This is a genomic window from Myxococcota bacterium, from assembly GCA_039030075.1.
Taxonomy (GTDB): Bacteria; Myxococcota_A; UBA9160; order UBA9160; family SMWR01; genus JAHEJV01.
In genome coordinates, this window is the sequence record JBCCEW010000036.1 from 1 (window position 1) to 49,080 (window position 49,080).

Annotated in this window: 50 protein-coding genes; 24 read left to right on the plus strand and 26 right to left on the minus strand. The window is 67.0% G+C overall.

Annotated elements, in window-relative coordinates; translation table 11 throughout:
* Both AAF430_24630 and AAF430_24635 read right to left on the minus strand, forming a co-directional pair.
* Positions 1-642: hypothetical protein (locus tag AAF430_24630; GenBank protein ID MEM7413441.1), on the minus strand; the 642-nt coding region annotated here is incomplete at its 3' end.
* A gap of 641 nt (positions 643-1,283) precedes the next feature.
* Positions 1,284-1,853, minus strand: a complete 570-nt coding sequence (locus AAF430_24635) for a carboxymuconolactone decarboxylase family protein (protein MEM7413442.1) — start codon at positions 1,851-1,853, stop codon at positions 1,284-1,286.
* Positions 1,854-2,050: 197 nt separating this feature from the next.
* Between AAF430_24635 and AAF430_24640 the strand changes: the two genes are divergently transcribed.
* The 4 genes from AAF430_24640 (at position 2,051) to AAF430_24655 (ending at position 4,986) form a co-directional block, all read left to right on the plus strand.
* Positions 2,051-2,653 carry a TetR/AcrR family transcriptional regulator gene (locus AAF430_24640; protein MEM7413443.1) on the plus strand — a complete coding sequence of 201 codons (603 nt, stop codon included), beginning with the start codon at positions 2,051-2,053 and terminating at the stop codon, positions 2,651-2,653.
* A gap of 75 nt (positions 2,654-2,728) precedes the next feature.
* A complete protein-coding gene (locus tag AAF430_24645) occupies positions 2,729-3,904 on the plus strand; it encodes a hypothetical protein (protein MEM7413444.1) in 1,176 nt (391 codons plus the stop codon).
* Between the two features lie 3 nt (positions 3,905-3,907).
* Positions 3,908-4,486: a carboxymuconolactone decarboxylase family protein gene (locus AAF430_24650; protein MEM7413445.1), complete on the plus strand. Its 579-nt coding sequence runs from the start codon at positions 3,908-3,910 to the stop codon at positions 4,484-4,486.
* Between the two features lie 26 nt (positions 4,487-4,512).
* Entirely contained in the window at positions 4,513-4,986 is a 474-nt protein-coding gene (locus tag AAF430_24655; protein MEM7413446.1) for a flavin reductase family protein, read from the plus strand.
* 286 nt (positions 4,987-5,272) lie between these two features.
* Here AAF430_24655 and AAF430_24660 read toward each other — a convergent pair whose 3' ends face one another.
* Complete coding sequence (locus AAF430_24660) at positions 5,273-5,692, minus strand: SRPBCC family protein (GenBank protein ID MEM7413447.1); 420 nt, start codon at positions 5,690-5,692, stop codon at positions 5,273-5,275.
* A gap of 118 nt (positions 5,693-5,810) precedes the next feature.
* Between AAF430_24660 and AAF430_24665 the strand changes: the two genes are divergently transcribed.
* Both AAF430_24665 and AAF430_24670 read left to right on the plus strand, forming a co-directional pair.
* Positions 5,811-6,512 carry a TetR/AcrR family transcriptional regulator gene (locus AAF430_24665; GenBank protein MEM7413448.1) on the plus strand — a complete coding sequence of 234 codons (702 nt, stop codon included), beginning with the start codon at positions 5,811-5,813 and terminating at the stop codon, positions 6,510-6,512.
* 233 nt (positions 6,513-6,745) lie between these two features.
* Positions 6,746-7,255 carry a PaaI family thioesterase gene (locus AAF430_24670; GenBank protein MEM7413449.1) on the plus strand — a complete coding sequence of 170 codons (510 nt, stop codon included), beginning with the start codon at positions 6,746-6,748 and terminating at the stop codon, positions 7,253-7,255.
* A 40-nt stretch (positions 7,256-7,295) separates the two neighbouring features.
* On the opposite strand, the gene AAF430_24675 is transcribed toward AAF430_24670, so the two are convergent.
* The 5 genes from AAF430_24675 to AAF430_24695 all read right to left on the minus strand — a co-directional run bounded on the left by AAF430_24675 (position 7,296) and on the right by AAF430_24695 (position 11,433).
* Complete coding sequence (locus AAF430_24675) at positions 7,296-7,775, minus strand: limonene-1,2-epoxide hydrolase family protein (protein MEM7413450.1); 480 nt, start codon at positions 7,773-7,775, stop codon at positions 7,296-7,298.
* Between the two features lie 153 nt (positions 7,776-7,928).
* On the minus strand, positions 7,929-8,291 hold the full coding sequence (locus tag AAF430_24680; GenBank protein MEM7413451.1) for a cupin domain-containing protein: 363 nt from the start codon (positions 8,289-8,291) through the stop codon (positions 7,929-7,931).
* 197 nt (positions 8,292-8,488) lie between these two features.
* On the minus strand, positions 8,489-9,373 hold the full coding sequence (locus AAF430_24685; GenBank protein ID MEM7413452.1) for a TauD/TfdA family dioxygenase: 885 nt from the start codon (positions 9,371-9,373) through the stop codon (positions 8,489-8,491).
* Positions 9,374-9,458: 85 nt separating this feature from the next.
* Positions 9,459-10,235, minus strand: coding sequence for a Stp1/IreP family PP2C-type Ser/Thr phosphatase (locus tag AAF430_24690; GenBank protein ID MEM7413453.1), 777 nt, complete (start codon positions 10,233-10,235; stop codon positions 9,459-9,461).
* A 151-nt stretch (positions 10,236-10,386) separates the two neighbouring features.
* Entirely contained in the window at positions 10,387-11,433 is a 1,047-nt protein-coding gene (locus tag AAF430_24695; GenBank protein MEM7413454.1) for an FAD-dependent monooxygenase, read from the minus strand.
* Positions 11,434-11,674: 241 nt separating this feature from the next.
* Here AAF430_24695 and AAF430_24700 point away from each other — a divergent pair, with 241 nt between their 5' ends.
* On the plus strand, positions 11,675-13,387 hold the full coding sequence (locus AAF430_24700; protein ID MEM7413455.1) for an FAD-dependent monooxygenase: 1,713 nt from the start codon (positions 11,675-11,677) through the stop codon (positions 13,385-13,387).
* A gap of 20 nt (positions 13,388-13,407) precedes the next feature.
* Here the strand turns inward: AAF430_24700 and AAF430_24705 are convergent, their stop codons facing one another.
* The 5 genes from AAF430_24705 to AAF430_24725 all read right to left on the minus strand — a co-directional run bounded on the left by AAF430_24705 (position 13,408) and on the right by AAF430_24725 (position 17,029).
* Positions 13,408-14,406 (minus strand): haloalkane dehalogenase, encoded by a 999-nt coding sequence (locus tag AAF430_24705; protein ID MEM7413456.1) that lies wholly within the window; start codon positions 14,404-14,406, stop codon positions 13,408-13,410.
* A gap of 64 nt (positions 14,407-14,470) precedes the next feature.
* Positions 14,471-15,136, minus strand: a complete 666-nt coding sequence (locus AAF430_24710; GenBank protein ID MEM7413457.1) for a hypothetical protein — start codon at positions 15,134-15,136, stop codon at positions 14,471-14,473.
* Between the two features lie 36 nt (positions 15,137-15,172).
* Positions 15,173-15,835: a polysaccharide deacetylase family protein gene (locus AAF430_24715; protein ID MEM7413458.1), complete on the minus strand. Its 663-nt coding sequence runs from the start codon at positions 15,833-15,835 to the stop codon at positions 15,173-15,175.
* 4 nt (positions 15,836-15,839) lie between these two features.
* Positions 15,840-16,358 (minus strand): VOC family protein, encoded by a 519-nt coding sequence (locus AAF430_24720; GenBank protein ID MEM7413459.1) that lies wholly within the window; start codon positions 16,356-16,358, stop codon positions 15,840-15,842.
* Positions 16,359-16,363: 5 nt separating this feature from the next.
* Positions 16,364-17,029, minus strand: a complete 666-nt coding sequence (locus tag AAF430_24725) for a TetR/AcrR family transcriptional regulator (GenBank protein MEM7413460.1) — start codon at positions 17,027-17,029, stop codon at positions 16,364-16,366.
* 108 nt (positions 17,030-17,137) lie between these two features.
* On the opposite strand from AAF430_24725, the gene AAF430_24730 reads away from it, so the two are divergent.
* The 5 genes from AAF430_24730 (at position 17,138) to AAF430_24750 (ending at position 22,009) form a co-directional block, all read left to right on the plus strand.
* Complete coding sequence (locus tag AAF430_24730) at positions 17,138-17,446, plus strand: helix-turn-helix domain-containing protein (protein ID MEM7413461.1); 309 nt, start codon at positions 17,138-17,140, stop codon at positions 17,444-17,446.
* On the plus strand, positions 17,443-17,832 hold the full coding sequence (locus tag AAF430_24735; GenBank protein ID MEM7413462.1) for a VOC family protein: 390 nt from the start codon (positions 17,443-17,445) through the stop codon (positions 17,830-17,832). Before AAF430_24730 ends, AAF430_24735 begins: the two co-directional genes overlap by 4 nt.
* A 100-nt stretch (positions 17,833-17,932) precedes the next feature.
* The gene (locus AAF430_24740) at positions 17,933-19,516 is read left to right on the plus strand and encodes a neutral/alkaline non-lysosomal ceramidase N-terminal domain-containing protein (protein ID MEM7413463.1); all 1,584 of its coding nucleotides are present in this window, start codon (positions 17,933-17,935) and stop codon (positions 19,514-19,516) included.
* 16 nt (positions 19,517-19,532) lie between these two features.
* On the plus strand, positions 19,533-20,609 hold the full coding sequence (locus AAF430_24745) for a HEAT repeat domain-containing protein (protein ID MEM7413464.1): 1,077 nt from the start codon (positions 19,533-19,535) through the stop codon (positions 20,607-20,609).
* A gap of 110 nt (positions 20,610-20,719) precedes the next feature.
* Positions 20,720-22,009, plus strand: coding sequence for a serine hydrolase (locus AAF430_24750; protein MEM7413465.1), 1,290 nt, complete (start codon positions 20,720-20,722; stop codon positions 22,007-22,009).
* A 52-nt stretch (positions 22,010-22,061) separates the two neighbouring features.
* On the opposite strand, the gene AAF430_24755 is transcribed toward AAF430_24750, so the two are convergent.
* The 3 genes from AAF430_24755 to AAF430_24765 form a co-directional block, all read right to left on the minus strand.
* Complete coding sequence (locus AAF430_24755) at positions 22,062-23,573, minus strand: YdiU family protein (protein MEM7413466.1); 1,512 nt, start codon at positions 23,571-23,573, stop codon at positions 22,062-22,064.
* 90 nt (positions 23,574-23,663) lie between these two features.
* Entirely contained in the window at positions 23,664-24,146 is a 483-nt protein-coding gene (locus AAF430_24760; GenBank protein MEM7413467.1) for a hypothetical protein, read from the minus strand.
* Positions 24,147-24,269: 123 nt separating this feature from the next.
* A complete protein-coding gene (locus tag AAF430_24765; protein MEM7413468.1) occupies positions 24,270-24,770 on the minus strand; it encodes a nuclear transport factor 2 family protein in 501 nt (166 codons plus the stop codon).
* A 229-nt stretch (positions 24,771-24,999) separates the two neighbouring features.
* Between AAF430_24765 and AAF430_24770 the strand changes: the two genes are divergently transcribed.
* The 3 genes from AAF430_24770 (at position 25,000) to AAF430_24780 (ending at position 28,237) form a co-directional block, all read left to right on the plus strand.
* A complete protein-coding gene (locus AAF430_24770) occupies positions 25,000-25,641 on the plus strand; it encodes a TetR family transcriptional regulator (protein ID MEM7413469.1) in 642 nt (213 codons plus the stop codon).
* 13 nt (positions 25,642-25,654) lie between these two features.
* Positions 25,655-26,893: a lipase family protein gene (locus AAF430_24775; protein MEM7413470.1), complete on the plus strand. Its 1,239-nt coding sequence runs from the start codon at positions 25,655-25,657 to the stop codon at positions 26,891-26,893.
* Positions 26,894-26,995: 102 nt separating this feature from the next.
* Complete coding sequence (locus tag AAF430_24780) at positions 26,996-28,237, plus strand: cytochrome P450 (protein ID MEM7413471.1); 1,242 nt, start codon at positions 26,996-26,998, stop codon at positions 28,235-28,237.
* A gap of 64 nt (positions 28,238-28,301) precedes the next feature.
* Here AAF430_24780 and AAF430_24785 read toward each other — a convergent pair whose 3' ends face one another.
* On the minus strand, positions 28,302-29,243 hold the full coding sequence (locus AAF430_24785) for an LLM class flavin-dependent oxidoreductase (GenBank protein MEM7413472.1): 942 nt from the start codon (positions 29,241-29,243) through the stop codon (positions 28,302-28,304).
* A 245-nt stretch (positions 29,244-29,488) separates the two neighbouring features.
* Here AAF430_24785 and AAF430_24790 point away from each other — a divergent pair, with 245 nt between their 5' ends.
* On the plus strand, positions 29,489-32,308 hold the full coding sequence (locus AAF430_24790) for a LamG-like jellyroll fold domain-containing protein (GenBank protein MEM7413473.1): 2,820 nt from the start codon (positions 29,489-29,491) through the stop codon (positions 32,306-32,308).
* A gap of 73 nt (positions 32,309-32,381) precedes the next feature.
* Here the strand turns inward: AAF430_24790 and AAF430_24795 are convergent, their stop codons facing one another.
* Positions 32,382-33,281 (minus strand): LysR family transcriptional regulator, encoded by a 900-nt coding sequence (locus AAF430_24795; protein MEM7413474.1) that lies wholly within the window; start codon positions 33,279-33,281, stop codon positions 32,382-32,384.
* Between the two features lie 108 nt (positions 33,282-33,389).
* Here AAF430_24795 and AAF430_24800 point away from each other — a divergent pair, with 108 nt between their 5' ends.
* From AAF430_24800 to AAF430_24810, 3 genes are all read left to right on the plus strand, one after another.
* Entirely contained in the window at positions 33,390-33,797 is a 408-nt protein-coding gene (locus tag AAF430_24800) for a hypothetical protein (GenBank protein ID MEM7413475.1), read from the plus strand.
* A complete protein-coding gene (locus AAF430_24805; GenBank protein MEM7413476.1) occupies positions 33,794-34,042 on the plus strand; it encodes a hypothetical protein in 249 nt (82 codons plus the stop codon). The genes AAF430_24800 and AAF430_24805 overlap by 4 nt, the downstream gene beginning before the upstream one ends.
* 75 nt (positions 34,043-34,117) lie before the next feature.
* Entirely contained in the window at positions 34,118-34,399 is a 282-nt protein-coding gene (locus AAF430_24810) for a hypothetical protein (GenBank protein MEM7413477.1), read from the plus strand.
* A gap of 97 nt (positions 34,400-34,496) precedes the next feature.
* Here the strand turns inward: AAF430_24810 and AAF430_24815 are convergent, their stop codons facing one another.
* Complete coding sequence (locus AAF430_24815; GenBank protein MEM7413478.1) at positions 34,497-35,267, minus strand: hypothetical protein; 771 nt, start codon at positions 35,265-35,267, stop codon at positions 34,497-34,499.
* 93 nt (positions 35,268-35,360) lie between these two features.
* Between AAF430_24815 and AAF430_24820 the strand changes: the two genes are divergently transcribed.
* The 3 genes from AAF430_24820 (at position 35,361) to AAF430_24830 (ending at position 38,683) form a co-directional block, all read left to right on the plus strand.
* Positions 35,361-35,987, plus strand: a complete 627-nt coding sequence (locus AAF430_24820; protein ID MEM7413479.1) for a hypothetical protein — start codon at positions 35,361-35,363, stop codon at positions 35,985-35,987.
* 301 nt (positions 35,988-36,288) lie between these two features.
* A complete protein-coding gene (locus AAF430_24825) occupies positions 36,289-37,755 on the plus strand; it encodes a porin (GenBank protein MEM7413480.1) in 1,467 nt (488 codons plus the stop codon).
* A gap of 103 nt (positions 37,756-37,858) precedes the next feature.
* Complete coding sequence (locus AAF430_24830) at positions 37,859-38,683, plus strand: GTP cyclohydrolase II (GenBank protein ID MEM7413481.1); 825 nt, start codon at positions 37,859-37,861, stop codon at positions 38,681-38,683.
* A gap of 15 nt (positions 38,684-38,698) precedes the next feature.
* On the opposite strand, the gene ribB is transcribed toward AAF430_24830, so the two are convergent.
* The 3 genes from ribB to AAF430_24845 form a co-directional block, all read right to left on the minus strand.
* A complete protein-coding gene (gene ribB / locus AAF430_24835) occupies positions 38,699-39,844 on the minus strand; it encodes a 3,4-dihydroxy-2-butanone-4-phosphate synthase (protein MEM7413482.1) in 1,146 nt (381 codons plus the stop codon).
* A gap of 107 nt (positions 39,845-39,951) precedes the next feature.
* Complete coding sequence (locus tag AAF430_24840) at positions 39,952-41,145, minus strand: GTP-binding protein (protein MEM7413483.1); 1,194 nt, start codon at positions 41,143-41,145, stop codon at positions 39,952-39,954.
* A gap of 219 nt (positions 41,146-41,364) precedes the next feature.
* A complete protein-coding gene (locus AAF430_24845) occupies positions 41,365-42,267 on the minus strand; it encodes a LysR family transcriptional regulator (protein MEM7413484.1) in 903 nt (300 codons plus the stop codon).
* 103 nt (positions 42,268-42,370) lie between these two features.
* Between AAF430_24845 and AAF430_24850 the strand changes: the two genes are divergently transcribed.
* Positions 42,371-43,294 carry an alpha/beta hydrolase gene (locus AAF430_24850; GenBank protein MEM7413485.1) on the plus strand — a complete coding sequence of 308 codons (924 nt, stop codon included), beginning with the start codon at positions 42,371-42,373 and terminating at the stop codon, positions 43,292-43,294.
* Positions 43,295-43,317: 23 nt separating this feature from the next.
* Positions 43,318-44,250, plus strand: coding sequence for a nuclear transport factor 2 family protein (locus AAF430_24855; protein MEM7413486.1), 933 nt, complete (start codon positions 43,318-43,320; stop codon positions 44,248-44,250).
* Positions 44,251-44,299: 49 nt separating this feature from the next.
* On the opposite strand, the gene AAF430_24860 is transcribed toward AAF430_24855, so the two are convergent.
* From AAF430_24860 to AAF430_24875, 4 genes are all read right to left on the minus strand, one after another.
* On the minus strand, positions 44,300-45,100 hold the full coding sequence (locus AAF430_24860; protein ID MEM7413487.1) for an SDR family oxidoreductase: 801 nt from the start codon (positions 45,098-45,100) through the stop codon (positions 44,300-44,302).
* 114 nt (positions 45,101-45,214) lie between these two features.
* Positions 45,215-46,630, minus strand: coding sequence for an amidase (locus AAF430_24865; protein ID MEM7413488.1), 1,416 nt, complete (start codon positions 46,628-46,630; stop codon positions 45,215-45,217).
* 154 nt (positions 46,631-46,784) lie between these two features.
* A complete protein-coding gene (locus AAF430_24870; GenBank protein MEM7413489.1) occupies positions 46,785-47,915 on the minus strand; it encodes an SRPBCC family protein in 1,131 nt (376 codons plus the stop codon).
* A 23-nt stretch (positions 47,916-47,938) separates the two neighbouring features.
* On the minus strand, positions 47,939-49,080 hold a 1,142-nt coding region (locus tag AAF430_24875), incomplete at its 5' end, for a CoA transferase (protein MEM7413490.1).

A 49,080-nucleotide genomic window follows, 5' to 3' on the forward strand; every position in this document is an offset into this window, starting at 1 on the left:
CTCGGCGCGCCGCACGCGGCGACTCGAGATCCGCCAACTCACAGCACAGCCCAGCAGGCCGAGAACCAGACCGAGGATGATCCGCAGATCGCCGAAGTGGAACCAAGGATCGGCGGGAAAGGCGATCGCCCGCTCGATCGCGGCCACCTTGAAGACGTGGACCTGCGACATTCGCGGGTTCGTCGCGAAGTCCATGAAGTCACGGCGGCTGCGGTATCGAATGGATACGGTGTCCCCCCACTCGCGCAAGTCGCCAGCGTTCAGTAGATCCATCGTGCCGCCTGCCGCGAGCCCGAACTGGACCGGGTGGGACGCCCTGGAGATGAGGGCGGGGGCGACGTAGTCGAGATAGTGGGCGAGGACCTCTTCGGTGGACTGCCCAGGCTCGACGTCCTCGACGAGGAGCGGCTCATCGTACGCTTTGCCGATGTTGAGCATGATGAAGTCGTCGCCCGTGTCCTCTTCCATGAAGCGACGCATCGTCTCGACCAGAACCGGGTCCGGCGGCTCCAGCTTCTCGGCGGCACGCAAGTACGCCTCGATCTCGTCGTCCCTCAGTGGTCCGTCGAATGACGTGTACCAGCCGAAGAACGCGAACCAGATCGTCACAAGAACAAGCCAGGTCCAACGGGTCGCGGTCATGCCACCTCTCCCGCCTGCGCGTCGGGCAGGCGACGGCAGAAAGCGCTCGAGCTCGACCAGCTTCGAGCCTTGCCTTCCGATGCCGGCACCCGGGTATAATGGCAGTCCCTATGCCATAAGTCGAGGGAGCTTCCCATCTCCTCGCCGTTTTCGCTCTCCTCTTTGGTAGGACCGCGCGTCGCCGAACCCCTCTTCGGACATGGCACCGATCATTCCCTACCTCGTCGCGGTAAGTCCGGCGTGAGAACTACGGACCAGGGAGCCGTCAATTCTGTCGCTCGCTTGGGCCTTTGGTTGTAGAGAGGCCATCTCGCGGGAAGGAAATCCGACCGGCGCCGGGTTCCGTGGGACAACTGTGGGACAAAGGCCTACTCCGTGGACTTCCTTTGTTTCGCGAATTTGCGCTTCTTGGTCCCGGGTTCGATTCCCGCTGCCTCCACCAGTTTTTTCGGCTCCGCATCCGCTTCGCGGATGCTGCGCGCCGAGCGGGCGCTGGCGGTGGCGCGCGGAAGCCCGAGGTGGCGCAGGCGTGGGAGCGGCTTGCTCGGTTGGGGTCGGTCGTCGCGGCGCTGCCGCGCCAGCTCTCGAGCCGGGCGCGTCGGGGACGCTCGCCTGAGAGCAGGATGGACGGACGCTGAGCCCTACTCGGCGGGGGGTGCGCCCAGCTTGGGAGGCGCCGCGCGTTGCTCTTCCTCACCGCCTGTGTGTTTGCCGATGGTCCAACCGAGATCCGCGAGGTTCAGCTGCGCCCAATCGCGCGACTCGGTGTCGGTGACCGTCGCGAGTGTGTCGTTGTAGCGGTTCATGAAGCCGCCCAGCGCGATCACGCCAATCAGTGTCCGCGCTTCCGCATCCGAGAAGTGCTTGCGCACGTCCGCGTGGTGCCCGGGGGTCACCGCGCTGGGAGAGACCCCGGCGGCGAGACCGAGTCGGAGCGCCGCTCGCTCCCGATCGTCGAAGAGATCGGAGGTCTCGAATTCCCAGAGCGCCTGGATCTTCTCGAGCGGTACCCCCATCTGGTCGAGCCCGTAGGCGCCATGCGCCTGACAGTGTCGACAGCCCGAGGCGAGGCTGGAGATCGTGAAAGTCATCAGATTGAGCGCCGGCCCGGGTGGGCTGGCCGCGATCATCACCTGAAGCTCCTTCAGCTTGTCGTACATCGCGGGCCAGCTGGGAAGATCCCAGTTCTGTCGGTCCTGGTAGTCGGTCATCGGCGGTTCCTCCGGTCGCGGGTCGCGACAAGGGCATTCCTGGTGCTCTCTCCTGCGCTGCAACCCGCCTCGAGACAGGTGAGCGCCATCGGGAGCATCTTCTCAAAAAATTTGACTATAGTCAATTTTGGTATTGCACTATTTCTGACTCTAGTCATAATGGCGATATGGCCACGGAGAACACGAGCGAGCGGGGCATGTCGCGAGTCGAGCGCCGACGGGCTTCCACCCGGGCGCGGATCGTCGAGGCAGCCGAACGACTGATGCGGGACCGCGGGGTGGAGGCGGTGACCATCCAGGACATCACCGAGGCCGCCGACGTCGGGCACGGCACCTTCTACCTCCACTTCAAGACGAAGGCCGACGTGCTGCAGCCGGTGATCGCGCACCTGTCGGAACAGGTGCACGCGCAGGTCGACCGAGCTGCGCGCGGGGCGGAGGATCCTGCGCTTCGCATGGCTTTGGGCTTTCGCATCTTGTTGCGAGCCATCAGCGAAGACCCGCTCTGGAGCTGGTACGCCCACTCGGGCAGGTCGTTCAGTGAGCTGATCGCGGGCATGGGGACGCCGCCTCTCGACGACGTGCGCCGCGGGCTGGAGAGCGGCCGATACGTTGTCGCCGATCTGTCCACCGCGTGGAGCTTCATCGACGGCGCCTTGATCGGAGTGATCACGTCGCTCGGCGCGGGCATGAACGTCGACACCGTCGCAGAAACCACCGTGGAGTTGGTTCTGCGGGCGCTTGGCATCCCTGCAGACGAAGCGGCGCAGATCGCGCGCGAACCGTTGGAGCTTCACTAGACACCTGCGACCGAAGGGCTCGATCGCGGACCGACCCCTCAATCAAGACAAGATGCGACCTCCAAGGAGACCCACATGTCGAACGCACCCCTCGAACCCGCCGCCCTGATCGAAGCTGCCGAGAAGCTCGTACCGCTCCTGCGCGAGAAGGCGCGGGCGGCCGAGGTCGCCCGTCGCCCGCTCGACGAGGTCATCGATGCGATTCGAGACAGCGGTCTCTTCTCCCTGATGGTTCCGCGGTGTTATGGCGGGCACGAAGCCGACGTCGACACCTTCTTCGAGGTCACGCTCGCGCTATCGCGTGCGGACGCTTCGATGGGCTGGCTCGTTGCGTTCTACCTGGAGCATTCCTTCTGGTTCTGTGGCTTCCCCGACGAGTTCCAGAAGGAGCTCTTCGCCGATCGTGCCTACGTCCTTGCTCCCGCATCGCTCAACCTGACGGGTGGCTCCGCCAAGCAGGTCGAGGGTGGCTACCGCCTGAGCGGCCAGTGGCAGTGGGGAACGGGTGTCGTCCATGCGGACTGGATCATGGTGGGCGCGCTGATGACCGACGATGAGGGCAACCTGAAACCCCTCTTCTTCGCGTTGCCTCGCGAAGAGGTGGAGACCATCGACACCTGGCATATGGCCGGCATGTGCTCGACCGGTTCCTATGACATCAAGATCGACGATGTGTTCGTGCCGAGTGCGCGTACGGTCGGGCTCTTCGATCTGACGGATGGCACGGCCACGAGTCGGCTCCACGATGGGCCGCTCTACCGAACGCCGCTGATGCCCATCCTTGGGTTCGCGTCGGCGTTGTCCGCCCTCGGTGGTGCGCAGGGGGCGCTCGACGAGTACTGGACGCAAACCAAGGCCAAGATCGCCGCGAAACAGGCTCGCGCGGGCGGCGCCGTCAAGGACGAGGGCAAGCCCTCCGTCGTCGCCAGCGCAGCACTCGAGGTCGAGGCTGCCGAGCTCCTTTTGCGGGACGTGCTCCGCGACGTCATGGACCAGCGCAACACCGCCTCACGAGAAACGCGCAACAGCTGGCTCACCCGCATGGCCCACGCGGTCTTCATGTGCCGCAGCGCCGTTCAGGACATCGTTGCGGTGACGGGCGCGAGCGGGGGTCGACTGGACAGTCCGATCCAGCGCGCCCTGCGCGACATCTCCATCGGCTCGAACCACGTGATCTTCGATCGCGAGGCCCGCTATGCCGACTATGGCCGCACGCACCTCGACCAACCGATCCAGACCCTGATGGTGTAGTCGATGACGACATCTCGCGTTCCTCTCCTGTCGAGCGAAGAAGCCAAGCGAGCCGCCGCTGAAGTCGAGCTCTTCGAACTCAAGGCGAACTTCTCGATCTATCGCGTGCTGCTGCGTCAACCCCTGGTCGCGAAGCGACTCAGCGACCTGACCGATGTCCTCGTGGGAGCGTCGCACATCGATGCACGGCTTCGGGAACTGCTCATCATGCGCCTCGGTTGGGCGAATCGCGGCGTCTACGAGTGGTCGCAGCACTGGAAGATCGCACTGCTCCACGATGGCATCGAGAAGAGTGACCTGCTCGCCATCCGGGACTGGGAAGTGCACGACCACTGGTCTCCGCGGGATCGCGCCGCCTTTCGCGCTACGGACGAAACGCTCGAGCACGGTGTCCTCTCGAAAGAGACCTGGAGCGAAGTGGCGCAGCATTTCCCGACTCATGAGGAACGGATCGAGCTCGTCACGATCATCTCCTGCTGGAAGATGCTCTCCGACATCATGAAGACCCTCGAGGTGCCCCTCGACGAAGGCGTCGAGCCCTGGCTGCCGGACGGGCTCGAACCTCCGGGGCCGCAGCTGTGATCAGGGCCAGCACGCTCGAGCCGGTCGTGGATCCTGCGGCGCTGCGGCGCACGTTTGCGTGCTTTCCGAGTGGCGTCGCAGCGGTGTGCGCGATCGCGCCGCAGGGCCCGGTCGGGCTCCTGGTCAGCTCCTTCACTTCGGTTTCTCTGGAGCCGCCGCTGGCGTCGATCTGCATCATGAACGACTCGAGCCGCTGGTCGCAGTTGCGCAGTGCGGCGCGGCTGGGCCTGAGCTTCCTCGCCGATGGTCAGCAGCGGGTCTGCGAGCAGCTCTCGGCATCGCCGGAGCACGGGTTCGCTGGGCTGGAGATCAGCACCACTTCGGAGGGTGCGGTGCTCCTGCGCGACGCGACGGCGTGGCTGGATTGCTCGCTTCACCAGGAGGTCGACGCCGGCGACCACACCCTCGTGCTGCTGCGGATCGAAGCGCTTCGCGCCCGTCCCGCACTGGCTCCGCTGGTCTTCCACAATTCGCAGTTCCATCGGCTGGCGTCCCTGTGACCCAGCGCTGGCGCTCCGAGTTCCGAGGCGTACTGGCGATGGCGCTTCGCACGGGCGGCCCCGGCAGCGGCGGTGTGTTCCGCGGGACCACCCCGGGACAGACACCTACTCGGTAGACCTCTCTCGTTTCGCTGGGTTGCGCTTCTAGGGCGCGGGTTGCTCTTCCCGGCTCGGCCCAAGCTGGCGTCTTCGGCCTGCGGCCGAAGAACGATTCCTGCCGCCTCCACCAGTTTCTCGAGCAACCCCGCGAAATCAGCCCCACGGCTTGGAAGCGAGGGGCCTCCGTTCATCGTTGCGCGAGTGTCTGCTCCATCAATCTGATTCCGTATCGATACATGCTCTCCGCGGTCGCTACGGCCTCGGCCTCGCCGATCCCTTTCGGCTCGAACTCGCCTGACCAGCTGAGGCTGCAGCGGCCCTGGCCTAGTTCCTCTACTGCCATCGTCGCCCGATAGCTCACGAAGGGAAGGGTTGAACGGACGATGGAGTACGAATAGGTCCGGTGTCCCTCGGCTTCCAAGCGATCGACGACTTCGCGGCCGCCTGGAAGGGTGAGAGTTCGTAGGGCCCCGAGACCTTCGCCGTCGGACGTGCAGCTTCCCGCTCCAGGGCCGGCCCACTTCTCCATGTCTCCGAAATCGCCGATCAGCTCCCAGAGTGTGTCGGCGGAGACGCTGAACTCGTGCGTGATGCTTGCTTCGGCCACGGCGGACTCCCCTCGGTTCGGCGCAGCCGGGGAAGAGCCCGGCCCGGCCAATAGATGAACATCGTTTTTTAATTAGATGAAGGGTGTTCACTTGTCAATGGCGCCCTAGAATCGCCCGATGCCGAAGCCGCAGACACCCTCAGGGAAGCGCCGTTCGGAGAAGGAAAGGGCGTGGCAGCGCGCGCGTCAGCCTCACCAGAAGGCGGAGCGTCGCGAGGCCATCTTGGCGGCGGCCACGGAGCTGCTCGACGAAGCCGGAATCGATGGCGCGACACTTTCCGCCATCACGCGTCGAGCCGGGCTGTCCAAAGGCAACCTCTATCGATACTTCGAGAGCAGAGAAGCCGTATTGATGGCTCTCACCCTTGGTGAGGTCGAGAGGTGGTCTCGCGCGCTCGTGGAACGGCTCGAACCCATCGCCGATCCAGGAGACGTGGAGGCCGTTGCCGACGTGTTCTCACGAACGACGGCAGCGAACCCGCGCCTTTGCGTTCTCTTCTCGGCGCTTACCTCTGTACTCGAGAGAAACGTGTCTGCGGAGGCGGTGATCGCATTCAAGCGCACGATTCCGCGGCTCCTGCTTGCTCCTTCAACCGCAGTACGCGACGCACTTCCTGGACTGAGCGCATCTCAAGCGCGTTCGTTCGTTCTGTATTTCGCGCTGTTCGTCGCGGGAACATGGCCTGCCGCCAATCCTGAGCCCGCGGTCGCGAAGTTGCTTTCGCGCAAGGGCTTCGAGTCACTCCGAGTCGACTTCGAGCGCACCAACTATGAGCATGCTCGCGCGCTGCTCGACGGACTGTTGGCCAGGCGCCGCTAAGGGGACGGGAGGCTATCGCGAAGCGGCGTGTCCTTGGTCCGGCGCGAGGAAGGTAGAGACATCAGGCTTCGCCCCGAGGGTCGGGGGGCGAATCCCTCCCGGCGTGCCACTGAAGTCAAGTGGTCGGCGATTCGCGCATGCTGACCATCAGGTATCTGACGTGATCATCACGATCGAGAACCCACACGATTGCCTACTGCCCGCTCATCTCTTGCCCCGCGTCGATTCGGCCTATGATCAAGCGTCAACTCGTTCAATCGGTGTGTGAAGAAGTGACACAGATTCCGCTGAACCCGAACTTCAAGGAAGACCTCGAGGCCTTCGTGCTCCAGATGCCGATCGTCAGGTTCATTCAGCTGACGTTCGTGACGGTGAAGCACGGAATGGTAGAGATCTCGATTCCCTACCGAGACGAACTCTCGTTCACTGCGGGGTCATTTCAGGCGGGCCCGATCGGTATGTTGATGGACATCGCCGCCTGCGGCGCCGTCGGAACGACGCTCCCTGCTGGTTGGGCCTTCTCCACGATTGATTTCACGACCAAGATCGTTGCGCCTGCAACCGGCGAACGGTTTCTTGCGCGCGGGCACGTGGTGTCCTCGGGCAAGACCGTGTCGGTCGGCGAAGCCGACGTATTCGCGGTGAGGGAGGGGCGAGAGACGTTGTGCGCGACGGGGTTGGTTACGACCAGGAACTTCGAAGTGACTCCGTCCCCGACACCGCCAGACGCTCTGGGAACATGATCCGCCCAAAGCGGCATTGATGCTGGCGTGACTCAGGAGGTCACAATTCTGCCTGCTTGAGAAGTTCATCCACCTCTTTCAGCCAAGCGGCGGGAAGAAACTCTCTCGCGGTTTCTATGTCGTAGTAATCGTTCCAGTAGGAGATCTTTCCATCCGTGATCTTGTGGACGGTGGTGATCCCGATGGTCCCAACCTCTCCAGTTTCGAAGCGCCATTCTTCATCTCGCTCTGTCATGACGCAATGGTCTTGAGCCACAACGGTCTTCACATCCGCACGAACTCCGCTAACGCCAACCCATGCGAGTATGCCCAGTTTCTTCGCAATGCCTTCGGGTCCGATTGCGTCCCAAGCATGCTTCTTGGGTTCGTCTCGGTACAGCGCATCCGGTGTGAACAGGCTGCGAAGTGTTTCCATGTCGTGTCCAAGGGCTTCGAAGAAACACTCGATCAACGCGACATTCTCTCGTGCTAAGCCAGCAGCGCTCTCTTTGGCAATATCGAAGGGTGTCTTGTCGGTCATCGCGTCTCTCTCGTTCTCTGCTTGCTATCCGATTGTCCCGTCGCCATCGGGGTAGTGTGATCGTTCATTCGCGCCTTGATTCGGCGAGCGTGCGATCACCGCGGCGAACTCTCCGAAGCGGCCGGGCTCCCGGAGGCCCGACCGTCCGGCCCGTCAGCGGCCGTCGTCTCGTCGCGGGTCCTCGCTCATCGATTCGAGCGACTGACCTGGCGTGTAGTGGATGAACTTCGCGCCCGACGGCGCGCCCGGCTTGTGCCAGACCCCTCGCGGCACGACGAAGGAGGTTCCTGGCTTTGCCGTGTAGAGCTGCGGCGGGGCATCGCCCTCTAGGAGCGTGATCTCGACCATGCCCTCGAGGACGAAGAAGAACTCGTCCGTATCGGGATGCATCTCCCAGCCCGGGTGGACCCCGGTGATGTCGCAGGTGCCGAAGCTCTTGCCATTGAAGGGCGAGAACTCGAGGAAGGTGCCCTCGGGGTGCTTACCCAGCAGGTCGAGGACGTTGGTGATGTCCATGGGGCCCCTCTATTGGACGGGAGCCGGAAGGCTACCCCAACCAGGGCGGGTCATTGGCGGGGGTGGCCCGAGGCGGCGCAGGCTCAGGAGCGGCTTGCTCGATTGGAGTCGGTCACCGTTCCGGCTTCCGTCTGACGAGCCTTCGCTGGAACGCCGCACGCGTCACCTCGCCGGCCGCGCGGATGGGCCGGGCGGGATCACGCGTTCGCGGTACAGCCCTCCGTCTCGACGTCCCCGGCGATTCGGGAGTGCAACATCACGCGCGCTTTGGTGTAGTCCCAGGGGCAGGCGCGGTGCATCAGGCACCGGTTGTCCCAGACGACGACGTCGCCCGCCTGCCAGCGGTGGGTGTAGACGCGCGACGCGTCGCTCACGGCGAAATCGATCAAGGCCGTGAGGAATGCGTCGGAGGCTTCGTCGTCCCATCCGGGGATGGCGTAGGCATGGCGGCCGACGGCAAGGGCCGGGATGCCGGTCTCCGGGTGGATCTTGACCAGGGGCCGAAGCGGTGCGCTCTCCACGTCGAGGCCGTAGCCCACATATTCGCTGTCCGCGCTCTCCTCCACCGCCTCTCCGAGAGCGATCTGGCTACGCGCCAGCGAGTGGTGGGCGGACAGACCCGCGATCTGTCGCTGGCGATCCTCGTCGAGCGCGGCGTAGGCCGCGCGCATGTCGGCGAAGGCGGTATCGCCCTGTTCGCGGGGCACGACCTGCGCACTGAAGACGGCACCCTTGGCTTGGACGGGCATGTACGTGTTGTCCTGATGCCAGTGCATGTTGCCGCGGATGATCTTCATCATGTCGTCGTCGGGAGCATCGCGCAGGGAACCGTCCTGCTTGACGTTGCTGAGCAGCGCGGATTCGAGACCTTCGATCAGGTCGCCAAACCGGCGAGCGAAAGCAACCTGCTGATCGCGCGAGAGATGCTGCGCGGGAAACACGAGCAGCCCGTAGTCCAGCCAGGCCCGGTAGAGATCGGCGAAGGTCGCGTCGTCGATCTCGGACAGGCGGACCTCAGTCACCCGTGCGCCGAACGTCATTTCCAGCGGCTCGAGATTCATGGCGGTCACGCCACTGGTCATGACGGAGTCTCCCCACGCGGAGGACGCGTCGCCGAACGCCGGCATGTCGAACGGAAAGGGGCCATCCGGAGCGGCATCTCCCGATTCACGAGACCTGCACCACCAGCGCGGTCGCGTTGTCCTTTCCGCCGTTCTGGTTGGCGGCGTCGACGAGCCATGCCACGGCGGCGTGTGCGTCCGGCGCCCGGGTCAGGATCTCCCGGATCTCCTCGTCGCGCAGCATCTCGTAGATGCCGTCCGAGCAGAGCAGGTAGGTGTCCGCGGCGCGGATCTCCACGGGAACCACCTCCACCTGGACTCTCGGATCGACGCCGACGGCGCGGATGAGCACGCTGCGGCGGGGGTGCACGCGGGCTTCCTCCTCGGTGATCTCGCCGTTGCGAAGCAGCTGTGCGGCGAGGGAATGATCCTCGGTGAGGGCAGCCAGCGATCCCTGTCGGAGCCGGTAGAGACGGCTGTCGCCCACGTGTGCGACGCATGCGGGCCCCTCGGCGGACAGCAGGAGGGCGACCACCGTCGTTCCCATTCCCATCAGCCTGGGCGACGCCGCGGCGCGCTCGAAGATCTCTCGGTTGGCGCGCTTGACCGCAGCGCTGAGGCGGGCGGAGGCAGCGGCGCCGCCGACCCGTCCCATGTCGCCGAGCGTCCCGACGACCATCGCGCTCGCCACCTCGCCGCTGCGGTGTCCCCCCAGCCCGTCTGCGACCACCAGCAGGATCTCGCCGCGGGCCGGGTCGTCGAAGCGGTCGAAGGCGTCCTCGTTGGTCATCCGGACCCGACCGGCGTGGCTCGTCCCGGCGATGGAGAGCGCCCACGGCCCCCATACTTCGCGTCCGTCGTCATCGGTGTGTCGGGGCGACAAGCCGCACTGCCTCGCTCTCGTGATCGCGCGCGCGTTCGCGATCCGCCGCACATTCTACGCGCGCACCGACGAGACGGGTAGAGAGCCGCCCCCGCTCTTCGGCCCAGCTCTCGGCGCGACGGATGGGGCGGGGCGTCGTGTCAGAGGCCCCTCAGACGAGTTCGACGCTGTTCGCGTCGTACTCCCCGAGCCACTGGTCGGGCGGGGTGTCGCCCTTCGATTCCGCGCTGCGTACTGCGGCGAACTGCTGTCGGAAGGCCTCGGCATCGGGCTGGTGATAGGCGGCCTGCATCGCCGTACTGCCGTTCACCACGCGCGCGGTTCGCTCGAACCGATTGCGCTGGTAGCACTGCAAACCCGCCGCGACCGAGCTCTCCTGGTCGAGTGCGCGCTGGAGGACGCGTGCGTCTTCGATGGCCATCGCGGCGCCCGAGGCCATGAAGGGCAGGGTGGCGTGCGCCGAGTCGCCGAGGAGGGTCGCCCGATCGGTGCTCCAGTCGTCGACGGGAACGCGATCGAAGAGGGCCCAGCGGTAGCACGCGTCCTTGGGGACGACGTCGATCAGCGTCTGGACGGTGTCGCACCAGCCCGCGAAGTCCGCCTTGAGCTCTTCCCAGGGCGCCTTGACGTTCCAGGCCTCTTCGCGCCAGGCGTCGTTCTCGACCACGCCCACCATGTTCACGAGCTCTCCGCGACGCAGGTAGTAGACGACCATGTGCTTGCGGGGACCGACGAAGTTCGAGACGACGGTCTCCATGAAGTCGTCGGGCAGCCGCTTCGTCTCGACCGTGGCGCGCCAGGCGGCGTTCCCTGTCCAGTTCGCCTCGGTCGAACCGAGGATCCCGGCACGGATTGCGGACTTGATTCCGTCCGCGCCCACGAGCACGTCGCCCTCGAAGCAGCGGCCGTCTGCCAGCTGCAGCGTGACGCCCTCCGCGGTTTCGGCGAAGGCCTTCGCATGGGCACCGAGGTGGACACACTCCGGCGACGCGGCCTCGACGGCGCTGGCGAGGATCCCGTGCAGGTCGGCGCGATGGACGTGGAAGTAGGGAACCCCGTAGCGCTCCTGATAGACCTTGCCCTGCGGCACTTCGTGGAGGATCTCGCCGCTCTCGAACAGGCGGAAGTGGATCGCCTCGGGGCGGACGCTGACCGCTTCGAGCGCCTCCCGGAGTCCGAGGGAGTCGAGTACGCGCACGGCGTTTCCACCGAGCTGGATCCCCGCCCCGATCTCTCCGAGCTGGGCGCGCTCTCGAAAACCGAGACCTCGTGCCCCGCCTGTTGGAGGCAGAGCGCAGCCGTGAGCCCGCCGAGGCCGGCTCCCGCGATCAGAACCCTCACCTCGCCTCCTGCGTCGATTCCGAGAGGAAAAGATCGATCGATCGAGTCATATTTCTAGCCGCCAAGGCGGGATGCTGCCGGAGGGGAGGGCCCACCCGTTGACCGAGATTCCCGTACTCATCGCCGGCGGCGGCCCGGTGGGGCTGATCCTGGCCCTCGAGCTGGAGCATCGAGGGGTGCGGGCGCTGCTCGTGGAGCGGAACCCGTCGACGACGCGCCACCCCAAGATGGACGTCACCAACGGGCGAAGCATGGAGCACTTCCGGCGGCTCGGGATCGCGGACGAGATCCGTGCTCACGGCGTCCCCACCGATCATCCCATGACGGTGGTGTGGGCCACGCGCGCTGCAGAGTGGGAGCTGGCGCGCTTCGACTACCCGAGCGTGGACTGGGGTCGCGACATCATCCACTACGTGAACGACGGGTCGCTCCCGCTCGAGCCCGACATGCGGATATCGCAGGTGATCCTCGAGCCCGTCCTCAAGGGCATCCTCGAGAAGCGCGCCGAGCACGTGACCGTGCGATTCGGCTGGGGCCTCGAGAGCTTCGAGCAAGACGCGGAGGGCGTCACCGCCGTGATCCGGTCCAGCGAGACCGGGGAGACCGAGACGGTCCGCTGCGCGTACCTCGCCGGATGCGATGGCGCCGGGAGCGTGACGCGGGCTGGGCTGGGAATTCCACTCCACGACCTGTCGGTTCGCGACCTGATGCGCGAATCGGGCGGCGCGTGGAGTGCGCTCACCGGCATGCTGAAGGGGCTGCTCCGCGGACAGCGCCCGCCGGACGGCCGGATGTACATGATCCACTTCACGTCGACCGACCGCGCGTTCTTCGAGCGCTTCGGGACCAGCTGGCACATCCAGTCGCCCATCGCGGGCACGATCATCTCGCAGAACGATGTCGACACCTGGACGATCCACGTCCCGCTGACATCGGGGGTCGATGCCGACGCGATCGATCCACGCGCCTTCCTCTTCGAGATGCTCGGCGAGGAGATCGATTGCGAGATCGTCGTCGCGAACCCGTGGCGACCTCGCCTCTCCCTCGCGGATCGATACGGAGAGGGCCGCGTGTGGCTTGCGGGCGACTCCGCCCACCAGGTGATTCCCAGCGGCGGTTACGGCATGAACACGGGCGTCGGCGATGCGGTCGATCTCGGCTGGAAGCTCGCCGCGCTCCTCGAGGGATGGGGCGGGCCGGAGTTGCTTCCCGCGTACGAGTCCGAACGCCGCCACGTCGGTGAGCGCAACCGGCGGGCCTCGGCGCGGCACACGAGCGTTCGCATGCGGATCGCCCAGGCCCATCGTCCGGTGGTGCACGAGGACTCGCCGCGGGGCGAAGTCGCGCGAGGCGAGTTGGGCGCTCGGATCCAGGAGTTGGGCAACCTCGAGAACGAGGCCCTCGGCATCGAGATCGGCTACCGCTACGATGATTCGCCGATCGTCTGCACGGAGCCGGGGCAGAGGCCTTCGTATGCGATGGAGCGCTACCTCCCGACGACCTGGCCGGGTGCGCGGCTGCCGAGCCTGATCCTCTCGGACGGCCGCGCCGTATTGGACCTCCTGGGAAAGGGTTTCACGCTGCTTCGCATGGCGGATGTCGACACCGCCCCGCTCGAGCGCGCCGCAGGGGAGCGGGGCGTTCCCCTGAGCATCGTGGACCTCCGCGACGAGAAGGCACGCACGCTCTACGAACGCGCGCTGATCCTCGTTCGCCCGGACGGACACGTGGCCTGGCGCGGGGACGCGGCGCCGAACGACGCCCTGGCGATGATCGACCGGGTGCGTGGCGCCCACGCCTCTCCGGGGTAGGCGGAACCGGATCGCCCTCGCTACGCGTCCACCGGGTAGCGCCGAATGAACGAGATCATCTCCTCGGCGACCTCGGGCGACTGCAGGAAGTGCCCTCCGCCCTCGAGGGTCACGTGGTCGACGTGCTTCGCGCCGGGAATGCGCTCCTGGAAACTCGACTCGTCACCGGGTCTCGCGACGTAGTCGTTGTCGCTGAACGACGTCCGGAACGGGCGCTCGAATGTGGCGAGCCGAGCCCAGGCCGCTCGGTTGGCCTCGAGCTCCGGATCGTCCGGGAAGATCGGTGCCATCGTCGGGAATCCACGAAGCGCTGCCATGTAGCGGTCATCGGGGTAGGGCGCCTCCTGGGCGGCGAGAATCTCCGGGGTCGATCCTCCCGGGTCTCCCGCGAGCGCGGCGGCGACGGTGAACTCGGGCGATTCGGCCGCGTACTTGCGCCAGTACCAGTAGCCGGGCGCCTCGCCTTTGGTCAGGAAGCGCTTGACCAGCTCATCGGTCGGGACGACCGGTAGCGCGTCGTAGGTCGCTCTCATTTCATCGGCCTTGCCGATCTGCATGCGCCCGCCGTCGGGGAGCGACGTGTTCCCGACGACCACGCGCCGGAACCTCTCGGGAGATTCGGAGACGATCCGCAACCCGATGAGTCCGCCCCAGTCCTGGCAGAAGAGGTTGCACGTGAGATCGAGCTCTTCGATCCACGCGCTCATCCAGCGGACGTGTCTGCTGTAGGTGTGGTCGCTCATCCGGGTCGGCTTGTCGGAACGGCCGAAGCCCACGAGGTCGGGCGCGATCACCCGAAACCCGGCATCGACGAAGACAGGAATCATGTTTCGATAGAGATACGACCAGCTGGGGTTGCCGTGCAGGCAAAGGATGACCTCGCCATCGGCGGGCCCTTCGTCGACATGATGAACGCGCAGCTTGCCGCCTTCCCCATCTTCGATCTCCGTATAGTGCGGTGCGAACGGGTAGTCGGACAGGTTCTCGAAGCGATCGTCGGGGGTGCGGATCGTTTCCATTCGCGGGACCTTTCTCGGCGTCGATCTGAATGGGGGCGGACGAAGCGCGACGCGTTACCGCGCTCTACTTGCTCGCGATGACTTCGTACTCGATGACGTTGGCGAGCACGCCTTGCTCCCAGCCCCCTCTCACGAGGGCGGGGGCGTTCCGCTTGAGCGTTGCCGCGACGTCGCCCGCCCGGTGCTTCGCGCGTCCGTGCGCGTCGGCGTACAGGTCGACGATCGCGTAGTGGCCGGGGCGGTTCTCGTCGCGGAGGGCATACCAGTAGAACGTCTCTGGCTCCGAGTTGGCGACTTCGCTCGGGCCGATGGCGAGTAGCTCCTCGAAGGCCTCGCTCTGGCCGTCGGCGACCTGGATCGGGATATAGGTGATCAGGCGAATGTCCACGGGATCGTCGGCCACCACGGATCCCAGTACGGAGAACAGCGACGCGTGGTCCCGCATCCTCCAGCCTTCTTCGAGGAGGTTGCTTGCGTTCTTGCGCACCGCACCCGGACCCCCTGCCGCAACGTACCCCTCGCGTGCCGTCTCGTCGGCGAAGAGGTCGAAGACGGCGAACCGGTCCGGATGCTTCTCTTCTCGCAGTGCATACCAGTACGTGGCTGCGGAGACCGACTTCGATGTCGTGCCCTCGCGCGGGGTGATGAAGTCGGCCAGGGCGTCGGCCTGGCCGCTTCGCGCGGGGAGCCGGAGGTAGTTCGACTTGGTGAGGTTCGGGGGGTTGATCATGTTCGCTCCCTTGCGGTCGAGCACCTTCGGCGAGGGCTAGTCGAGTCCTGCGACTACATCGTTCAGCGAACGCTCGACGCTGCCGCGCAGGACGGGAACGCAGTCGGGCGGGAACTCCTGGACGATCTCGACGCCCGCCTCGAGGGCGGTGTCGAGGAAACGGGGAAGCGCCTTCATGGCCCCGGTCGGGATGTCGTGGACGACCATCAGCGTCCAATCCTGGCCGGCGGTCTGCTCGAGCGCGACCTCGGGCCAGCGGTCGGGTGCCTCCCAGTCTCGGGGAACGCTGTTCCAGAGCACCACCGAGAACGCGCCGGCGCACAGGTAGTCCAGAGCCGGTCGGCTGAGCAGGTTGGTTCCGAGGATGCCTCCACCGCCGTACGGACGGAACCAGCGCTCGGGCTCGCTCAAGTCTCCGAGTGCGTCCTGCGCCTTGCCGATCTCGTCGCGCGCGACGTTCGCGTCGTCCGTCGTGCCCAGCTCGATGGTGTGGGTCTGCGTATGGTTTCCGAGCCAATGGCCCTCGGAGCGCGCGCGTTCCATCATGTCGCGTCGTTCGGGGACCGTTGCGTCCTTTCCGCAGACGAAGAAGCTCGCGCGGAGATCACGGTCGCGAAGGGCGTCCAGGACGCCGGGCGTGACATCCGGAAACGGGCCGTTGTCGAAGCTGAGGGTGAGGCGCTTGCCCGACAGATCCATGGATCTACTCCTGTGGAGAGCGGCGGAAGTCGTTGTTGTCCGTCGTGTCGCCCGCGAGCCATCGGTCGAGCGATGCGCGCGCACGACTCCGGATCGAAGCCGCCGCCGAGACGGCATCGGGGTGGTCGACGGTGAGCTCGACGATCAGGCCGTCCGGGTCCCGGAGGTACAGCGACCGGCAATAGCCGTGGTCGACGAGGACGGTTTCCAGACCAGCGAGCCTGGCGCGCTCGGCCACGTCCGCCTGGAGCCCGTCCGTGGCCAGGAGGGCGACGTGGTCGAACGGTGAGGTCGATGCAAGGGACGCGTGCTCTTCGGTGACTTCGGTCTTCTCGAACTGGAAGAAAGCGAGAGAGCTGCCGTCTTCGAGCTCGAAGAAGACGTGGCAGTAGTTGTTTCCGAATTCGGACTCACACCAGGTCGCCGCGAGGGGCAACCCGAGGATCTCCTCGTAGAAGGCACGGGTGGCTTCGAGGTCGCGAGACACGTAGGCGTGGTGGTGCATCCGGCTAGGGCGTTCCATGCGGGTCACCGTGGATTCACTGCGGAGGAGCGCTCCGAAGGCGCCGGGTAGAAGAGCGCGACGATCGCGTCCGCGTGTGCCTCGATGCGTTCCTTCGCGAACGGGTCCTCGCCGGTGACGAGTTCGACCTGCGCAGACGCGGCGAAGACCGTCGCCGCCGCGCCGATCATCGCGTAGAAGCGCTGCTCCGCGTCCATGGGGGCGGGGTATCCGGTGCTGGCAAGCTCGTCGGCGAGTTCCCGTGTGAGCGAGAACATGGGCCGTACGTGTTCGGCCACGAGCCACTCGAGTCGCGCCGTTCTCTCCGATCCGTCCTGCAGGAGGAAGCGATGGAGCTCGGGGTGCGCGGCGGAGAACACGACGAAGTCCCGGAGCAGGAGTCTCGAGCGCGTGAGGGCGTCGACACCGTCGAGTCCCTCGATCCGACGGACGAACTGCTCTCGGAAGATCCCGAAGAGGTGGTCGGCCGCCGCTTTCCACAGCGCTTCCTTCGTCTTGAAGTGATAGGGCAGCGAGGCGAGCGCGACGCCCGCACGCGACGCGATTCCCCGCGTCGAGGCCCCGCCGAAGCCCTTGTCGGCGAACTCGCCGACCGCGGCTTCGACAAGCCGGAGCCGCGTCTCGGCCGCCTTGGCGTTGACGCGTGTCGATCGCGGGTCGGAGGACGGCATGCGCCAAGAATAAACAATCGTACAAAAATAGACAAGAGGTCAGTACGAACGTTCAGTCGCCTCGGCTTCGCGTTCGTTCAAGCAACAAAAACGTTGCATGTTCTGCCCATGGGCCTGGGGGAGCAGGAGACCAGCGGAGTTCTCGGCGCGCTCTCGAACGCGACGCGCAGGTGGGTGGTCGATGAGCTGGACGCACGCGACCGACAGTCTCTCTTCGAGCTGCACACGCGCCTGATCGAGAAGTATGGCCTCGCCCAGTCCCGTCAAGGGTTCTCGCGGCACCTCGCAACGCTGGAGGAGGCCGGAATCATCGAGGTCGAGTGGAGCGGGAGTACGAAGCTGCACTCGCTGAATCGGGCACCGATCCAGGCGCTACTGGTGGGATGGCTACGGAAGTTCGAGGAGTCGAGTGAATGAAGATCTGGGTGATGAGCGTCTTCGTGGACGATCAAGCGAAGGCATTGGACTTCTATACGACGCTGCTGGGGTTCGAGAAGAAGGAGGACATCCCTCTCGGCGCACACCGGTGGCTTTCCGTCGTGTCCCCTGAAAGTCGGGACGGTGTCGAGCTGCTCCTCGAGCCGAGCGAGCATCCGGCCGTGCCCCCCTACAAGGAGGCTCTCGTCGCCGACGGGATCCCCAGCGTGTCCTTTCAGGTGAACGACCTCGCGGCCGACCACGAGCGGCTCGCGGCGGCGGGTGTCGAGTTCGTTCAGGCTCCGATGGATGCCGGGACGACGCGCATCGCAGTCTTCAACGACACCTGCGGGAATCTCGTCCAGCTGGTGGAGAGGCTCGACTAGCGGACCGAGAGGGCGCGAGAACGCGCTGCGCGCCGTTGACCGGTCGGTTCTCGGGGGCATAGGATGGCCGCACAGCCCCAATTGCCCGAGGAGGATTCCGATGCGATCGCTCTCCTTGCCGCGCCCTGCGCTCCGCAATCTGATGGTTTCGCTGTTGCTGTCGACCGTCGCGCTGATGGGTCTTCGCTGCCCCTTCGAGGAGCTGCTCCTCGTGGGCGTCTGCAAGCGGGACATCACCCCCGTCAGTCCGGGTCTCGTCGCCGCGTACGAGGCGAAGTTCGGCGGCACGGCCGTCGTGAACCACACGGACCCGGTCTATCTCGCCGGCTTCGGCAATGACCGTCAGGCGACGGGCTACAACGACCAGCTCTGGGCACGGGGGCTGGTGTTGCAGGGACGGGGCGGGCGCATCGCGATCGTGTCCGTCGACCTGATCGGCTACTTCAACGCCGAGGTCAACACCATCCGGGCGCTGGTCGACCCCGAGTCCGACATCGACTACCTGGCGCTCAGCAGCACGCACCAGCACGAGGGCCCCGACACGCTCGGCATCTGGGGAGCGGACCAGGTCACGAGCGGTCTCGATCCGGGCTACATCGACTTCGTGAACGCCTCGGTCGCAAACTGCGTCGACGAGGCCGCCGACAACCTGAAGCTGGGTCGCATCAAGTTCGCCACGACGGACTCGGTGGGGCTCTCGCTGGGCATCGACGCCGAGGACGACGGCGAGGGCGTGGCAGACAGCCGCGTGCTCGTCGACGACGATCTGATCGCGCCCGCGACCGAGGGCCGCATCACCGATCCGCGTCTCTCGATCCTGCAGGTCACCGAGCGCCGTTGGCCCCGCCGCCCGCTCGCCACGCTCGTCAACTTCGCGAGTCACCCCGAGAGTCTCGGGAGCAACAACACGCTCGTCACCTCCGACTTCCCCCACTACGCGCGCGAAGCCATCGAGGCCTCCGTGGGCGGTACCGCGATCTGGGTGAGTGGTGACCTGGGCGTGCTGCAGGGGCCGCTCGACATCGACGTCGAGGATCCGGACACGGGCCAGCCCGCCGTGCGTCGGACCTTCCGCTGGGCCGAGGTGCACGGGCAGCAGCTCGCCGAGCGCGTCGTCTCCGCGATCCCGCACAAGAAGGGCAAGGCGCGGGTTCACCTCGAATACGCCAGCGATCCCGCCGTGCCGGTGCGACTCGACAACCCCTTCTTCCGCTTCTTCATCGCGACCGGAGTGCTGCCGAGCGACGGCCTCTACACGAACGGCGTCCCCGACGCTTCCGTCGGCTTCCCGTTCCCGCCGCCCTTCGATCCGATCCCGCAGGCGCTGGGCGAGGACATCCAGACCGAGGTCGGGGTCTTCCGGATCAACGAGGCGAGCTTCGCGGTGGTGCCGACGGAGCTCGATCCGCAGATCGGCGAGGTGTATCGCGACGCCATGGTAGGCGCGGAGCACACCTTCATCCTCGGGCTCGGCAACGACGAGATCGGGTACCAGCTGCCGGCGGAGAAGTTCGATCCGTCCTGCGAGACCTGCGCGCCGTTCATTCTCGCCGGCGCAACGGAGCTGTGCCCGCTGTTCCCGAACATCGACTGCAACACCGTCTTCCAGAACAACGTGGGGGTCGAAGTGGATCCCACGATCTCGGGAGCCATCCTGCCGTTGATCGACGATCTCCACGATTGACGTCCCCACACGATCGATGCGACTCGCCTCGAGGCTCGCGGGCCTCGTCGTCTTGCTGTGTGCGTTCAGCGCACACGGCCACATCGTCTACGGCACGAAGACGCTGCGCGGGTTCGTGGTCGAGGCCGAGCTGGTGTTGCGGGCCCGGGTGGTGTCGGCCGGCGAGCGCGTCGGCGCTTCGAGTCCCACCGGGACCGCGAGTCGCCCGACCGTCGTCGCCGAGGTGCTCGAGGTCCTGAAGGGCGCCTACGAGGGCGAGCGTGTGCGCTTCGCCCAGCACGGTCACGGGGTCGCCACCTTCTCGCCGGGCGAGGAGGTGCTGCTGTTCCTGCTCCCGATCGCCAAGAGCCGGGAACTCGAGGCTCTCGCCCGCTCGGGTGTCGTCGACTGGGTATCGCTCCAGGAGCACGATGACGCCTACCGGCTGCATGAGGAGACGCGCGGCGTCCTCCTCGGCGCGGTGCGGGACTACGTGTCTGCCCGGGACGCGTCCGATCCCGCGCTGCGCCGCGCCACCGTGGCGTTGCTGACCTCCGGCGACGCCACATGGGCTGCGTCGGCCCTGCGAGACCTGGCGATCGCTCCGGAGCGTTCGTGGATCGTGGAAGACGATCTGTCCGTGCTGCGCGGTGTGCTGGAGGACCCCAACGCCTCCATGGGCGTGCGCGCGGCCCTGCTCGTCGAGCTCGACCGACGGGGCCTGGTCGACGCGGCACCCGTTTGGGCTGGACTGCTCGCAGACGACGTGCCCGCGACGGATCGCATCACCGCGATCCGGGCGGCGGCCGCCAGCGCCGGGGCATCCGCGCGTCCGCGACTGATCGCACTCGTCGGGGATCCGGATCCGGACGTGGCGGCGGCCGCAGCAGCGGCGCTCGGTCGGCCCCGCGATGCAGCCGCCGTCGAACCCCTCGAGGCAGCGCTCGAGCACCAGGCGACAAAGGTCCGGATGGCGGCGATTCGCGCGCTCGGTCGGATCGCGACGCCGGACGCGGAGCGCGTGTTGGCCGCCACCGCCGCCTCCCACGCCGATCCGGAGACCCGGCGGCGCGCCCGCGCCGAACTCGCGAAGGGCGCACGCGCGACCGAGTGAGGGGCGACGGGGATCTGAGGGCCGAATTCTGCAAGACTGAGGCGCGCCCGGGTCCCCGAACGCGCGGCCCCGCCGCTCGCGCCGGACTCGGCGCTCCAAGGAAGGAAACGATGAGCCGACTCCGATTCGAACAAGGCCCCGTGCAAGGCGATGTGGCACCGGGGTTCGAGTCCGTCAAGCGCCTCTACGCGCGAGAGACCGAGACGATGGCCGAACGAAATACGCAGCTCTGCGTGTACCACCGTGGCCGCAAGGTCGTCGATCTGTGGCGTGCCGCAGCCGACGATTCGGGGTTTTCCCCGGACTCTCTCGTGAACGTCTTCAGTAGCGGCAAGAGCCTGGAAACGATCGCGATGGCGCATCTCGTCGACCGCGGCCTGCTCCGTTTCGACGATCGCGTCGAGTCGCACTGGCCGGAGTTTGCCTCCCATGGCAAAGAGAGTCTCCGGGTCGCGGACGTGATGCGTCACGAAGGGGGCATGGCTGCGTTCGATGCGTCTCTCGCCCCCGACGACACACTACGCGAGCGTATCAAGGACAACGCGATCGGCCGCATCGTCGAAGGCCAGAAGCTCCGCTTCCGATCCGAGAGCGAACCCCGCGAGTATCACGCGATCACCCGGGGCTGGATCGCCAACGAGATCTTCCGCCGCGTCGATCCGGCCGGCAGGACCATGGGGGAGTACTTTCGCGACGAGATCAGCGGCCCGCTCGGGGCCGACGTGCGGATCGGCGTGGAAGACCGAGACGTCGATCGGGTCTCGCCCGTCGAGATGCCTTCGCTGCGGTGGCAGTTCCTCGAGACGCTGCGGCCGCGCGCCCTCGGGCGTCGCATCAAGCTCGGTTTCCTGCAGCTGATCGGGCGACTCCTTCGCTTGCTCTGGACCGGCCGGAACGCGACGAGCCGAAGCGCCCCACAGCCCTTCACGGAGATGCGCTCGGTTCTCGTCTTCAACGACCCCATCATCACGGCCGGCGAAACTCCGTCGGCGGGCACCAAGGCATCGGCGCGGGGCCTGGCGCGGGTTGCCGCCTTGATGGCGGCGCGAGGGCGTTGGGACGGGAAGGACTACCTCGGCAGTGCGGCCTGGGAAGCCGCGCATGCGGAGCCCACCGAAGCCCACATGATCCTCGCCCCGACCGACTTCACCCAAGGCGGTGTGAATCGCTTCAGCGCGGCCCAAGCTGCGAAAGGCGACCTGGGCCGAGCGCTCAACGCCGGCCGTGAAGGGTTCTACGGCTGGATGGGGCTCGGCGGCTCCATCTTCCAATGGCATCCGGAGGCCGAGATCGGCTTCGCGTTCGTCCCCACGTCGCTCCATGCCATCGATCTCTGCAACGAGCGCGGCAAGGTGTACCAAGCCGAGGTCGTGCGCTGCGTCGGGTCGATCGCGGGCTAGCGGAGGCGTGCGGCAGGGCTTGCGGCCTTGGCGAGCCGGGCGCTGCGAAACCTCAGGTGCCGCAGAACGTCGCGTGGACGCGTTCGTGGGGCTCGGGCGGGTCGGCGTACTGCGACAGACCCGGGTGGTCCTCGAACGGTTTCGTCGTCACCGTCCACAGGTCATCCAGCGGCCCGAGGTTGCCTTCGGTCGCCGCGTCGATCGCCTGCTGCACGCGGTGGTTGCGCGGGATCATCGCGGGGTTCGTGGCACGCATCTCGGCCCGCGTCTGGTCGGCGTCGCGTCCTTCCGTGCGCAGCCGCTGTCTCCAGTCCGCGGCCCAGGCGTCGAAGCCGCTGGGATCGGCGAAGAGCGAGCGAGGCCCCGCATCGACATCCTTCGGAGGAGTGTCGACGACCCCGTCGCAGAGCCGGCGGAAGGTGAGGGTGAAGTTCGCCTGCTGCTCGGCCATGCGCTCGAGAAGCCGTGAGGCGACGTCCAGGTTCTCTTCGTTCGGCATCTCCAGGCCGATCTTCCGGAGCAGTCGCGTGCGGTAGGTCTGCTCGAAGCGCGGTGCGTAGGCCTCGAGCGCGTCCTTCGCCGCTTCGACCGCGGCTTCTTCGGATTCGTCGAGCAGCGGCAGCAGGGTCTCGGCGAACCGCGTCAGGTTCCAGAGTCCGATGTTCGGCTGCTGGGCGTAGGCGTAGCGACCGCCGTGATCGATCGAGCTGAATACCTTCCCTGGTTCGTACTCGTCGAGGAACGCGCAGGGCCCGTAATCGATCGTCTCCCCCAGGATCGACATGTTGTCTGTGTTCATGACGCCGTGGATGAATCCGACGAGCATCCAACGTGCGATCAGGTCGGCCTGGGCCGCGATCACGCGATCGAGGAGGGCGCGGTAGGGACCGTGGGGGGCTGCGGACTCCGCGGCTTCGGGGTAGCGGCGCTCGATCACGAAGTCGGCGAGCGCCCGGACGTGGTCCGTCATCCCACGGGCATGGAAGTACTGGAAGGTCCCGACCCGCACGTGTCCCGCGGAGACGCGCGCGAGGATCGCACCGGGTTGGACCGTGTCCCGAACGATGGAGTCGCCGGTCGTGAGCATGGCGAGGGCCCGCGTGGTCGGGATCCCGAGCGCCTGCATCGCCTCACTGACCACGTACTCGCGGAGCACGGGGCCCAGCGCGGCCCGGCCATCGCCTGCGCGCGAAAAGGGGGTGCGTCCGGCGCCCTTGAGTTGGATCTCGCGGAGCGCGCCGTCGCGATCACGCGCCTCGCCGATCAAGATGGCGCGACCATCCCCGAGGCTCGGGACCCAGTTGCCGAACTGGTGGCCCGCATAGGCCATGGCGAGGGGGGGCACGCCCTCCGCGGGCTGGTTTCCGGCGAGGACTGCGACGCCGTCCGCGCTCGAAAGCCAATCGACCGAGAGCCCGAGGTGGCTCGCGAGCCCTTCGTTCAGTCGGAGGAGCTGCGGCGCCGGCGTGGGCGTCGGGGGGACGCGCGCGAAGGACCCATCGGGAAGGGTTCCGTATCCGGGCTCCGTGAGCCCGCTGAAGCCGCTCGTCGCGGGCCCCGCCATGCCTTCAGACTAGGCGATCTCGCGCAGAACGCGCGGCGTCGGGTCGGGACGCTCACCGAACCCCGCCAGACACGCGGGGCGGGTAGGGTCTCAACCTTTGGAGGCCGCCGCGTTCCAGCCTGCGACGAGTTTCGCCGTCTCGTTCACTGCGCCTTCGCGCACGGCGTCGGCCAGAGGGAACGCTTCGGGGCCCGATGAAGCCACGTCTCGCCAGGTCTTCGTAAGCCGCGTGCCATCCGGGATCGCCTCGAGCGCCCAGTCCTCGATCATCGTGAACCCTGCATTCGCTTCGATGCGTTCCCGCGTGAACGGGGGCGCGAGGCCAAACGCCGTCGTGACCTTCACAACCAAGACCTCGTCGTTCGACTCGGCCTCGACGCGCTCGAGCATCGAGGTGCCCATCTCTCCGCGGCACCAGATGGCGCGGCCGGGCTCGAGCACACCGCCGTCGACCGGCGACGGGTAGTAGTCGAGGATGCGCTCGGGCGTGAGGATGAAGGCGCGCACCTGCGCCGGCGTGGCGCGCAGATCGATCACCTCGCGGTGGACGAAGGTCGTGACGGGGTCGCTCATTCGTATCTCCCCACGAGCGCGACCTGGTCGGGAGGCGCGAGCGGCGGTGCCGCGAATCGTCCCCCTGCCTCGAGTGCCGCCTCGATCTCGCCTCGCTCGAACTTCGACATTCCTGGCTCCCTCCTACTCGGACTGGGGAACCGGACCTGCCGGCACCTTGACCTTGTATGGCAGATCCTTGCGGTAGAGCTCCTGATTCAGGACGCGTTTGTAGCCCGTCTTCGCGATTCGCCACGCACCGTCCTCGTAGCGGTAGACGTCGTCGTAGTAGGCGAACATCTCGTCGACGAACTCGTGACCACGGTGATAGAAGTAGTGGTAGAAGGCCCAGATTCCGGTCGCGTCGGTCTGGCTGGTCACCTCGATCTCCGGCATCCCGCACATCCAGTACGCGACCTGCTGGCCGGCGTGATGGGAATCGATGAGAAAGCGCAGCAGCTTCTCGCGGTCATCGAAGACGTACTCGCCGTCCGAATAGGAGGTGGACACGTCTTCCGTCAGCGTCTCCTCGAGCAGGTCGTAGTCGCCCAGCGTCATGGCCCGGAAGTAGCGGTGCTTCAGCGCCTTGATCTCTTCGAGGGCTTCGAGCCGAGCCAGCCGATCGGTGAGGTTCGCATCGGTCATCGCGGTTGCTCCTGGTGGTTCGTGTGCGATCGAGAACGGCGGCCTCGATGTTCGAGCGCGAAGGGTCGGCGGCCCAGGCCCAGGAGGGCAACCCGGGAACCGATGGTCGTTTGACAAGAGATATACAATGTATATATTTAGATCGCGAAACAGAGGCTATTCGATCTCTGATCCTTATTTAGTCTCGTTTGAGATATACAGCGAATATCTTTGAGAGGGAGGAGCGGTCATGGCAGAGCGCAGCGCAGAGGCACCCGTGACCGGGCGCCGACGGTTGTCCCGCCAGCGGGTGCTCGAGACGGCCCTCGACGTCGTGCGCCAGGAAGGCGCCGACCGCCTTTCCCTTCGCGCGGTCAGCCAACGCCTGGGCGTCACTCCGATGGCGCTCTACAACCACTTCGAGAACAAGAACGACCTCCTTGCCGGCGTCCTCGACCTGCTGGTGCGCGAGGCCGCGGCCTTCGACCACGACGTCCCGCGCGACGACTGGCGTGCCTGGACGAAGGAGTCGTTCCTCGGGATGTACGCCTCCCTGCGCGACCATCCCGGTCTCGTCGCACTCACCGTCGGGCTCGACGAGCTGACGCCGGCAACGCGGGAGGCGAGCGGTCTCGCGCTCACGGTTCTCCGCGACGCCGGGTTCTCGGCGGAGGACGCGGTGCGACTGTTCGCCACGCTGAGCCGATTCGTTCTGGGGTCCGTGATGCTGCCGATGCTCCGGGTATCGCCTCCCGAAGTCGTTCCGCAATCCCCTGATGACAGCGTTCGCGCAGGAATCGAAACCATCATCGATGGATTCGCGTTCTCGTCGCTCGTCGAAGCCAGGCTGGGTCGTTCGACGCAGCCTTCCCTCGACTCACCTCGCGTGTAGGAGAAGTCCCAACATGGTCCGATTCAATCGATGGCAACTCGTGCAGGCAGCGACCCTCGTCGCGCTGGCGACCGCCTTTGCGGGTAGCGGGTCAGCCCAGTCGCCGTCCGCCTCGGTCGACGGCGGAGCGGGCACCCCTTCGTCCTTCTACCAGTGGAGCGATTCGGTCCCGACGACAGCCGGCAAGCTGCTTCGTTCCGAGCCGCTGGAAGACCGACTGCAGCTCGAGCAGAGCGCCCGCTCGGTTCGCTTCCTCTATTCGTCCGAGAGCTTCAGCGGAAAGCCGGTCGCGGTTTCGGCGGCTGCGTTCCTGCCGGAAGGAGAGGCGCCGAAGGGAGGGTGGCCCGTCATCGCCTGGTCCCACGGAACCGTCGGCATCGCCGATCAGTGCGCGCCTTCGTGGAGCGGGCGATCAGAGCGAGACGTCAGCTACCTGAACTACTGGCTCGCGAAGGGCTACGCGATCGTCGCGACCGACTACGAAGGCCTCGGCACGCCTGGGCCGCACCCGTACCTCCACTGCGAGGCCGCGGCGAGGGGAAACATCGACGCCGTCGTCGCTGCCCAGGGTCTCGGGTGGGGCCTCTCGAAGAAGTGGCTCGTCACCGGCCAGTCACAGGGTGGGCATGGTGCACTGTGCACCGCGGTCCAAGCGAGCAGCCGGGCTCCGGACCTGGAGTTCGTCGGCACGCTCGCGACCGCGCCCGGAATCGGATTCTTGAAAGCCTATTCCGGCCAGCACACCGAGCGAGACGGGCCGATGCGGTATCTCGGGGTCGTGTTGCTGAACGTGACCGCGATGGAGACCTTCACCCCCACGTTCAGCGCCGAGACGTCGCTCACCGAGCCGGCCCGTGCGCTGCTGCCGCGTGTGCATGAGGCCTGCGTGTTCGAGTTGCTCCGCGAGGGGGCAGCACTCGGGCTGACGACATCGACCACGTTCACCCACGTGCCGTTCTCCGAGACCCCCGGCATCAAGGATGCGGTGCAGCACATGGAGATCCCCGCGGTCCGTCTTCCCCAGCCGATCCTGATCGGCCAGGGCACGGCGGACACGATGACTCCGGTTGCGCTGGCCAACGCCTATGCGCGGGAGCATTGCGAGGCCGGGAGCCAGCTCACCTATCTGGTGTACGAAGGCGAGGAGCACAGTGGCCCGATGAGCGTGGGGCGCGAGGACTTCTCGAAGTGGGTGGAGGGGCGGTTTCGCGGTGAAGTCTCGCCAGGCAACTGTGCGTCGCTCGAGCGTTAGGCGGCGATTGCCAGCCGTGCGCGATGCGGGCTCCGTTCGTAGTCGCAGCCACGATCGAATTCCGCCTCGCTCTTCGAGCCTCGATCTCGCTACGCTTCGCACGTGGAAGCGAATCCGCGCCAGAGTGGCCTCCCAACGCAGGTGAGCGAACTCCCGGTCCTCGCGGAGAACCCCGGCGAGCTACCGGAGAACGAACGCCCCTGGGACCGCTACGCACGGGCAAAGCACGATGCACCGGTGTTTCGCTTCGGAGGGGCGGTCGTCGTCCGGAACCTCGAGGCGATCAAGGCGGTTCTGGCCGACCGTTCGTTTCAGCAGGGCGCCCGGAAGGCGATGGAGCTCATGCCCGGCCTCGACCCCCGGTTCGTCGCTCGCCGCAAGAAGAGCCTGCTCCTTCGAGATGGACCCGATCATCTGCGGATGCGACGGATCGCCTCGAAGTCGAGCTTCAGTCCGAAGAAGAGCGATCGCTACCGGCCGATGATGCAGTCGATCATGGAGCGGTTGACGGACGGCGTCCCGGCGGACGGGGCGTGCGATGCCGTGTCGGTGCTGACCCATGACTACCCGACGCGCGTCATCATCCACGTGCTCGGCGGGGCCGAGAGCGATACAGAGATGTTCAGCGCGCTCGTCGAGACCGTTCTGGATGCCATGACCGGCGTCCCGGCGGCGGTCGAGGAAGCCCTGGTGGCCCACGAACAGCTCGACGCCTTCATTCTGGATCTAATCGAGGAGAAACGCACGTCTCCTGGGGCGGATCTCATCACTGATCTGGTTCAAGCCGAGACGGAAGAGGGGACGCTCAGTGCGGAGGAGGTGCTGAACACCGCGGTTTCCGTCATCACGGCGGGAACGGACACGACGCGGAACCAGCTTGCGATCGGGTTGCATCTCTTTGCCGATCATCCTGCGCAATGGGAAGCGCTGGCGGACGAGTCGAGCCTCGAGGCGGCCGCCCATGAGATCCTGCGGTACTCCCCGCTCGCCCATGTCCTGTTGCGGACGTCCGATGAGAATGCCCGAGTCGCCGGGGTCGACGTGCCGGCCGGTACGATGCTGGTCCTCGACATCGGCGGAGCGCAGCGCGACCCGGCGGTCTACGACGACCCGAACACGTTCGATCTCGGACGGCCCGAGCCGGTCGACCATCTCGGGCTCGGCTTCGGTCACAAGTACTGTTTGGGGGCGAGTCTGGCGACGGCGGAGATCGTGGAGGCGTTGCGGGTCCTACGCCGACGGTTCGCCTCGATCGAACACGCGGGCGTGACCCGATGGAAGAGGGCGGGGTTCGTGAACGGGCCGCTCGAGCTGCCGCTGCGCCTGACGTCCCCCGAGCGGTAGGTTCTCCAAGCGACATGACTAGGGCCTGGGGCGCCGCCTTCTACAACGTCGCGCGAGGACGGCGCTAGAACGACAGCAGCGGTCGGACTTCCCGGCCGAAGCGCTCGATCTGCGCCTTCAGCGTCTTCCCGGTGGAGGTCAAGTCGAGCACGAAGTGCCGGCACCCCGCTTCGTAGAACTCGTTGTACCGCGCGGCGACGTCCTCGGGGCGGCCCAGGGCGCAGTACTTCTTCGTCGCGCGCGAGAAGTCCATCGCGTAGCGCATGCTCAGGTGGGCGTTCGCGCTCTCGAAGGCTTCTTCGTAGGTGTCGCCGATCTGGGTGAAGAGCAGGTCTCCGGTGCCGAACACGTCGATCTCCCGCCCGGCGCCCGCGGCGGCCGCCTCGATCGTCGTGAGTGCATCGCGATACATCTCGGGGGTGACGGAGTAGCCGATCCATCCGTCGGCCATGGCGCCGGAGCGCGTCAGCGCCGCCTTGGACCGTCCGCCGGTCCACACCGGCGGGCCAGGTGCGGAGGTGGCGGCGGGCTTCAACGTCAATTGGTCGAAGGGGTAGAAGCGTCCTTCCGGGTTCTCCACCGTCTCGCCCGTCAGGAGCTGCTTGAGCAGCGGGATGCCCTCGGACATCCGCGCGCCGCGTTCGGAGTGCGGGACTCCGCAGGCCGCCCACTCGTTCGGGAACTCGCCCCCGACGCCGGCGCCGAAGATGAAACGGCCGTCGCTCATGATGTCGAGGCTGGCGACCTGTTTCGCCAGGGGGACGAGGTGCCGGAGCGGCATCAGGTACACCGCGGTGCCGAAGGTGAGCTTCGTGCTGAAGGCCGCGGCATGCGACAACTGCACGAACGGGTCGAGCAGGGGTAGGGGGAACTCGATGTGATCGCCGACCCAGATCGAGTCGTATCCCCAGCGCTCCGCGAGCTCGACGGTGTCGCGCGCATCGCGTGAGTCGCGCATGCCGCAGATGAATCCGAACTTCGCTCCCGACTCGACGCTCAGGGCCATCTTCACGGTCCTTTCCTGAACGGGATGCGCTCTCAGCGCTTGCGGACGTGCATGCGCAAGGGGAGGTGTTTCACCCCACTGACGAAGCTCGACATCATACGCTCGACGGGGCAGACGGGGTGACGCGGCAGCGCCCTCCGATCCTCGAAACCGACGCATGTGTGCCGACTCGAGCCGATCCTGCTCGAGCCGCTAGACGGACTTCCAGGTCGTCTGTAGGTTGGGGAACCCCCGAGGCTTCTTCGATGCGCCGTACGCTCCTGCTGGTCCTGTTCCTGCTCGCGCTGACCTCCCACTCCGCCCATGCCGCTTGCGGTGATGGCGGGCTGATCGGGTACTGGCCGCTCGACGGCGACGCCGCGGACGCCAGTGGCTGCGGAAACGACGGCACGGTGACCGGCGCCGTGCCCGCCGCCGACGCGCTGGGCAACCCGGCTGGCGCGCTGTCCTTCGATGGCATCGACGACATCGTGGGCCTGGGCACGTCGGCCACCCTCAAGCCGAGCCTTCCGGTGACGGTGTCGGTGCTCGTGAATCACAGCTGCCCCAATGGGGTGAACTGCTGGATCTTCGAGAACGACGCGAACCTCACGCAGTACTCGGGCTTCTCCTTCCTGATCTCGACGACCAACGTGCTCTACGCGCAGGTGGGGGACGGCGGCTCGCCCTCGTCGTTCAGCCGGCGATCGGCCGTCGCGCCGGTGACGATTCCCTCGAGTGCCTGGGTCCATCTGGCCCTCGTCGTGCGCTCACCCACCGACTTCGAGTACTTCATCGACGGCGTCCGCGTCGACCCGGACACCATCGTCTACGATGGCACGGGATCCGGCCTGGTCTACCTGGGCCAGCAGGCGCAGATCGGGTTCGGCGCGGGCTCCTTCACCGACCCCTTCGTCGGGGAGATGGACGAGGTGCGCTTCTACGACCGCGCCCTGTCCCAGAGCGAGATCGTCGCCCTCGATCCGCGCGTGGCGGCCGCCAACACGTCGCCGCTGGTGGCGAGCGGCACCCAGAAGATCAGCGACACGGACGGCTTCCTGAGCAGTCCGGGCACGCCGGGCGCGAACCCGGGCGGCCTGCTCGCCGACGGTGACCGTTTCGGCAGCGCGACCGCGCCGCTCGGCGACGTCGATGGCGACGGCGTCGAGGATCTCGCCGTGGGGGCCTTGTTCGACGCCGACGGCGGGGCGCTGAGTGGATCCGTGTACTTGCTCCTGCTGAACGCCGACGGGACGGTCAAAGCCCGTACGAAACTGTCTGCGACCAGCGGCGGCCTCGATACGGCGCTCGCCACCGCGGGCCTGAGCCTCACCGGGAGCCAGTTCGGCGCGGCGGTCACCTCCTTGGGCGATCTCGATGGGCCCGGCGGCAGCGACTTCGCGCTCGCCGTGGGCGCCTTCGAGGACGACGGCGGCGGGAGCGCCCGCGGCGCGGTCTACGTCCTGTTCATGGACGCGAGTCCGCTGCAGGTGGCGTCGCTCGTGAAGATCGGCGACGCGAGCGGTGGCTTCCCTTCGGCGGTGCTCGACGACGACGATTTCTTCGGAAGCGGGCTCGCCGCGGTGGGCGACCTCGACGGCGATGGCCGCACCGAGCTGGCCGTGGGCGCTGCGGGGGACGACGACGGCGGGAGCCTGGCCGGCGCCGTCTACGTGCTCTTCCTGGGAGCGAACGGCGAGCTGGCATCGCCCCCGGTGAAGCTGGCCACGCCGGCCGCGGTTGGCGCGCAATGGGGCTCGGGCATCGCCGCGCTGGGTCCCTTCGATGGCGACGCACTGCCCGACCTCGCCGTCTCGGCGCCCCTCGATCGCGGGAGCACGGGCTCGATCTGGCTGGTCCCCCTGAACGCCGATGGAACCGCGAAGGGGTCGGCTGTGGAACTCAGCGTCGCGACCAGCGCGGTCCTCGATCGACACCTCGAGTCGGGAGATCGGCTGGGCCTGGGGCTCGCCACGCTTCCCGACCTGGACGGAGACGGTCGGGTCGAGCTGCTGGCGGGAGCCAGCCGCGACGACGACGGGCACCCCGACGCGGGCGCTGCCTACGTCCTCCACCCGACGCCAGCCGGCACGCTGACGGTCGTCGACAAGCTCTCGGAGCGTTGGAACTGTCTGGGCGACGTGCTCGCGCCGAGCGACCTGGCCGGCATCGGCGTCGCGCCCATCGGAGACCTCGATGGCGACGGCACCCACGAGGTGGCGCTCGGCGTGCTCCTGGACGACGACGGCGGCTCGAACCGGGGCGCCGTTCAGGTCGTGAGTTTGGAGCGGCCGATGGTCACGAGCCTCTCCGCGCTCTGCGTCACCCTCGACTACGAACTCGGCGTGAATCGCGCTCCGAGCGAGTCGATCGCGCTGCGTCAGGGGGTGAGTCCGATCACCGGTCTGGTGGCTTCCCCGGACGTGTTGACCCTGCCCGCCTCCGTTCTCGGCACCACGATGGGCACGATCCAGAGCCCCTTCCTGAGCCTGCCGAGTACGGGCGCTGGCGATGTCGCCTACACCCTCGCGCTGGGGAACCTCACGATTGGCCCCACCGGGCCCTCCAGCGCGGTCGCGGTCCCCACCGGCGTTCCCGCCTCGCCGTGCACGGTGGCGTGGCCCGGAGACACCTTCGGGCGGATCGATGGAGGCGGCCACCGGGGCCTGGGCGCAGTCCTGGGAAACGTGCAGATCGAGGTGCTCGGGATCTTCGACCTCTCGTTCGCACAGTCGGTCCCCGGAGTCAGCACGGCGACCAACTGTGGCCGACTGGGAGGGGTCGAGAACCGCATCGCGGGGCTGCCCTGGACCGATCGCACCGCGACGGTTTTCTACCGCACGGGCACGGCGGGCTTCGGCGATGCGCCGAATGCGTCGGCCACCCGACGCGGTCTTCACGCGCGGGCGCCTGGAGGCGCAGGCCACCTGAGCGTCGTCACGCCGATCGTTCTCCAGTCGAACGTCAACGAGGACTTTCCGAGCTTCGCGCGCGTCAACGTGACGCTCGTGCCCGAGCCGGTCACGGCCGTGACGTTGGTGGCCGGGGCGCTCGTTCTCCTCGTCCTGGCCGCACGCCGGCGCTGACAGACTCCAGTGTCGGGGTCACGAGCCGTTTCGGTTGGCACCCGAACGACCGCGACACCCCAGGGGCCCGTCTCTAGTCTTCGATCCACGGACTCTGTCGTAGCCGATCGATCACGAAGTCGACGAACCTCGAGACTCGAGTCGGAACGAAGTTCCGTGACGGGTAGACCATGTTGATCTCGATGGGGTCGCCTTCGAACCTCTCCAGGACGACCTCGACGTCTCCGTTCTCGATGTCCCCGGCATAGAGCCAGACCGGTGCCAGGGAGACCCCTTGTCCCGCGAGTACCGCCTCCCGGGCCGCGGAGGGGCTGTCTACGAGGAGTCGGCCATCCACTGGAATCGAGATCTCGCCGGTACGGGCGCGGAAGGACCAGAGTCGAAACGGAGAGATACAGCGGTGAACCGCCAGGTCTTTCGGATGTGACAACTTCGGGGTTCGCGCGAGGTAGTCGGGAGACGCGACAGCGACGCGCCGCGCGTTTCCGACACGACGAGTGACCAGCGAGTTGTCCGGCGGTGCACCGACTCGCAAGCCCACGTCGATTCCCTCGCCGACCAGATCCACCCACCGATCGGTCATCGTGAGATTCAGGGTGAGTCCCGGGTTCTCGTCAAGGAATCGCTCGAGATGCGGAACGACTTCTTGTGATCCGAGCACCGTTGGCAACGTCACGCGAAGCTCCCCGCGCGGCGCCCCAGAGGTTCCGACCGTCGCCTCGGCTGCCTCGAGTTGATCGAGTACCAAGAGGCATGCGCGGTAGTACTCCGAGCCTTCCTCGGTCAGGCTCAGTGTCCGGTTCGATCGCTGGATCAAACGCACACCGAGGTGCTCTTCCAGGGCCGCGATGTGTTTGCTCACCGTGGATTGGTTCATGCCTCGCGCGGTTGCCGCGCCAGAGAAGCTCCTCGTCTCGGCGACGCGCGCGAAGGTGGTCATCCAGCTGAATCGGTCCATATTGCGCGATTCCATTCTCGAATAGGAACCATTCCAAGGTTCCGTCTTTACGTCTCAGCTGGAATTGTTGAAGCTTCGGACGTGCCGACGCAACCAGGCACGCTTTGGAGGGAGATCCGCTCGATGCCCTATCGAGTTCTCAGCGGGGTCGTTGGTGTGCTGCTCGTGCTCGGAGGGGGCGTCTTTCTCATGGGCTTTCTCAGCGCCATGGGACCGGGGGGTACCGTGGACGGGTCACTCTCCCCGCTCGGCCCGAACGGTGTCTACTTCATGGCATTCACGGCGTGCGGATTGATCGGATGGGGTGGCGGCCTGATCGGAGTCGCACGCGAACCCGCGCTCGGACGCACGGTGGGCACCTTCACGATCGTCGCGATGATCCTGATGGCCTTCTACCGGTTCGTGGGCTGGTTCCTCGGTGACTTTGCCCATCTCGGCGTACTGCCTCGCGTCGAGGCATGGATCTTTCTCGCGATCGCGCTCGGCTTCGTGTGGTTGCGACCGCCTGCTCCAGAGAGGAACGCCGCATGACCCGTTGGATCTGGACGTTTGCCATTCTCGTCATCGCAGCGCTGACGATCATCGCGCCGAATACGGAGTTTGGTCGCCGGGGTAGCGACGCAGCAGTCCGCAGCGATGCGCCGTCGGCGTGGAAGGCCGTCGGTCAGTCTCTCCCGGAACTCTCGCTGCAACACCTCGACGGAACACCCTTCGACCTCTCGAGTCTCGCGGGGCATCGGGTGCTCCTCACCTTCGAACGCAGCGTGGATTGGTGACCCTTCACCAAGGCGCGGCTGGTTCAGCTGCGGGATGCATTCGAGAGTCACCCGGATGTCCACATCGTTTGGGTCATGGCGGACAACCAGGTGACACCCAAAGCACTCAGCTACATCGACGGCATGGGGCTACGCCAGCGCGTCCATTTCGCGATGGATCCCGAGAGCCGTGCGATCGATGGGCTCGGGCTGCGAAGGCCGAACCCCGAGCCCATCGAGGAAGGGGTTCCCCACCCTACGACATACCTCATCGATCGAGAAGGCACCGTGCGATTCGTCGACGTGCGCGAGGACTTCCGACTCTGGCTCGATCCGAGCGCGATCCTCAGCGCGCTGGCTCGACTGCCCACCCGTTAGCGATCGCTTGCTCATCGTCGGCCAAGTCCTGCGGTAGAACCGACACGAACGTGTCGCCTCGCCGGGCGAGTGACTGCCGCGTCGAGGGCAGCTTGTGCTAGGCGCGGCGGCGGCTGCGCATGGCAAGCGCGAAGACGCCCGCGAGAAGCTGGAGGGATGTCGCGGGCTCGGGAACGGGGACGAGTTCCTGCCAGAGCGCGATGTCGTTGCCCTGGCTGAAGAGGTTCGCGACCCCGCCCGGTGTGACAACGACGAGTTCGCTCGCGAGCACCTCGCTTTCGTAGCTCCAGCCTGCGGGCAGATCGAGCCCGCCAAGGCCGCCCACGACGGTCGGGTCGTAGGTGGCCGTCGACGCTCCGTCCATCGAGAAGAGCACGAACTCGGTGCCGCTCGTGTCCGTGACCGTGTGCAGGACGCTCCCGGCGTCGTAGGTGAGGGTGGTGTTTCGGGCGACCTGGGGGCGAGCGAACGCGCCCTGGGCGCCGAATCCGATGACCGTCCCGCTGAGCACCCGAGCGATGAACTCGTGGTCGTCGCCAGCGATCTCGGGGACCAAATCCAGCGAGGCGGGGGTTCCCAGCGGCGGCGCCGGCGCGATACTGACCGTCTCGTCCGCGATGAGGTATCGCGGGTTGATCGCCGTCGAGTTCTTCTCCCAGCTCGGCCCGGGCAGGGGCGCCGCGAGGTACTGCTCGAACGTGCAGTTGCAGAGGTAGACGTTCCGGGCGAACGGGTTCTCGCCCGTCAGCTCGCGGAGTTCGGGGTTGAGCGTCAGCGCCGAGGCGGAGCCGGGGAGCCCCCCCACCAGGAGGGCCGGTGCGAGGAGGAAGGCGGCGACGATGGAAACGAGTCGAAGCGGGAGCTTCATCGAGGGATCTCCAATCTCGTGAGTTCGTAAACAATTGAAAATCTGATTCTCAATAGTTTAGAATCAGAACACAAGCGATTTTCCAGGGGATCCATGTCAGATCCGACCCACGAGCTGGGCGAGTCGCCCGAACCGGAGCGGGACGGGCGGAAGCGGCGCCGGCAGCAGAGCCGCGAGGCCATTCTCCGCGCGCTGGCCGAGGCGATCGTCGAGCCCGACTTCCAACCCAGCCCGGAGTGGCTCGCGGCGCGCTCCGGCTACAGCATCAGCACGATCTTCCGGCACTTCGGCGGGCGGGACGGTCTGGCCGCTGCGGTTCAGGACCTCGTGCGGCAGCGCGTGGACGAGCACTTGTCGGGAGGCCCCCCTGAAGGGGACGTCCGCACCCGCGTCGCCGAACTCGTGCGCCGCGTCAGCGCAGTGTTCGAAACCGCGTCGCCCTTCTTGCGGGCCGTCGAGCCGGATCGCCAGCGGATGATCGGCGACCGCGCTCGCCACATCCTCGATCTCCGGGTCCGGTGTCAGATCGACGATGCCCTGGCACAGGAGCTCTCGGCGCAGCCCGCCGACACGACCGATCTCCTCGCGACCGTCCTCTCGGTGGGCGCTTGGGGCCACATGCGTGCCGCACAGGGCCACAGCACCGAGCGCGCCGCCGAGCTGATGGAGGCTGCGGTCCTTCGCCTGCTCGGCGTTCCGGTGGAGACTCCCCGAGCCTGAACCGGCAGCGCGGTGGGCCGGTCCCATCGGGCTCTGCCCGCGTCGCCTGCCACCGGATCGGGTCGCCTGGGCTGGTCCGAAGAGCGCTACCGGCGCGCTCGCCTCCGAGGCGGACCGCGTCGACGCCGGCGCGGGCAGAAACCGCCGAAATGGAGGGCGTTCACGATACCGCCATACGTTCTTTGATTCGTCACAGAAACGACACATGGCGACAGCAGCATGCGCGCGTCCCGACCCCCCGGTTCGAGTGACGTTCGCTGGGGGTCTCAACCGAACACTGGGGGGTGATCTCTTGAATCCCATGCTGTCGCCGGGCTTCGCGGCTCGCGCACTCTGCGTCTTACTCTTCGTCCTCGCGACTCCGGCCCTCGCGGCCGACCGCCACCAGGAGCTCCTCGACGCACTGCTCGAGAACGGGTCCATCACCCAGGAGCAGCACGACGAGCTCTCCGAAGAGGAAGAGCGGAAGGCCGAGGAAGAAAGTGCGAAACGGGACTCGGCGGACCTGCCTCCCGTCGGCGCCGGCCCGGACGACGAAGTCGACGAGCGGGTCAACGAGGAGATCGCCCGGGCGGTGGAGCGGGTGCTCGAGCGGGAGTTCCCGATCAAGGGGAGCTACGGCAGCAAGGGTTTCCGTCTCGAGACGCGCGACGGCAACTGGCAGACGAACCTGCAGTGGCGCTTCCAGTTCCGACTCACGCACCCCTACACGGGCGATCCCCGGCAGGTGGCCAACTTCAATTCCTCGCAGGAGCGCACGAGCTTCGACGCGCGACGTCTGCGCATGAAGATCGGCGGACACGGCTACCGGCCGTGGCTGAAGTACTACTTCGAGATCGATCTCCAGCCTCTGCGCGACGCCGACGACTCGAGCGCGAGGTCGAGCGCGCGCGTGATCGACTGGCGCGTCGACATCGCGAAGTTCGAGAAGATCGCCCTGCGGCTGGGTCAGTGGAAGATCGACTACAACCGTGAGCGGGTCGATTCCTCGGGTCGCCAGCAGTTCGTCGAACGGTCGATCGTCAACCGGATCTTCACGATCGATCGCCAGGTCGGCGTCTCGCTGCGTGGGCGCCTCTTCGCGGGGACGCCCGCCGATCTCCGCTACTACGCCGGCATCTTCAACGGCGAGGGGCGGGGGACCTCGAACGACGACAACGAGCTGATGTACGTCGGCCGGATCCAGTGGAACTTCCTCGGTCGCGATCTCGCCCTGCGGCAGACGGACGTCGAGCGCACCGAGAAGCCCACGGGCAGCCTCGCCTTCGGCGCGGCGCAGACCCGTAGCCGCTGCACGCGCTGGTCTTCGAGCGGCTGCGGCAACCTCGACGGCTTCGCGGCCCCGGGCGCCGCCAACCTCCGGCAGTTCGAGACGCGCCAGGCCGTGCAGGAACTCGCCTTCAAGTGGCAGGGCTTCTCGTTCCAGCAGGAATGGCATTGGAAGCGCGTCGAGGACAAGGCGATGAACACGGAGAACGACCTCTACGGGTTCTACGCCCAGAGCGGCTACTTCTTCCACGAGCTCTTCGAGGTCGTCCCCGAGGAGCTCGAACTCGCCTTCCGCTACGCCTTCGTTCGCGAGCCGAACGCGACCTCGAGGAACCGGAGCAACGAGCGCCAGGAGTTCACCCTGGGCGCGAACTGGTTCTTCTGGGGCCACAACAACAAGATCACGGCCGACTGGTCCTACCTGACGCTCGACGACGACGTGCTCCGTCGCGACGTCTTCGACCACCGCTTCCGGCTGCAGTGGGACATCTCCTTCTGACGTCGGACTGCGGCCTTTTCGGGCCTGCGCGCTAGCCGGGGGCAGCCTCTTCGCGGGGCTGCCCCCGAGCCGTTGCATCCGGTGCTTGAGCTAGCATCCGGACGTGTTCACCTACCTCAACCCCAAGATTCGCGAGCGCCTGATCGACGAAGGCAAGCTCGTCCGGATCGGTGCGCAGGGGCAACTTCTCGACCCGCGGGCCCAGCCCCCCTCGGACGCGTTGGCGTTGAACGTCCTGGGCCCGATCCCGCTACCGATGGGGATCGGAGAGCATCCGGAGACGGTGGACTGGTACGCGGCGGTTCGCAGCACCGAGCTCGGAGAGGTCGAGTCTCTCGCCGGTACCCTCCGCAAGAGCGGCGGCCAACATCTCTTCTCGATGCTGGCGTCGTCGATGGCGGTCAACAGCGTGCTCGTCGTCGGGAACCCCAAAGCCGCCGAGTCTCCGCTGGTGCGGGTGCACTCGAGCTGCCTCACGGGTGACGTCTTCGGCTCGCACCGCTGCGAGTGCGGCCCCCAGCTCAGCGCGGCGACGGATCGGATCACCACCGAACCCCAGGGCGGCATCCTCGTCTACATGGCCGGGCACGAGGGGCGCGGCATCGGGCTCTGGGCCAAGGCGGCCACCTACATCCTGCAGGACGAGGGCGAGAACACCTATCAGGCGAACCGGTCCCTCGGGCTCCCGGACGATTCCCGCGACTTCAGCGACGCGGGGGCGCTCCTCCACTACTTCCTCGGCAACCGGCCCTTCCGCTTGCTAACCAACAACCCGAAGAAGATCGAGGACCTCGCCGCCTTCGGCCTCGAGCAGATCACGCGGGTGAAGCACGTCACCGGGGTCGGGGACTGGAACCGCCGCTACCTGAGTGCGAAGCAGGACTGGGGGCACAAGATCGATTCGGACGATCTGGAGCCCGAGAGCTAGCGCTGCGCCCTCGCTTCAGCTCTTGGGCTTGAGGCGGTGAACACTCGCCGAGACCGGCTCGAGGGGCACGACCTCGTCGACCGAGAGCTCGAAGCCTTCGAGCCCCACGATGCGCCGCGGACGGTTGGTCATCAGGCGCATCCGGTGGATCCCGAGGTCCGACAGGATCTGCGCCCCGACGCCATAGTCTCGCAGCCGGTCCGAGTCTGCGCGCGGAGGTGCGGCGTCCATGCCCTTCTCGAGGGTTCGTTGGAGGAGCTCGCTGATGCGTTCGCCACCGCCGGGCTGCCCGATCAAGACGATGGCACCGCGGCCTTCCTCTTGAATCCGGCACATCGGCGCCTCGAGCACCGTCGGCCGCCCGAGGTCCGGGAGGTAGCCGTTCATGGCGGACATCGCCTGCATCCGGACCAGCACCGGCTCCCCACTCCCGATGTCGCCCTGGGTGAAGACCACGTGCTCGATCTCGTCCGGGAGGCTGCGGTAGACGATCGAGTGGAAGGTGCCGTGCAGGAAGTCGATGTCGAGCTCGACGTGGCGCCGGACGAGCTTCTCCTTGACGCGGCGGAACGCGATCAGATCCGCGATGGAGATGATCTTGAGGTCGTGCTCCTTCGCGAACTGCTCGAGCTCCGCGCGTCGCGCCATACTGCCGTCGTCCTTGAGAATCTCGCAGATGACGCCGGCCGGCGTCAGACCGGCGAGGCGGGCGAGATCCACGGAGCCCTCGGTATGGCCCGTGCGCACGAGCACGCCGCCGTCCCGTGCGATCAAGGGGAAGATGTGGCCCGGGCGGGCGAGGTCCCGTGCCGTCGACTTGGGGTCCACGGCGACCTGAATCGTGCGCGCGCGGTCCGCGGCGCTGATCCCTGTCGTGACACCCTCGCGGGCCTCGATCGACACCGTGAAGGCCGTCTGGAACTGGGCCGAGTTGTTCCCGACCATCGGCGGGAGGTCGAGTTCGGCGGCGCGCTCCTCGGTCACGGTGAGGCAGATGAGCCCGCGCCCGTGTTTCGCCATGAAGTTCACCCACTCGGGAGTGATCTTCTCGGCGGCAATCACGATGTCGCCCTCGTTTTCCCGGTCCTCGTCATCGACCACGATCACGGGTTTGCCGCGCTGGATCTCCTGGATCGCTTCATGGACGTGGTCGAGCGGCATGGGAGGCCTCCTTGGCGAGCCGGTCCGTGGCTGCGCACGCGAAGCTACCACGGTTGGCGAGTGAGGTCCGCGGGTGGCTCGAAGGCCAGCGAGTGTATCGGGCGCCTTCAGTCGATCGTACGCACGTTCTTGGGCCAGGGGTCGCGGAACCGCTTTCCGCGTTGCCAGGCTGCGATCTCGTCGTCGGTGCAGAGGGCGTTTCGCAGGGCAGCGGCGAAGGCCTCGCGCTCCGCGGGGAGACCGATGAGCGTGAGCTCGTTGCGACGATCCCCGAAGATCGGGTGCGCCGTTTCGAGCTGCCTTCGGAGCACCTCGGCTTCCTCGCGCGTGAGTTTCCCGTAGCGGTTCTCAGCCGCCTCGACGGTCCAGATGCCCGTGAGTTCGAGGTCGATCTGGCTGCCGGACTGTTGCCAGAGGAGGACGTCCTCCGGTCGAGAGGCGAGCCACAGGAATCCCTTGATGCGGTACAGGCCGGTGCCGAGCTGGCTTTGGCACGCGTCGTACAGTCGCTGAGGATGGAAGGGGCGCCGGTCGCGGAACACGATCGCCTCGACATCGTCCGCGGTGGCGGCTTCAGGGCCGAGGCGGAAGCGTTCGGCTCGGCGCTCGAGCTCGCCGGGCTCGGGCGCCCGTGCGGAGTCGAGCTGCGCCAAGCGCAGCCCGCCTTGCGCCGAGAGCCCCACCGTGGCCAGCGGTTGGAGCTGCTGCAGGGTACGCACCTGGGCATCGACCACGGACCGGGGAAGGGTGTCGACCTTCGTCAGGAGGATCACGCTGGCGAAGGCGAGCTGCTCGACGAACAGCTCGGCGGCCCGTTGGAGGGCGACGTCGCTGGATGCGGCGGCTTCGCGGGTGAAGACGCGACCATCCGCGAAGTCGCGGTGCAGATTGAGCGCGTCGACCGTCACGATGAAGTGGCGCAGGGTGAAGCGTTCATCCTGCGTGAGCGCCGAGATGAGCGGCCAGGGCCTCGCCACACCCGTGCTCTCGCACAGGACATGCGGCGGCGCCGGGTCGAGGGTTGCGATCTCGGCCAGCGTGCGGCCGACGGAGGCGTGGAGTTGTTCTCGGGCGTGCACTCCATGCAGGGCGGCCACGCGATCGACGAGACAACCCATCTCCGGTGTGGCGTTCTCGTCGGAGAGGAGTCCCGCATCGAGGCCGAACTCGCTGAGGTCGTGAACGATGAGTGCTGCGCCGCGCAGCGCCTCGTCGCGGCGCCAACGTCGGAGCAGGGTCGTCTTTCCCGAGCCCAGGAAACCGCAGGGAACCGTGACGGGCAGTCTCTCGGAAGTGCCCATCTGCGGCTACTCCGTCCGCTCGTCGTCTATCGGGGCCATCCTTCCGCGAACCTCCCTCTCGAGCCGCATTCTCGCATAGGGCATCATGGTTGCCTCTCTGGCAGCGCCGCGTGTGCCGCCCTCGGCTCAGGTCTTTGGAAGCGTGTTGCTCGATCGGCCCCGACGCTCCCCAGCACGATCGGCGTAGGAAGCCTCGCAGATCTCGGGACGGGGCAGTCGCTATGGACCGTCGGATGCGTTCGCACTTCGTCGCGCAGCGCGAATCAGCTGTTGGATGGACTCTTCGCGTTCGCCGCTTCTCCACGCGAGCTGCAGCGGGAGTTCGACCTTCAGGTCCCGGGCCGAAACGAAGTCCACGAGCTTGGGGGGCCGCATCCGGTTGGCCGAGTTGGCGAACCCGATGCCAACCCCAGCCGAGACCAGGCTCAGCATGGTCTGTTCGTCGCGGGTTTCCTGGACGATGTTCGGTGACAGCCCGGCTCGCTGAGTCGCCGCCAGGATCCGGTCATGGTAGTCAGGGGAGGTCTTCCTCCGAAAGAGGACGAGCGGCTCCGTGGCGAGATCCCGAAGGCGAAGGTCCGTGCGACCGCGCCAGCCGCGACTCCGAGGGACGGCGAGCACGACGTCGTCTCTTTGAACCAGGAGGGACCGGATGCCCCCGGGCCTGGGCCCGAGGAGATAGGCGAACCCGGCCCCGACTCGGTGCGCTTCGAGCTGATGGACGAGCTCGGCTGCGAGCAGGGGCATCAGCTCGATCGTCACGTCAGGGAACTTCGTACGGTAATGACGCAGCAGCCGAGGCATCACCCCTCCCCACGCTGCGTTCTCCGCGTAGCCGACACGCAAGAAGCCGCTCTGGCCCCGGGCCACTTTCTGGGCCCTGCCACGCGCGGCTTCCGCTCGCGCGAGGATCTCCCGGGCCTCCCTCAGAAACGCCTCGCCCGCGGCCGTCAGTCGCACACCTCGGGGCAGGCGCTCGAAGACCTCGCAGTCCAGATCCTCCTCGAGGCTCATGATCTGCCGGCTGAGCGCGGGTTGGGCAATGTGCAGCCGCCCAGCGGCGCCCTTCACGCTCCCTTCCTCGGCCACCGCGACGAAGTAACGGAGGTGTCTCAGTTCCATTTATACCTTCTAGGCATCGCACCTATGCAAAGAAAGCATTTTACGCATATCGAGAGCTGGCGTACATCCTCTGCGTGCATTCAAGGGAGAAGGGACAGGAAGCATGAGCCAGCGATTGAACTTGCAGAACACACCCGACCCGACGGCGATCGAGGCCGAGCGCGTCCGCTTCTCGAACCGGGGCGTCGAGTTGCAGGGGGTCGTGTACAAGCGGGCCGACGGCGGCCATGTCCGTCCGGGGGTGATCACTGCGGGCGCTTGGACCGCGGTCAAGGAACAAATGTCCGGGACCTACGCCCGCGAGCTCGCCCTGCGCGGTTTCACCGCGCTTGCCTTCGACTTCACGGGTTGGGGCGAGAGCGGAGGAGAGCTCCGATTCGTCGAAGACCCGGAGGTGAAGACCGCAGACCTCCATGCGGCCGCCGACTATCTGGCAGGCCGGGCCGACGTGGATGCCCACGACATCACGGGCCTGGGAATCTGTGCGTCGTCCGGATACATGGCGGAGGTCGTCGCCGACAACCGCCAGCTTGCGCGGCTGGCGCTGGTCGCTCCGTGGCTTCACGACCGCTCGATCGCCGAGGAGGCCTACGGTGGCGCCGCGTCGGTCGCGGGGCTCATCCAGGCGACGGAGGCAGCAGAAGGCGCTTCGGACCCGCTGATCTTGACGGCAGCGAGCCTGACCGACGAGACAGCGCCGATGTATGGGGCTCCCTACTACACGGAAAGAGACCGCGGCCTGATTCCCGAGTTCGACAACAAGTTCAGCGTGCTCACCTGGAAGCCGTGGCTCACCTACGACGGGCTCGCGTCGGCGGAGCGAATGACGAAGCCGGTGCTGATGGTCGGTTCGCCCTCGATGGCGCTTCCTGTCGGCGCAGAGGCCTACGAACGCCGCACGAAAGCCCCTCTCTCGAAAGTATGGCTCGGGGAGGACGTCAGCCAGTTCGATTTCTACGACCAAGCGGACGTTGTCGAAGTCGCGACCGATGCCGTCGCGAGATTCGTCCGCGGAGAGGGCTCGTGATACCTCGGCGCTCGCTCGGAGGCTTGCTGATCGCGCTCCTCGCTGGGTGTGCCCACCCCGGGGGCGCGGTGTCACCCGACGAGGCGGCGGTCACCACCATCGTCGAGAGCGTCGCTGTCCTGGCCGACCGCGGGGAGTTCGACGCCTTGTCTCGCCTCTACGCCGATGAGTTCACGCTCGACTATTCCTCCTTGAACGCCCAGCCGGTGGCGAAGAAGACGCCGCTCGCGCTGATGGCTGAGTGGGCCAGCGTGCTGCCGGGGTTCGACCGGACACGACACGCGCTCTCCGGCGTTGCAGTGGGGGTGAGCGGGGACTTGGCCACTGCTCGTGCCGATGTCACCGCTTCTCACTGGATCGGCGGGGACGTCTGGCGCGTGAGTGGCCGCTATCACTACGCGCTGCGGAAGAGGAGCGGTCGATGGAGGATCACGTCCATGACGTTCACGCTGGGTAGGGAGGAGGGCTCGAGAGAGATTCTCCAGGTGGCATCGGAACTCGCGGCGTCGAGGGACTTGCCCGGAAACCACCGAGTCCGGGCCGAGCGGAACAAGCAGACGGTCCGTCGTTTCTTCGGGGCGCTCGACGCCGAGGACATGAGTGCGCTCGTGGACCTGTTCACGGAGGACGCGGTCCAGCGGAACCCCTATCACGGTGGTGTTTTCCCGCCTGAAGCCCGAGGCGAACAGGCATTGCGCGAATACTGGACTCCGTTACCTGCGAGCTTCGACCGAATGCGCTTTTCGGTCGACGCGCTGCTCGCTACCGAGGACCCGGACCTGGTCTTCGTGACCTTCCGGGGCGAGATCACCCTGAAGAACGGAGCCGGACTCTACGAGAACCACTACTACGCCACGTTCCGCTTCGACGATGCCGGTCGGATCGTCGAGTATGTCGAGGTCTTCGACCCCGTGGTGGCTGCGCGCGCGTTCGGTCGGCTCGAGGAACTCCGATAGACGCTTGGAGCGGGCGCAGAAAGACGAGGTGACGAGTTCGCCGATGGGCTCAGCTGACGAGCATTCCGCCGTCGCAGCTGATGACCTCACCCACGGTGAACGCCCCCGCGCGCGAGCTCAGGAAGATCGCGAGGCCCGCGATGTCCTCGGGCGTTCCGACGCGCCCTCGCGGGTTGCCGGCGCCCAGCGCATCCCAGTCGGTGCCTTCGACGTCGCCGCCCGTCCCGACCCCGGTGCTGAGCATCCAGGTGGGGAAGGGGCCCGGCGCGATCGCGTTGACGATGATGTTTCGCTTCACGAGGCGCGCCGCCATCTGCTTGGTGAGCGCGTGCACGGCCGCTTTGGAGGGACCGTAGGAGAAGGTCTCGAAGACGGGCGTCTTGATGCCGTCGATCGAGCCCACGTTGATCACGCGCGCCGGGTCGTCGGCCGTGCCGGCGGCTTCGAGCAGCGGCAGGGTCTGCTGGATCAGGAAGAACACGCCCTTGACGTTCGTGTCCATCACCTTGTCCCAGCCGTTCTCGGGGAACTCCTCGACGGGAGCGCCCCAGGAGACGCCGGCGTTGTTCACGAGGATGTCGAGCTTCTCCTCGCGCTCTTTCAGGAGACCCGCCAGCTCCGCGGCGCCCTCCCGGTCCGAGACGTTCGCCGGCAGGGAGATGCACTCGCCGCCGTACGCCTCGCTGAGTCGCTTCGCCGTGGCGTTGCACGCCTCGGCCTTCCGGGAGCTGATGTACACCTTGGCACCGGCTGCGAGGAAGCCCGCGGCGATCATCTCGCCGATCCCTCGCGAGCCGCCGGTCACGAGAGCGACCTTGCCCTCGATGGAAAAGAGGTTCTCGAAACCCATGGCTGGCTTCCTCCTGATTGGGTCCTTGGCGCGGTGGAGGATGCTAGACGATCTGGGCTCCGAGCGGACGCGGGAGGCGCAGCCCGTTCCGGTCCTAGCGGCGACGGTCCCCGATCAGTCGAGCGGGGGGCGGCGCTTCCAGTGCTCCGTGGCCTCTTGAAAGGCGTAGGCCAGCTGGAGCACGCCAAAGTCGTCGTGGTGTCGGCCGACGATCTGGAGACCGACCGGGAGCCCATCGTCGGTGAAGCCGGCCGGGACCGAGATCGCAGGGTGGCCGGTGAGCGTCACGTAGGACGCAGAGCGCATCCAGTCGATGTAGTGCTTCATCGGGACGCCCTCGATCTCGGACGGGTACTCGAGGTCGACGTCGAAGGGCGGGACCTGGTTCACCGGGAGCATCACGAACTCCACCTCTTCGAGGAGGGCGGCAAAGCGGGCGTGGACGGCGCTGCGCTCGCGCTCCGCGCGCAGCAGGTCCGTCGCTCCCAGGTCGTCGGCGAGCGCCAGGTTCCAGCGGATCGCGGGCTTGAGCGCTTCGCGGGCGGCGTCGGGAAGGCCGGAGAGGCCGGATGCAAAGAGGAGGGCACGGAAGGTATGGAACGCCTCGTTCGCGCCGCTCCAGTCCATCTTCGATGCCTCGATGACCGCACCCAGCGACTCGAGCACCGGAATGGCTTCTGCTACGACGCGCGCGACACGCCGGTCCACGGGCAGTCCGCCGAGATCGGGGTCGAAGGCGATTCGCACGCCGCCGAATGAGCGCTCCAACCCGTCGCGAAAGTGCGCGCCGGGCGTCTCGAGAGAGATCGGCGACCGCGGGTCGGGGCCTGCCATGGCCGAGAGCAGAAGCGCGGTGTCCTCGACGGTGCGCGCCATCGGTCCGAGGACGGTGAACGCTTCCCAGGCCATGTGCGAGGCGGGCACGTTCGGGACGCGCCCCGGCGAGGGACGCAGCCCCACGACATTGTTGAAGTTGCCCGGGTTGCGGAGCGAGCCGCCCATGTCCGAGCCGTCGGCGATCGGGAGCAGGCGCGCGGCGAGTGCGGCCCCGGCGCCGCCACTGGAACCGCCCGCCGATCGGGTGGTGTCGTAGGGATTGCGGGTCGGCCCGAAGACCGGGTTGAAGGTGTGCGACCCCGCGCCGAACTCGGGCATGTTCGTCTTGCCGATCGTGATCGCCCCCGCCGCGCGTACGCGCTGGACCAGCAGGTCGTCTGCTTCGGGCACGTGGTTCGCCAGGAGCGGAGAGCCCATCGTCGAGCGGATCCCTGCGGTCTGGACCGCGTCCTTGTGCGCGATCGGGAGCCCGTGGAGGGGCCCGAGGGATTCGCCCCGCGCCTGCTTCTCGTCCGCCTCCGCGGCCGACGCGCGCGCCTGCTCTGGCACGAGCGTGACGATGGCGTTGATCGCCGGATTCAGGCGCTCGATCCGCTCGAGGTGTGCCTCGAGGAGCTCGCGCGCCGAGAGCTCCCCGGACGCGACGAGTGCCGCGAGCTCGCAGGCGGTCTTTGCGCAGAGCAGCTCGTCCACGGCCCGAGAGCGTACCCGCCGCAGCCGATGCGCGCCGTGGATGGGTGTCGTCGCGACACGCCGGAGATCTCCGTCTCCTCGAGACCCGGACCACGGCAGGAACCGAGGGCGACCCGGAGATCTGGAAGGAGCAGGGTGGCCGTCAGCGAACGGCCTACGTCACCGGATCCAGCTCCGCCAGCGCTGTGCGGAGATTGCGATGGAAGTGGACGATCGCGGTTTCGAAACGCCCGAAGGTGAAGTGTTCGTTCGCGCCGCTCTCCATGGTCCGTTGGATGCTCTGCACGAGCGCGAGGTCTTCCGGGGCGCCGGTCTGCGTCACGAATTGGGCGTCCCGTCTTGCTGTTTCGATCGCTGCGGGTTCGCCGCCCGTGGGTGCGAGGGAATAGGCGATGTTGCGGGTTCGGCCCGGCGCGAGCGGCTCGTGTACGACCAGGATGGTGTGGCGCGACAAGACGGTGACCAGGGCGTTCGGAAACAGGTGGTAGACGTAGGTCACCCGGCCATCGATGCGACGCTCGGCCGCCGGGATGTCGGCGAGCTTCTCGATGCGTCGAAACGGGAAGGTCACCCGGCTGTTCCGACCACAGTGCTCCACCACGTTCAGGTTGTCGTAGCCGTAGGGATAGAACGTCTCCGGATGGCCGTAGCGGATGTGGTAGCCCTCGATGGCTCCCTCGATCGAGACCTTCCAGTTCGCCTCGACCTCGTTGTCGTGCGCATCGATCAGGTCGTGGTCGGCCGTGATCAGGTCGGGCAGACCCTCACCGGGTTCTTGCTCGCTGGGCTGTCCCGTCTGGGTGACGAAGACGATGCCGGCGCGCTCCTGCGCCAGGACCGGGACGAGGCCGTGGTTGTCCTTCTCGAGCCCCGGAAACCCGCGCTCGTGGGGGACCCCCGCGAGTCGACCGTCGAGACCGTAGGTCCAGCCGTGGTAGGGGCACTGGAACGCCTTCGCACAGCCCATCCCGCTCGCCACCTCGGCTCCCCGGTGGCGGCATGCGTTGCGGAAGGCGCGGACCTGGCCGTCCTTCCCCCGCACGGCCAGGATCGGGACGCCGGCCGCCTGGCGCGCGACGTAATCGCCGGGCTGCCGGAGCGCCGCGGACGGGCAGAAGGGTACGGCCACTCGGCGCAGCACGCTGAGCTCTCGAACGAAGCGCTCCTCGCTGCGATAGTGCTCGACCGGCTCGCGCCATACCTCGTCGCCGGTGTCGGTGGTTCCGTTGCGCACGTGCGAGAGGACGCGCTCCACCACGGCCTGGTCGTTCATGAAGCTGCTCATGGCGCTGCTTTCCCTTCGCAGGCTCAGTCCGCGGCGGCCAGGAGCAGCGCGATGGTTTCCTCGTCGACGCCGGCTTCGGCGAGCACCTCGCGCGTGTGGGCACCGAGCGCAGGCGCCACGGCGTCGCCCGCCATCGGGTGCCGACTCAAGCGCAGCGGCGGGCCGACGGTCCGGAACTTTCCCCACTCCGGGTGGTCGACTGTCGGGAAGCTGCCGTTGGCCGCGGCCTGGGGATCGGCGACGCCCTCCGCCACGGTTCGCACCGGTGCCCAGATCAGGCGTTTCCCGGCGAAGTGTTCGCTCCACTCGGCGAGGCTGCGGCTGGCGAAGACGGCGTCGAGCTGCTCGATCAAGGCCTTCGAGTGCTGGAAGCGGCCCACTGCATCCGCGAAGCGTTCGTCCTCGAGGATCCGACGCTCGCCGAGCGACTCGCAGAACGTCTTCCAGTAGCGATCCGACTCGATCATCACCAGGAAGAGCCAGCGCCCGTCGCCGCACTGATAGTGGTTCCACAACGGGTTGCGGGCCTCGCGCCGATCGTGGCGCGGGGGCGACTCGCCGGTGGCCAGCGCCACCGCCGCATCGTTGCCCTCGATGTAGAAGCCGGTGTGCTGCAGCGAGACATCGATCACCTGGCCGTGGCCGTCCCGGTCGCGGGTCCGCAGCGCAGACAGGATCCCCACCGACAGCGACAGGCTCGCCGAGTGATCGCCCATGCCGGGTCGTTGGAAGGCGGGCGGCGCGTCCGGCTCGTGGAGCTGGTCCATCAGGCCCGTGCGCGCCCAATAGCTCGAGTAGTCGAAGGCCGGGGCGTCGGCCTCCGGGCCTTCCGGCCCGTAGCCGGACAGGCGCGCGATGATCAGCCCCGGGTGCTTCGCATGCAGGCTCTCGGGGTCGAGGCCGAACTTCGCCTGGCGCGCGGGCAGCAGGTTCGTGAGCAGCACGTCGGCCTGGTCCACGACCCGGTGGAGTGCCTCGACGGCCTGCGGCAGCGCGAGGTCCAGCGTCAGTGAGCGCTTGCCCCGGTTGTCCATGTGGAAGTGGGGCGCTCCGGCGAAGTCGCTATCGAAGCCCGCCATCCGCGGGAGGCTGTGGCGATAGATCTCGCCCCACGGCACTTCGATCTTGATGACTTCGGCGCCGAGATCGGCGAGGAGCGCGCCAC

What these genes read in the sequence shown, in the direction of transcription:
- AAF430_24635 (MEM7413442.1), bottom strand. Translation starts at nt 1,853, where the DNA reads ATGACCGACTACCAGGACCGACAGAACTGGGATCTTCCCAGCTGGCCC.
- AAF430_24640 (MEM7413443.1), top strand. Translation starts at nt 2,051, where the DNA reads ATGTCGCGAGTCGAGCGCCGACGGGCTTCCACCCGGGCGCGGATCGTC.
- AAF430_24645 (MEM7413444.1), top strand. Translation starts at nt 2,729, where the DNA reads ATGTCGAACGCACCCCTCGAACCCGCCGCCCTGATCGAAGCTGCCGAG.
- AAF430_24650 (MEM7413445.1), top strand. Translation starts at nt 3,908, where the DNA reads ATGACGACATCTCGCGTTCCTCTCCTGTCGAGCGAAGAAGCCAAGCGA.
- AAF430_24665 (MEM7413448.1), top strand. Translation starts at nt 5,811, where the DNA reads ATGCCGAAGCCGCAGACACCCTCAGGGAAGCGCCGTTCGGAGAAGGAA.
- AAF430_24670 (MEM7413449.1), top strand. Translation starts at nt 6,746, where the DNA reads ATGATCAAGCGTCAACTCGTTCAATCGGTGTGTGAAGAAGTGACACAG.
- AAF430_24675 (MEM7413450.1), bottom strand. Translation starts at nt 7,775, where the DNA reads ATGACCGACAAGACACCCTTCGATATTGCCAAAGAGAGCGCTGCTGGC.
- AAF430_24680 (MEM7413451.1), bottom strand. Translation starts at nt 8,291, where the DNA reads ATGGACATCACCAACGTCCTCGACCTGCTGGGTAAGCACCCCGAGGGC.
- AAF430_24685 (MEM7413452.1), bottom strand. Translation starts at nt 9,373, where the DNA reads ATGACCAGTGGCGTGACCGCCATGAATCTCGAGCCGCTGGAAATGACG.
- AAF430_24705 (MEM7413456.1), bottom strand. Translation starts at nt 14,406, where the DNA reads ATGGAAACGATCCGCACCCCCGACGATCGCTTCGAGAACCTGTCCGAC.
- AAF430_24710 (MEM7413457.1), bottom strand. Translation starts at nt 15,136, where the DNA reads ATGATCAACCCCCCGAACCTCACCAAGTCGAACTACCTCCGGCTCCCC.
- AAF430_24715 (MEM7413458.1), bottom strand. Translation starts at nt 15,835, where the DNA reads ATGGATCTGTCGGGCAAGCGCCTCACCCTCAGCTTCGACAACGGCCCG.
- AAF430_24720 (MEM7413459.1), bottom strand. Translation starts at nt 16,358, where the DNA reads ATGGAACGCCCTAGCCGGATGCACCACCACGCCTACGTGTCTCGCGAC.
- AAF430_24725 (MEM7413460.1), bottom strand. Translation starts at nt 17,029, where the DNA reads ATGCCGTCCTCCGACCCGCGATCGACACGCGTCAACGCCAAGGCGGCC.
- AAF430_24730 (MEM7413461.1), top strand. Translation starts at nt 17,138, where the DNA reads ATGGGCCTGGGGGAGCAGGAGACCAGCGGAGTTCTCGGCGCGCTCTCG.
- AAF430_24735 (MEM7413462.1), top strand. Translation starts at nt 17,443, where the DNA reads ATGAAGATCTGGGTGATGAGCGTCTTCGTGGACGATCAAGCGAAGGCA.
- AAF430_24740 (MEM7413463.1), top strand. Translation starts at nt 17,933, where the DNA reads ATGCGATCGCTCTCCTTGCCGCGCCCTGCGCTCCGCAATCTGATGGTT.
- AAF430_24745 (MEM7413464.1), top strand. Translation starts at nt 19,533, where the DNA reads ATGCGACTCGCCTCGAGGCTCGCGGGCCTCGTCGTCTTGCTGTGTGCG.
- AAF430_24750 (MEM7413465.1), top strand. Translation starts at nt 20,720, where the DNA reads ATGAGCCGACTCCGATTCGAACAAGGCCCCGTGCAAGGCGATGTGGCA.
- AAF430_24755 (MEM7413466.1), bottom strand. Translation starts at nt 23,573, where the DNA reads ATGGCGGGGCCCGCGACGAGCGGCTTCAGCGGGCTCACGGAGCCCGGA.
- AAF430_24760 (MEM7413467.1), bottom strand. Translation starts at nt 24,146, where the DNA reads ATGAGCGACCCCGTCACGACCTTCGTCCACCGCGAGGTGATCGATCTG.
- AAF430_24765 (MEM7413468.1), bottom strand. Translation starts at nt 24,770, where the DNA reads ATGACCGATGCGAACCTCACCGATCGGCTGGCTCGGCTCGAAGCCCTC.
- AAF430_24770 (MEM7413469.1), top strand. Translation starts at nt 25,000, where the DNA reads ATGGCAGAGCGCAGCGCAGAGGCACCCGTGACCGGGCGCCGACGGTTG.
- AAF430_24775 (MEM7413470.1), top strand. Translation starts at nt 25,655, where the DNA reads ATGGTCCGATTCAATCGATGGCAACTCGTGCAGGCAGCGACCCTCGTC.
- AAF430_24785 (MEM7413472.1), bottom strand. Translation starts at nt 29,243, where the DNA reads ATGGCCCTGAGCGTCGAGTCGGGAGCGAAGTTCGGATTCATCTGCGGC.
- AAF430_24790 (MEM7413473.1), top strand. Translation starts at nt 29,489, where the DNA reads ATGCGCCGTACGCTCCTGCTGGTCCTGTTCCTGCTCGCGCTGACCTCC.
- AAF430_24795 (MEM7413474.1), bottom strand. Translation starts at nt 33,281, where the DNA reads ATGGAATCGCGCAATATGGACCGATTCAGCTGGATGACCACCTTCGCG.
- AAF430_24800 (MEM7413475.1), top strand. Translation starts at nt 33,390, where the DNA reads ATGCCCTATCGAGTTCTCAGCGGGGTCGTTGGTGTGCTGCTCGTGCTC.
- AAF430_24805 (MEM7413476.1), top strand. Translation starts at nt 33,794, where the DNA reads ATGACCCGTTGGATCTGGACGTTTGCCATTCTCGTCATCGCAGCGCTG.
- AAF430_24810 (MEM7413477.1), top strand. Translation starts at nt 34,118, where the DNA reads ATGGCGGACAACCAGGTGACACCCAAAGCACTCAGCTACATCGACGGC.
- AAF430_24815 (MEM7413478.1), bottom strand. Translation starts at nt 35,267, where the DNA reads ATGAAGCTCCCGCTTCGACTCGTTTCCATCGTCGCCGCCTTCCTCCTC.
- AAF430_24820 (MEM7413479.1), top strand. Translation starts at nt 35,361, where the DNA reads ATGTCAGATCCGACCCACGAGCTGGGCGAGTCGCCCGAACCGGAGCGG.
- AAF430_24825 (MEM7413480.1), top strand. Translation starts at nt 36,289, where the DNA reads ATGCTGTCGCCGGGCTTCGCGGCTCGCGCACTCTGCGTCTTACTCTTC.
- ribB (MEM7413482.1), bottom strand. Translation starts at nt 39,844, where the DNA reads ATGCCGCTCGACCACGTCCATGAAGCGATCCAGGAGATCCAGCGCGGC.
- AAF430_24840 (MEM7413483.1), bottom strand. Translation starts at nt 41,145, where the DNA reads ATGGGCACTTCCGAGAGACTGCCCGTCACGGTTCCCTGCGGTTTCCTG.
- AAF430_24845 (MEM7413484.1), bottom strand. Translation starts at nt 42,267, where the DNA reads ATGGAACTGAGACACCTCCGTTACTTCGTCGCGGTGGCCGAGGAAGGG.
- AAF430_24850 (MEM7413485.1), top strand. Translation starts at nt 42,371, where the DNA reads ATGAGCCAGCGATTGAACTTGCAGAACACACCCGACCCGACGGCGATC.
- AAF430_24860 (MEM7413487.1), bottom strand. Translation starts at nt 45,100, where the DNA reads ATGGGTTTCGAGAACCTCTTTTCCATCGAGGGCAAGGTCGCTCTCGTG.
- AAF430_24870 (MEM7413489.1), bottom strand. Translation starts at nt 47,915, where the DNA reads ATGAGCAGCTTCATGAACGACCAGGCCGTGGTGGAGCGCGTCCTCTCG.